32 protein-coding genes and 1 pseudogene (1 of these 33 running past the window's edge) are annotated in these 46147 nt (G+C 72.7%); 14 read left to right on the forward strand and 19 right to left on the reverse strand.

The window, feature by feature from the left end; all coding sequences use genetic code 11:
* Positions 1-1183, forward strand: a pseudogene (locus tag ABT092_RS04275) (alpha/beta hydrolase); it begins 448 nt to the left of the window's first position.
* 12 nt (positions 1184-1195) lie between these two features.
* Here ABT092_RS04275 and hemQ read toward each other — a convergent pair.
* Together hemQ and hemG are read right to left on the reverse strand one after the other, a co-directional pair.
* Positions 1196-1915 carry a hydrogen peroxide-dependent heme synthase gene (gene hemQ, locus ABT092_RS04280; protein WP_351239577.1) on the reverse strand — a complete coding sequence of 240 codons (720 nt, stop codon included), beginning with the start codon at positions 1913-1915 and terminating at the stop codon, positions 1196-1198.
* A gap of 5 nt (positions 1916-1920) precedes the next feature.
* Positions 1921-3402, reverse strand: a complete 1482-nt coding sequence (gene hemG, locus ABT092_RS04285) for a protoporphyrinogen oxidase (protein ID WP_351239579.1) — start codon at positions 3400-3402, stop codon at positions 1921-1923.
* Between the two features lie 191 nt (positions 3403-3593).
* Here hemG and ABT092_RS04290 point away from each other — a divergent pair, with 191 nt between their 5' ends.
* Both ABT092_RS04290 and ABT092_RS04295 read left to right on the forward strand, forming a co-directional pair.
* Positions 3594-4631, forward strand: coding sequence for a DUF4349 domain-containing protein (locus ABT092_RS04290; RefSeq protein ID WP_351239581.1), 1038 nt, complete (start codon positions 3594-3596; stop codon positions 4629-4631).
* A 10-nt stretch (positions 4632-4641) separates the two neighbouring features.
* A complete protein-coding gene (locus tag ABT092_RS04295) occupies positions 4642-6027 on the forward strand; it encodes an FAD-dependent oxidoreductase (RefSeq protein ID WP_351239583.1) in 1386 nt (461 codons plus the stop codon).
* A gap of 39 nt (positions 6028-6066) precedes the next feature.
* Here ABT092_RS04295 and hemE read toward each other — a convergent pair whose 3' ends face one another.
* Positions 6067-7143 (reverse strand): uroporphyrinogen decarboxylase, encoded by a 1077-nt coding sequence (gene hemE, locus ABT092_RS04300; protein ID WP_351239585.1) that lies wholly within the window; start codon positions 7141-7143, stop codon positions 6067-6069.
* 103 nt (positions 7144-7246) lie between these two features.
* On the opposite strand from hemE, the gene ABT092_RS04305 reads away from it, so the two are divergent.
* From ABT092_RS04305 to ABT092_RS04325, 5 genes are all read left to right on the forward strand, one after another.
* Entirely contained in the window at positions 7247-7918 is a 672-nt protein-coding gene (locus ABT092_RS04305) for a DUF3000 domain-containing protein (protein ID WP_351239587.1), read from the forward strand.
* A gap of 303 nt (positions 7919-8221) precedes the next feature.
* A complete protein-coding gene (locus ABT092_RS04310; protein WP_351239589.1) occupies positions 8222-8878 on the forward strand; it encodes a LuxR C-terminal-related transcriptional regulator in 657 nt (218 codons plus the stop codon).
* A 78-nt stretch (positions 8879-8956) separates the two neighbouring features.
* Positions 8957-10255, forward strand: a complete 1299-nt coding sequence (locus ABT092_RS04315; RefSeq protein ID WP_351239591.1) for an HRDC domain-containing protein — start codon at positions 8957-8959, stop codon at positions 10253-10255.
* Positions 10256-10444: 189 nt separating this feature from the next.
* The gene (locus tag ABT092_RS04320; RefSeq protein ID WP_351239593.1) at positions 10445-11665 is read left to right on the forward strand and encodes a thiolase family protein; all 1221 of its coding nucleotides are present in this window, start codon (positions 10445-10447) and stop codon (positions 11663-11665) included.
* Positions 11662-13791 (forward strand): 3-hydroxyacyl-CoA dehydrogenase NAD-binding domain-containing protein, encoded by a 2130-nt coding sequence (locus ABT092_RS04325; RefSeq protein WP_351239595.1) that lies wholly within the window; start codon positions 11662-11664, stop codon positions 13789-13791. The genes ABT092_RS04320 and ABT092_RS04325 overlap by 4 nt, the downstream gene beginning before the upstream one ends.
* Positions 13792-13834: 43 nt before the next feature.
* On the opposite strand, the gene ABT092_RS04330 is transcribed toward ABT092_RS04325, so the two are convergent.
* On the reverse strand, positions 13835-14200 hold the full coding sequence (locus ABT092_RS04330) for a PIN domain-containing protein (RefSeq protein ID WP_351239597.1): 366 nt from the start codon (positions 14198-14200) through the stop codon (positions 13835-13837).
* A gap of 123 nt (positions 14201-14323) precedes the next feature.
* On the opposite strand from ABT092_RS04330, the gene ABT092_RS04335 reads away from it, so the two are divergent.
* Positions 14324-14635: a hypothetical protein gene (locus ABT092_RS04335; protein ID WP_351239599.1), complete on the forward strand. Its 312-nt coding sequence runs from the start codon at positions 14324-14326 to the stop codon at positions 14633-14635.
* Here the strand turns inward: ABT092_RS04335 and ABT092_RS04340 are convergent.
* From ABT092_RS04340 to ABT092_RS04365, 6 genes are all read right to left on the reverse strand, one after another.
* Complete coding sequence (locus ABT092_RS04340; RefSeq protein ID WP_351239601.1) at positions 14632-16116, reverse strand: amino acid permease; 1485 nt, start codon at positions 16114-16116, stop codon at positions 14632-14634. The two genes, ABT092_RS04335 and ABT092_RS04340, sit on opposite strands and share 4 nt — an antisense overlap.
* A gap of 155 nt (positions 16117-16271) precedes the next feature.
* Positions 16272-18197, reverse strand: coding sequence for a 1-deoxy-D-xylulose-5-phosphate synthase (gene dxs / locus ABT092_RS04345; RefSeq protein ID WP_351239603.1), 1926 nt, complete (start codon positions 18195-18197; stop codon positions 16272-16274).
* A gap of 129 nt (positions 18198-18326) precedes the next feature.
* Complete coding sequence (locus tag ABT092_RS04350; protein ID WP_351239605.1) at positions 18327-19619, reverse strand: sugar ABC transporter permease; 1293 nt, start codon at positions 19617-19619, stop codon at positions 18327-18329.
* Positions 19616-20410 carry an ATP-binding cassette domain-containing protein gene (locus ABT092_RS04355; RefSeq protein WP_351239607.1) on the reverse strand — a complete coding sequence of 265 codons (795 nt, stop codon included), beginning with the start codon at positions 20408-20410 and terminating at the stop codon, positions 19616-19618. Before ABT092_RS04355 ends, ABT092_RS04350 begins: the two co-directional genes overlap by 4 nt.
* Before the next feature lie 19 nt (positions 20411-20429).
* Positions 20430-21536, reverse strand: a complete 1107-nt coding sequence (locus ABT092_RS04360) for a substrate-binding domain-containing protein (RefSeq protein WP_351239609.1) — start codon at positions 21534-21536, stop codon at positions 20430-20432.
* Between the two features lie 129 nt (positions 21537-21665).
* Entirely contained in the window at positions 21666-22853 is a 1188-nt protein-coding gene (locus ABT092_RS04365; RefSeq protein WP_351239611.1) for an ROK family transcriptional regulator, read from the reverse strand.
* Positions 22854-23202: 349 nt separating this feature from the next.
* Here ABT092_RS04365 and ABT092_RS04370 point away from each other — a divergent pair, with 349 nt between their 5' ends.
* Positions 23203-23898 (forward strand): response regulator transcription factor, encoded by a 696-nt coding sequence (locus ABT092_RS04370; RefSeq protein WP_351239613.1) that lies wholly within the window; start codon positions 23203-23205, stop codon positions 23896-23898.
* A 72-nt stretch (positions 23899-23970) separates the two neighbouring features.
* Here ABT092_RS04370 and ABT092_RS04375 read toward each other — a convergent pair whose 3' ends face one another.
* Genes ABT092_RS04375 through ngcE form a run of 3 tightly spaced genes read right to left on the reverse strand, consistent with a single transcriptional unit; the run spans position 23971 to position 27316 of the window.
* The gene (locus ABT092_RS04375) at positions 23971-24885 is read right to left on the reverse strand and encodes a carbohydrate ABC transporter permease (protein ID WP_351239615.1); all 915 of its coding nucleotides are present in this window, start codon (positions 24883-24885) and stop codon (positions 23971-23973) included.
* On the reverse strand, positions 24885-25814 hold the full coding sequence (locus tag ABT092_RS04380) for a carbohydrate ABC transporter permease (protein ID WP_351239617.1): 930 nt from the start codon (positions 25812-25814) through the stop codon (positions 24885-24887). The genes ABT092_RS04375 and ABT092_RS04380 overlap by 1 nt, the downstream gene beginning before the upstream one ends.
* A gap of 50 nt (positions 25815-25864) precedes the next feature.
* Complete coding sequence (ngcE, locus tag ABT092_RS04385) at positions 25865-27316, reverse strand: N-acetylglucosamine/diacetylchitobiose ABC transporter substrate-binding protein (protein WP_351239619.1); 1452 nt, start codon at positions 27314-27316, stop codon at positions 25865-25867.
* Positions 27317-27820: 504 nt separating this feature from the next.
* Between ngcE and ABT092_RS04390 the strand changes: the two genes are divergently transcribed.
* Positions 27821-31165, forward strand: coding sequence for a GH92 family glycosyl hydrolase (locus ABT092_RS04390; protein WP_351239621.1), 3345 nt, complete (start codon positions 27821-27823; stop codon positions 31163-31165).
* 225 nt (positions 31166-31390) lie between these two features.
* On the opposite strand, the gene ABT092_RS04395 is transcribed toward ABT092_RS04390, so the two are convergent.
* From ABT092_RS04395 to ABT092_RS04405, 3 genes are all read right to left on the reverse strand, one after another.
* A complete protein-coding gene (locus tag ABT092_RS04395; protein WP_451362873.1) occupies positions 31391-32728 on the reverse strand; it encodes an NAD-dependent succinate-semialdehyde dehydrogenase in 1338 nt (445 codons plus the stop codon).
* A gap of 85 nt (positions 32729-32813) precedes the next feature.
* Positions 32814-33914 (reverse strand): alcohol dehydrogenase catalytic domain-containing protein, encoded by a 1101-nt coding sequence (locus ABT092_RS04400; RefSeq protein WP_351239623.1) that lies wholly within the window; start codon positions 33912-33914, stop codon positions 32814-32816.
* A complete protein-coding gene (locus ABT092_RS04405; RefSeq protein ID WP_351239625.1) occupies positions 33914-35416 on the reverse strand; it encodes an APC family permease in 1503 nt (500 codons plus the stop codon). The genes ABT092_RS04400 and ABT092_RS04405 overlap by 1 nt, the downstream gene beginning before the upstream one ends.
* A gap of 223 nt (positions 35417-35639) precedes the next feature.
* On the opposite strand from ABT092_RS04405, the gene ABT092_RS04410 reads away from it, so the two are divergent.
* On the forward strand, positions 35640-36287 hold the full coding sequence (locus ABT092_RS04410) for a TetR/AcrR family transcriptional regulator (protein WP_351239627.1): 648 nt from the start codon (positions 35640-35642) through the stop codon (positions 36285-36287).
* 166 nt (positions 36288-36453) lie between these two features.
* Here the strand turns inward: ABT092_RS04410 and metX are convergent, their stop codons facing one another.
* From metX to acnA, 3 genes are all read right to left on the reverse strand, one after another.
* On the reverse strand, positions 36454-37611 hold the full coding sequence (metX, locus tag ABT092_RS04415) for a homoserine O-acetyltransferase MetX (protein ID WP_351239665.1): 1158 nt from the start codon (positions 37609-37611) through the stop codon (positions 36454-36456).
* A complete protein-coding gene (locus tag ABT092_RS04420) occupies positions 37608-38969 on the reverse strand; it encodes a bifunctional o-acetylhomoserine/o-acetylserine sulfhydrylase (RefSeq protein WP_351239629.1) in 1362 nt (453 codons plus the stop codon). The genes metX and ABT092_RS04420 overlap by 4 nt, the downstream gene beginning before the upstream one ends.
* A 771-nt stretch (positions 38970-39740) precedes the next feature.
* Positions 39741-42455, reverse strand: a complete 2715-nt coding sequence (gene acnA / locus ABT092_RS04425) for an aconitate hydratase AcnA (RefSeq protein WP_351239631.1) — start codon at positions 42453-42455, stop codon at positions 39741-39743.
* Between the two features lie 525 nt (positions 42456-42980).
* Here acnA and ABT092_RS04430 point away from each other — a divergent pair.
* Complete coding sequence (locus ABT092_RS04430) at positions 42981-43496, forward strand: hypothetical protein (protein ID WP_351239633.1); 516 nt, start codon at positions 42981-42983, stop codon at positions 43494-43496.
* A 364-nt stretch (positions 43497-43860) separates the two neighbouring features.
* Positions 43861-45390 carry a helix-turn-helix domain-containing protein gene (locus ABT092_RS04435; protein WP_351239635.1) on the forward strand — a complete coding sequence of 510 codons (1530 nt, stop codon included), beginning with the start codon at positions 43861-43863 and terminating at the stop codon, positions 45388-45390.
* Positions 45391-46147: the final 757 nt, after the last annotated feature.

The raw sequence follows: 46147 nt of genomic DNA on the forward strand, positions 1-46147 counted from the left end.
GCGGCACCGACCGCTCCGCCCCGCTCTCCTGCCAGGAACCCCGGCACTTCGTCAAGGCGCCCACCCCCTCCCCGGCACGGCCCTCGACCTCGTACAAGAAGGAACGCGCCGCCGAAGCCGCCTCCTACGCGCGGGGCTGCGCCCGCCGCGCCGGGGACGCGCTGGCGCACCACACCACCGCGAACGGCGCCCGGGACCTCGACGTCCTGCGGGCCGCGCTCGGCGAGGAGCGGCTGACGTTCATGGGGGTGGGCTCCGCGACGTACCTCGGCGCGGTGTACGCGACGCTGTTCCCGGCGCGGGTGCGGCGGATGGTCCTGGACTCGGCCCTCGACCCGCGCCCGGAGCGGATCGGCTACCCCCAGCACCTCGACCGGGCGGCGGCGGTCGAGCGCCGGTGGACGGACTTCCTCGCCTGGGTCGCCCGCCACGACGACGCCTACGGGCTGGGCGGCTCCACCGCCTCGGTGCGGCGCTCCTACGAGGAGGTGCGGGCGGCCGTCGCCGCGGAACCCGCGGGCGACCGGGTCGGGCCGGGCCAGTTGCACCGGGCGTTCCTGCGGGCGGTGGCCTACGACGACCACTGGCCGCTGTTGGCGGCGGCCCTGGACGCCTTCCACGAGGGGCGCCCCGAGCTGCTGGTCGCCCAGGCCGCACCGGTGCCGGACGCGGCGGCGGAGGAGGAGAACGCGTACGCCGTGCGGACCGCCACCGCCTGCAACGACGCGCCCTGGCCGACGGACTTCGCGGTCTGGGACGCGGACCACACCGCGGCGGCCGAGGCCGCGCCCTTCGGCACCTGGGAGGAGGCGTGGGCGGTGCTGCCGTGCGCGTACTGGCCGGCGCCCCGGCAGGAGCCCCCGGCGGTCGGGGCGGACGCCGAGGTGCTCGCGCCGACCCTGGTGCTGGCCGCCGAACGGGACGCGATCGCCCCGTACCGGGGGCCCGGGAGCTGCACGCCGGGCTCGGCGGCTCGCGGCTGGTGACCGAGCGGGGCGCCGGCCAGCACGGGCTCGGCGGCGGCCCGAACGACTGCGTGGGCGCCCATCTGGACGCCTACCTCCTGGACGGGACGCTGCCCGCGGCGGACGCGGAGTGCGCGGCGCACCCGGAGCCCCGCCCGCTGGCGCTGCGCACCACGACGCGCGGGCCCGCCCCGGCGCACCGGGCGGGCCCGCGCTGAACGGTGCGGAGGTCAGGCCAGCGAGGCGACCAGTTCGGCCACGCTGCGCCGGCGCCCGGTGTAGAAGGGCACCTCCTCGCGGACGTGCATCCGGGCCTCGGAGGCGCGCAGGTGCCGCATCAGGTCCACGATCCGGTGGAGCTCGTCCGCCTCGAAGGCGAGGATCCACTCGTAGTCGCCCAGCGAGAAGGAGGCGACGGTGTTGGCCCGGACGTCCGGGTAGCCGCGCGCCATCTTGCCGTGGTCGGCGAGCATCTTGCGGCGCTCCTCGTCCGGCAGCAGGTACCACTCGTAGGAACGGACGAACGGGTACACGCTCACGTAGTCGCGCGCGGTCTCGTCGGCGAGGAACGCGGGGATGTGCGACCGGTTGAACTCGGCGGGCCGGTGCAGCGCCATGTTGGACCAGGTGGGCGCGAGGGCGCGGCCGAGACGGGTCCGACGGAAGAGGTTGTACGCCTCCTGGAGGGCGTCGGGGGTCTCGGCGTGCCACCAGATCATCAGATCGGCGTCGGCGCGCAGCCCCGACAGGTCGTAGGTGCCCCGGATCACGACGTCCTTGGCAGCGAGCTGCTCGAACAGCTCCTCCACCTCGTCGGCGTACCCAGAGCGGTCCTCCGGGAGGAGGTCGCGGAGGGTGAAGACGGACCACAGCGTGTAGCGGATGACCTCGTTGAGGTCCTTGGCCAGCTTGCCGCGGTGGGGAATCCTTGCGGGGGCGTCGTCGCTCATGTCCTTCATTCTCCTGCGCCGCCGTGGCGGCTCTGCACCGGGTTCCTCATCAGGTGTTCCGTCCGGTCCGGAGCACCGAGGAGCAGTTCGGCCGCGGCCCGGCCGCCGGCCACGCACGCGGGGATGCCGACGCCGTCGTAGGCGGCGCCGCAGACGGCGAGGCCGGGCAGCGCGCCCAGGCGGGCGCGGACGCGGGCCACCCGGGCGTGGTGGCCGACCGGGTACTGCGGGATGCCGTCGTGCCAGCGGGTGACCCGGGTGTCGACCGGGCGCGCGGTCAGTCCGAGGGCGGCGCCCAGGTCGCGGCGGGCCGCGGCGACCAGGTGGTCGTCGTCCTTGGCCAGGTCGGCGGTGTCGCCGTGCCGGCCCACCGAGGCCCGCACCAGCAGCAGTCCGGGGGTCTCGGCGGCGATCCAGCCCCACTTCTGGGAGGCGAAGGTGGACGCCTTGACGGTGTGTCCGTCGATCGGCGGCACCAGGAAGCCGCTGCCCGCGGGCAGCGTGGCGTCGGCGCGGCGGTAGGCGAGGGTGACCAGGGCCATCGAGGCGTACTCGACGGCCGCCACATCGGCCGCGGCGGCCGGGGATTCGGCGGCGAGCAAGCGGGCGGCGGCCGGGGCGGGCGCGGCGAGGACCACCCCGTCGGCGGTCAGGGTGCGGTCGCCGGCGGTGACCTCCCAGCGACCGTCCGGGGTGCGGCGCAGGGCGGTGGCCGCGGTGGCCGGCAGCAGGGTGCCACCGCGGGCCCGGACGGCGTCGGCGACGGCCGCCGGGAGGGTGCCCACCCCGCCCTCGACGCCCATGAAGACGGGGCCGGGCGCGGCGTTCTCGGCGGCCCGCTGCTGGATCGCGCGCGCGGCCGCGGTGAGCGTCGGACGGGTGCGGGCGGCCTCGTGGAGCTGGGGCATGGTCGAGCGCAGCGAGAGCCGGTAGGCGTCGCCCGCGTAGACCCCGCCGAGCAGGGGCTCCACCAGCCGGTCGACGACCTCACGGCCCAACCGGGCGGCGACGTAGGCGCCCACCGCGATGTCCTCGTCGAGTTCGGCGGGATCGACCGGGGGCAGGGTGTCCTCGGCCCTCGCGCGCTCCAGTCCTTCGGGCGACAGGATGCCGGCGAGGAGTTCGGGGGCCGCGGGCACGCCCATGACGTGGCCCTTGGGCATGGGGCGCAGCGCGCCGCGGGTCCACACCGAGGCGGAGGTGGTGGCCGGGGGCACCAGCCGGTCGCCCAGGCCGACCTCGCGGGCCAGGTCGAGGGCTTCGGGGCGGCGTGCGAGCAGTGACTCGGCCCCGAGGTCGACGCGGGCGCCGGCGACCTCGCCCGGCAGCAGCTTGCCGCCGAACCGGTCGGACGCCTCCAGCACCGTGACCTCGACCGCGCCGTCGACCGCCGTCAGGAGGTGGAGGGCGGCGGTGAGGCCGGCGATGCCCCCGCCGATCACGACGAAACTGCGGGCCCCGCCCGGGGGGGTGTGCTCTGCGCGCATGGCTCCACTCTGTCAGAGGGCGGTGGGGGGTTCGCAGGGCCCTTGGTCCCGCGGACCCGGGACCGAACGGCGGGCGGCGATTCCGAACCGTGATGCGTTCGCGATGCGCCCGCGACGTCGTGGCGGGGGCCCGGGCCGTCGAAGCAGTGTCAGGGGCCGGTGGTCCGAGGTGTTCCGGGGGGAGACCCAGAATGCGTGTGCAGCGACGTTCGGTACGGCGGCGGTCCGGTGGCCCCGCGGGGTGGCGGGTGTCCGGGGCGGTGCTCGCCGCCGGTCTGGTGCTCGCCGGGTGCTCGGGCTCGGACGGGACCTCGACCGCGGACTCGATGGCCCAGTCCAAGCCGTACGTCCCCGAGGGGGGCGGGGCCCGGGCCGAGGCGGCGGAGGGGAGCCCGGGGGCGGCGGACCGCGCCTCGGGGGCCAAGCCCCTGAAGCCGGGTCAGCTGGCCGAGCGGAAGGTCATCAGGACGGCGGAGCTGAGCGTGCGGGTCGAGGACGTGTCCCGGGCGCTGGCGACGGCCCGGGCCGCGGCCGAGTCGGTCGGCGGCATGGTCGGCGAAGAGTCCACGGAACGCGACGACGAGGGGCGCGAGCACTCCGAGGTGGTCCTGCGGGTCCCCCAGGACCGCTACGCACAGGTGCTGGAGCGGCTCGGGAACACCGGCACCGTCCTGAGCCGGAACACCTCCGCGCAGGACGTCACCGAGAAGGTCGTCGACGTGGAGACCCGGCTGAAGAACCAGCGGGCGAGCGTGGCACGGCTGCGCGAACTGATGGACCGGGCCACGAGGATCAGCGACGTGGTGGCGCTGGAGGGCGAGTTGAGCAGCCGTCAGGCGGAGTTGGAGTCGCTGCTGGCCCAGCAGGAGTCCTTGAAGGGCCGGGTCGCCCTGGCCACCGTCACCCTGTCGCTCACCGAGGGCGCCGGACGGGAGGACGACGGGGACGACGGGTTCGTGGACGCGGTCGGCGACGGCTGGGGCGCCTTCCTGGCGATGCTGCGGTGGGTGACGGTCGCCCTCGGTGCCGCCCTGCCGTTCCTGGTGCTGGGCACCGTGCTGGCGGCGGGGTGGCGGCGGCTGCTGCGGCCCTGGCGGCAGCGGCGTGCGGCCCGGACGACCGCGGTGAGCGCGACGGGCGTGCCGGTGGCGCAGCCGTCCCCGGCGGGTGACCGCCCGACCGGGCCGCCGCAGGCGCCCGAGGGGGGCGAGCGCACCCCGTCCGCGTAGCGTGGAGCGCATGAACGATTCGAGGGAGCGGCTGGTCGTCGTCGGCGGCGATGCGGCGGGCATGTCCGCCGCATCGCAGGCGCGCCGGCTGCGGGGCCCGGCGGAGTTGCAGATCACGGCGTTCGAGCGGGGGCACTTCACGTCCTACTCCGCCTGCGGCATTCCCTACTGGGTCGGCGGCCAGGTGCCGGAGCGGGACGAACTGATCGCGCGGACCCCCGAGGAGCACCGGGAGCGGGCGATCGACCTGCGGACCCGTACCGAGGTGGTGGAGATCGACCCCGAGCGGCGTCGGGTGCGCAGTCGTGACCTGGATTCCGGGGCCGAGGAGTGGACGCCCTACGACAAGCTGGTGATCGCCACCGGCGCCCGCCCGGTGCGTCCGTCGCTGCCGGGCTTGGACGCGCCCGGGGTGCACGGGGTGCAGACCCTGGACGACGGGCAGGCACTGCTGGACACCCTGGAGCGCACCCCGGGGCGCCGGGCGGTGGTGGTCGGCGCCGGGTACATCGGCGTGGAGATGGCCGAGGCGATGATCAACCGGGGGTACGAGGTCACGGTGGTCAACCGCGGCCGGGAGCCGATGTCGACGCTCGACCCGGACATGGGCCGGTTGGTGCACGACGCGATGAGCTGGCTGGGCATCACCATGGTCAACGACACCGAGGTCACCGGGGTCCGCACCGGGGACGACGGTCGGGTGCGGGCGGTGACCACCACCACGGGGGAGTTCCCGGCCGACGTGGTGATCCTGGGTCTCGGGGTCCGGCCGGAGACGGCGTTGGCGCGGGCGGCCGGGCTGCCGCTGGGCGAGCACGGCGGACTGCTGACGGACCTGGGGATGCGGGTGCGCGGCCAGGACGCGATCTGGGCCGGCGGGGACTGCGTGGAGGTCCTGGACCTGGTGTCCGGGCGGGACCGGTACGTCCCGCTGGGCACGCACGCCAACAAGCACGGGCAGATCGTCGGGACCAACGTCGGCGGCGGGTACGCCACCTTCCCCGGGGTGGTGGGGACGGCGGTGTCCAAGGTCTGCGACCTGGAGATCGCCCGGACCGGGCTGCGGGAGAAGGACGCCCGGGCCGTGGGGCTGCGCTACGTGACGGCGACCATCGAGTCGACGAGCCGCGCCGGGTACTACCCGAACGCGCGGTCGATGACGGTGAAGATGCTGGCCGAGCACCGCACCGGGCGGCTGCTGGGGGTGCAGATCGTGGGCCGGGAGAGCGCGGCGAAGCGGGTGGACATCGCGGCGGTGGCGCTGACCGCGGGCATGACCGTGGAGCAGATGACGCACCTCGACCTCGGCTACGCGCCGCCCTTCTCCCCGGTGTGGGACCCGGTGCTGGTCGCCGCGCGCAAGGCGGTCCGGGCGGTCCGGGAAGCCGGCTGGTAGCGGGGCCGGCGGCCCCGCACGGGGCCGCCGGTCGGCGCGTCAGCGGGCGGTGCGCTCGTGGACGTCCGCCACCAGTCGGGTGAGCGCGTCGGGGTCGGTGTCGGGCAGCACGCCGTGGCCGAGGTTGAAGACGTGGCCCTCCAGGCCGCGGGCGGCTTCCAGCACCTCGCCGGTCTTGGCGGCGACCGCCTCGGCGCCGGCGAAGAGCACGGCCGGGTCCAGGTTGCCCTGGAGCGCCTTGCCGGGACCGACCCGGCGGGCGGCCTCGTCCAACGGCACCCGCCAGTCGACGCCGACCACGTCGGCGCCGGCCTCGCCGAGGTCGTGGAGGAGTTCCCCGGTGCCCACGCCGAAGTGGATGCGGGGCACGCCGTACCCGGCGACGGAGGCGAAGACCTTGCGGGAGGCGGGGAGCACCGAACGGCGGTAGTCGACGGGGGCGAGCGCACCGACCCAGGAGTCGAAGAGCTGCACGGCGCTGGCGCCGGCCTCGATCTGGACCTTGAGGAAGGCCGAGGTGATGGCGGCGAGCCGGTCCAGCAGGTCGGCCCAGAGCTGCGGGTCGCCGTACATCAGCGCCTTGGTGTGCTCGTGGTTGCGGGACGGGCCGCCCTCCACGAGGTAGCTGGCCAGGGTGAACGGGGCGCCCGCGAAGCCGATCAGCGGGGTGGCGCCGAGTTCGGCGGTGAGCAGTCCGACGGCCTCGGTGACGTACGGAACGTCCTCGGGGGTGAGGTCGCGCAGCCGGTCGAGGTCGGCGCGGGAGCGGATCGGACGCTCGATGACCGGGCCGACGCCGGGCTTGATGTCGAGGTCGATGCCGATGGCCTTCAGCGGGACCACGATGTCGCTGAAGAAGATCGCCGCGTCGACGTGGTGCCGGCGGACCGGCTGGAGGGTGATCTCGGTGACGAGATCCGGCTGCATGCACGAGTCGAGCATGGCGATGCCCTCGCGGACCTTGCGGTACTCGGGCAGGGAGCGGCCCGCCTGGCGCATGAACCAGACCGGCGTGTGCGGTACCGGTTCGCGGCGGCACGCCCTCAGGAAGGCGGACTGCTGGACGTCCGGGCGGGCGGGGGTCGACCGGTCCGTGGGGATCTCGTTGGCGCTCACGGGTCAGAGTCTCCCATGCGGCCGGGGGCGCGATCCGGACAGCCCTCGTGCCGACGGGTGTCCCTCCCCGCACCGCGGGCGGGTTCCCCTTAACCTTCCCGGCATGGCTGCGGCTCAGGAACGACTGTCGGACGGCGCTGACGGACCGGACAACGGCGGGGGGGCACCGCACGAGAAGCCGACGGACGGCGGTCCGCCGGCCTTCCGTGCGGCGGTCGACGCGCTGCGCGCGGCCCGGGGGCGGGCCGAGGTGGAGATCGACCCGGTTCCGCCGCCGCGGCGGCTCGCCCCGTACGCGTACGCGCTGGAGGCGGCGGTCGTCGACGGCGACGAGGACCTGGCGGACGGGCGGCTGGTGCTGCTGCACGATCCGGCGGGGCACGACGGGTGGCGGGGCACCTTCCGCCTGGTGACCCTGGTGCGGGCGGAGCTGGAGGCGGAGATGGCGGCGGACCCGCTGCTGCCCGAGGTGTGCTGGTCGTGGCTGACCGGCGCCCTGGACGGGCGGGGCCTCGGGTGCGGGGAGCCGAGCGGCACGGTGACCCGCGCGGGCTCGCACTACTTCGGGGGGCTGGCACCGCGCCCGCCAGCCTCGCAGATCGAGATCCGGGCCTCGTGGACCCCCGAGGAGGACGCCCGGGGGGTACCGGACGCCGCCGCCCACCTGGCCGCGTGGTGCGATCTGCTGGCGCAGGTCGCGGGGCTGCCCCCGGCCCCCTCCTCCGACGCCTCCGTGGTCACGCTGCCGCAACGCCGCGGGCCCCGGACGTTCTGAGGGCGGGGCGCGCGGACGGCGCGCCCGCTCACGGCGGGCGTGCGCGGGTGGGGGCCGAGGGGCGCAGGCAGGGGGTGCGCGGCCCGGGGTACGACTCCCGGGCGAACGAGGGCGACGATGGGCGAACAGTCGCCCGCAACGATCGACCAAGCGTCCGAATTGCACGATTTGTTCTCACGAATTCGTGATCTTTCCCTAAAGGCGACCGGGTTTGGTGCCGAAGAGGTCTGTGACCTTGAAAGCGACGGTTCATCCCGGCTCCATCCCCAACGCCGGCCCGTCCCGCCACCCCAGGAGGGCCCCGTGTCCGTTCTCCTCGAGCAGCCCGCAAGCCTGGTCGCCTATCGTCCGAACAAGCCGACCGCCATGGTGGTCGTGGCGGACCCGCGGGTCCGCTCCACCGTCACTCGCCACCTGTGGGCCCTCGGGGTGCGCGACGTCATCGAGGCCTCGTCCATCGCGGAAGCCCGCCCGCGCGTCGGCAACCCCCGCGACATCTGCGTCGCCGACGTCCACCTCCCCGACGGCAGCGGGCTGACGCTGCTGTCCGAAACCCGGGCCGCGGGGTGGCCCAACGGCCTCGCCCTCTCGGCCGCCGACGACATCGGCGCCGTCCGCAACGCCCTCGCCGGCGGAGTGAAGGGCTACGTCGTCACCGGCACCCGCACCAACCTCGGGCTACCCACCCGGCCGGGGGCCGCCCCCATCGGAGGCGCCCGGATGCACCGCCGCCCCCCGGGCGCCCCCAGCCACCCCGGCGGGTACCGGGAACTGTCCGGGCGCGAGGTCGAGGTCCTGCGCCTGGTGGCCGAGGGCCAGTCCAACAAGGCCATCGGCGTGTCGATGGGGCTCTCCGCGCTCACCGTGAAGAGCCACCTCGCCCGCATCGCCCGCAAACTGGGCACCGGCGACCGCGCCGGCATGGTCGCCGTGGCCCTGCGCACCGGCATCATCCACTGACCGGAACCCCTCACCCGCGCGTCCGTCGACGGAACGTTCCGTCGGCGGACGCGGTGTTTTCGCAAGTACCCTTGACAGGTGACAGACGCCCAAGAGACCGCAGCAGCCATCTCACTGCGAACCACCGGGGGCGCCCCTCCGGACGACGACGTCACCGGCGTCACTCCGGAGCGCGACCCGGTCGCCCTGCTGGAGCCCCGCGAGGGCATCCCCCCGGTCGTCGCCGACGCGGACGCCCTGGCCGAGGTGGTGTCCGCCTTCGCCCGGGGCAGCGGCCCCGTGGCGGTGGACGCCGAACGCGCCTCCGGCTACCGCTACGGACAGCGCGCCTACCTCGTCCAGCTGCGCCGCCAGGGCGCCGGAACGGCACTGATCGACCCCGTCGCCTGCCCCGACCTCTCCGCGCTCGGGCGGGCCCTCGACGACACCGAGTGGGTGCTGCACGCGGCGACCCAGGACCTGCCCTGTCTGCGCGAGATAGGCATGCTGCCGACCTCGCTGTTCGACACCGAGCTGGCCGGACGGCTCGCCGGCTTCCCCCGGGTGGGGCTCGGGGCGATGGTCGAGAACGTCCTCGGGTACGTGCTGGAGAAGGGGCACTCGGCCGTCGACTGGTCCACCCGCCCGCTGCCCGAGCCCTGGCTGCGGTACGCGGCGCTCGACGTGGAACTCCTGGTCGACCTGCGGGACGCCCTGGAGAAGGAGCTGGAGCGGCAGGGCAAGCTCGACTGGGCCCGACAGGAGTTCGCGGCGATCGCCGCCGCGCCGCCCCCGCCCCCGCGCAAGGACCCGTGGCGCCGGACCTCCGGGATGCACAAGATCCGGCGCCGCCGGCAGATGGCCGTGGTCCGGGAGCTGTGGGAGACCCGGGACCGGATCGCGCGCCGCCGGGACGTCTCGCCCGGCAAGGTGCTGGGCGACGCCGCCATCGTGGAGGCCGCGCTGGCACTGCCCGCGAACGCCCGGGCGCTGGGCGCGCTGCCCGGCTTCGGCGGGCGGACCGGACGGGGCCGGCTGGAGCAGTGGCAGGAGGCCGTCGACCGGGCCCGGGCACTGCCCGAGGCGGAGCTGCCGCAGCCCGGGCAGACGGTGACGGGCCCGCCGCCGCCCCGGGCCTGGGCCGACAAGGACCCCGTGGCGGCGGCCCGGCTCTCCGCGGCGCGGGCCGCGGTGTCCCGGCTCGCCGAGGAGCTGGCCATGCCCGCGGAGAACCTGATCGCACCCGACACCGTGCGGCGGGTGTGCTGGGAGCCGCCGGCGGTGGTGACCGCGGAGTCGGTGGGCGCGGCGCTGACCGCCCACGGGGCCCGCGCCTGGCAGGTCGAACAGGTGACGCCGCTGCTGGTGACGGCGCTGCACACGGCCGCCGAGGAGTGACGGACACGGAGGGGGGAGCCCGGGCGGGCTCCCCCCTCCGGCGCGTTCCGGGCCGGAGCCGCACCCGGGTGGGCGTAAGGGACTGGGCAGGCTGGTTACTCGCAAGTAGCATGAGTGGTACCGCGGTGCACCGGTGCCTTCGGCGGGGTGGGCCGCGTCGTGCCCGTTCGCGTCTGGAGGAGAGCCACCGTGCCTCGTACCGTCAGGGACGTCGTCTTCGTCGACGGCGTCCGCACCCCGTTCGGCAAGGCGGGCCCGAAGGGCATCTACCACGAGACCCGGGCCGACGACCTCGTGGTGAAGTCGATCCGGGAACTGCTGCGCCGCAACCCCGGCCTGGACCCGGCACGGATCGACGAGGTGGCGATCGCCGCCACCACCCAGATCGGCGACCAGGGGCTGACCCTGGGGCGCACCGCGGGCATCCTCGCCGGGCTGCCCCGGACCGTGCCCGGGTACTCGATCGACCGGATGTGCGCGGGCGCGCTGACCGCCGTCACCACGACCGCCGGGTCCATCGCCTTCGGCGCCTACGACGTCGTCGTCGCCGGCGGCGTGGAGCACATGGGCCGCCATCCCATGGGCGAGGGCGCCGACCTGCACCCGCGGTTCGTCAGCGAGAAGCTGGTGGACGAGTCCGCCCTGTTCATGGGCATGACCGCGGAGAACCTGCACGACCGCTTCCCGCACCTCACCCGGCAGCGGGCCGACGCGTACGCCGTGCGGTCCCAGGAGAAGGCGGCCAAGGCGTACGCGGACGGCACCATCCAGCAGGACCTGGTGCCGATCTCGGTCCGCCGCACCGACCCCGCCGCCGGGGAGACCGGCTGGGGGCTCGCGACGCAGGACGAGCCGATGCGCCCGGGCACCACCCCGGAGATGCTCGCCGGGCTCCGGACCCCGTTCCGGCCGCACGGCCGGGTCACCGCGGGCAACGCCGCCGGACTGAACGACGGGGCGACCGCCTCGCTGATCGCCGCCGAGGACTTCGCCCGGGAGCAGGGGCTGCCGGTGCGGATGCGGCTGGTGTCGTACGCGTTCGCGGGCGTGGAGCCCGAGCTGATGGGGTACGGGCCGGTGCCCGCGACCCACAAGGCCCTCGCCAAGGCCGGCCTGTCGATCTCCGACATCGGGCTGTTCGAGATCAACGAGGCGTTCGCCGTGCAGGTGCTCGCCTTCCTCGACCACTACGGCATCGCCGACGACGACCCCCGGGTCAACCCGTACGGCGGCGCCATCGCCTACGGCCACCCGCTGGCCTCCTCCGGGGTGCGCCTGATGACCCAGCTGGCGCGCCGGTTCGAGGAGCGGCCCGAAGTGCGCTACGGCATCACCACCATGTGCGTCGGCCTCGGCATGGGCGCCACGGTCATCTGGGAGAACCCCCACTTCGACGGAGGCACCAAGTGAGCACCACTGCCGAACTCCTGGCGCGCGCCGCTGAGTTGTACCCCGGCGAGGTCGTCACCGAGGCGCACGTACGCCATCTGGAGCTGCCGAAGGGTGCCGGACGGTTCGCACTGATCACCCTGGACAACGGCCTCGACCACACCAAGCCGACCACCTTCGGCCCGCGGTCCCTGGCGAACCTGGACGCCGCCCTCGACCGGGTGCAGGAGGAGGCGGCGGCCGGCACGATCGTCGGTGCCGGCCTCACCGGCAAGCCGTTCGTCTTCGCGGTCGGCGCCGATCTGAAGGGCGTCGGGCTGCTGGGGCGGCACCGGGACGCGCTCGCCGTCGGCACGGGCGGCCACGAGGTGTTCAAGCGGCTCGCCGACCTGGGCGTGCCGACGTTCGCGTACTACAACGGCGCGGCGATGGGCGGCGGCGTCGAGGTCGGGCTGCACTGCACCTACCGGACCGTCTCCCGGGCGGTGCCCGCCTTCTCGCTGCCCGAGGTGTTCCTCGGGCTGGTCCCCGGTTGGGGCGGCTGCGCCCTGCTGCCGAACCTGGTCGGCGCGGACCGCGCGGTGACGGTGATCATCGAGAACGCGCTCAACCAGAACCGGCAGTTGAAGGGTGCCCAGGTCTTCGAGCTGGGCATCGCCGACGCGCTGTTCGACGGCGCCGACTTCCTGGAGCGGTCGCTCGTCTGGACCGCCGAGGTGCTCCGCGGCGAACGGACCGTGCAGCGGGCCGAGGTGGACCGCGGCGAGGCGTGGGACCGGGCCGTGGCCCGGGGCCGGGCCCTCGCCGACGCCAAGGTGCACGGCGCCGCCCCGGCCGCCTACCGGGCACTGGACCTGATCGCCGCCGCCCGGTCCGGGGACCTCCAGGCCGTGTTCGACGCCGAGGACACCGCACTCGCCGACCTGGTCATGGGCGGGGAGCTGCGGGCCGGGCTCTACGCCTTCGACCTGGTGCAGCGGCGTGCCAAGCGACCGGTGGGCGCCCCGGACAAGGGCCTCGCCCGGCCGGTCACCAAGGTCGGTGTGGTGGGCGCGGGGCTGATGGCCTCGCAGCTCGCGCTGCTGTTCGTGCGCCGGCTCGAAGTGCCGGTGGTGCTCACCGACGTCGACCAGGAGCGGGTCGACAGGGGCGTGGGCTACGTGCACGCCGAGATCGAGAAGCTGTTGGGGAAGGGCCGGATCGACCAGGACCGGGCGAACCGGCTGAAGGGCCTGGTCACCGGGGTCCTCGACAAGGCGGAGGGCTTCGCCGACGCGGACTTCGTGATCGAGGCGGTGTTCGAGGAGATCGAGGTCAAGCAGCGGGTGTTCGCCGAGGTGGAGGCGGTGGTCCCGGCGCACGCGATCCTGGCGACGAACACCTCTTCGCTGTCGGTCACCGAGATGGCCGCCGAGCTGAAGCACCCGGAGCGGGTCGTCGGCTTCCACTTCTTCAACCCGGTCGCGGTGCTGCCGCTGCTGGAGGTCGTGCGCGGCGAGCGGACCGACGACACCGCACTGGCGACCGCCTTCGCGGTGGCCAAGCAGCTGAAGAAGACCGCGGTGCTGGTGAAGGACGCGCCGGCGTTCGTAGTGAACCGCATCCTGACCCGCTTCATGGGCGAGGTGCAGAACGTCATCGACGAGGGCACCCCGGTCGAGGTGGCGGAGCGGGCCGTGCAGCCGCTGGGCCTGCCGATGTCGCCGCTGGTGCTGCTGGAACTGGTGGGACCGGCGATCGGGCTGCACGTCTCCGAGACGCTGCACCGGGCGTTCCCGGACCGCTTCCGGGTCTCCCCCAACCTGGCCGCGGTGGTGCGGGCCGGCAAGCGGGGCTTCTACGCGTACGACTCCGGCCGCCCGGAACTGGACCCCGAGGTGGCGGCGCTGCTGGTGCAGGGCGACACGGTGCTCACCGAGGAGCAGGCCCGGGCCCGGGTGCTCGACGCGGTCGCCGAGGAGATCGGGCTGATGCTGGACGAGGGCGTCGTCGCCGAGGCGCAGGACGTCGACCTGTGCCTGATCACCGGCGCGGGCTGGCCCTTCCACCTGGGCGGCATCACCCCCTACCTGGACCGCGAGGGCATCAGCGAGCGGGTCAACGGCCGCCGCTTCCTGGCCCCGGGCCTGGCGAGCGTCCCGGTCTGACGCCCCCGGGCGGGGTGGTGCGGCGGGCGCCGCACCACCCGGCTCAGCCGTACACGGTGCGCGGGCCGACCGTGCGGGCCCCCTCGGCGGCCACCCGTTCCCGGAGCGCCCGGTCGGCGGTCACCACGGTGCACTCCCCCGCCGCCGCGGCGGCCAACTCCACGATCCGGTCGTCGCCGCTGCCCGGCGCCTCCTCGACCCGGACCCCGGGGACGGCGACGGTCCCGCGGGCGGCGCCCTCCACCACCAGCACCACGTCCCAGGGCCCGGGCAGCACCGGGGTGCCCTCGCCTGCGAGGGCGGCCAGCCGGTCGCGCAGCCGCTCGGCGGCGCCCCGCCGGTCCCTCCACCAGCCGTCCGGCACCGAGCCGACGACGTTCGCCCCGTCGACGATCACCAGCCTCGTCATGTGCGTGGCACTCCTTCCGGTCGCGTGTTCGGCCACCTCCTCCCGGGACGTTGGACGCGCCGGGAGAGGGCTGCCATGATCGCACCGGGGTCGGGGTGGACCCGGCTCCGCCGAGGGGGGAACGTGACGCTGTACCTCGCCCTGCCCGTCCTGCTGGCGGCGCTGTTCTTGGGCGCCTCCGGGTTCGCCGCACTCACCCGTGGATGGGTGCTGCCCACGAGCCGGCGGTACGTCCGTGATCCGCGGCGCTACGGCTGGGGACAGCTCGTGGTGGCCTCCGCCCTGTGCTGGCAGTTGGGCTTCGGCCTGCTGGTCGAGGACTCCGGCATCCGGCTCGCGGGGACGCTGTCCGGCGGCGGGATGCTCCTGGCCGGCCTCGGCGTGATGCTGGCGGGTCAGTTCGGCCGGGGGAACCGGAAGGGCGGCACCGCTTAGGACCGGCCGGTCGGTTCCTGGCCGAGGCGGCTGTGCCGGCGACCGTAGAGGAAGTAGACGACGGTGCCGACGACCATCCACAGGCCGAACCTGAGCCAGGTCTCCGCGGGCAGGTTGAGCATCAACCACAGGGAGGCCAGGACCGACAGGGCGGGCAGGTAGGGCACCAGCGGGGTGCGGAACGCCCGGTGCAGGTCGGGCCGTTGACGGCGGAGGAGCACGACGCCCGCGGCGACCACGACGAAGGCGAACAGCGTGCCGATGTTGACGAGTTCGGCGAGCTCGTCGATGGAGGTGAACCCCGCGACGACCGCCACCACCCCGCCGAGCAGCACCGTGGAGCGGTACGGGGTGCCGAACCGGGGGTGCACCCGGGAGAAGGTCCGCGGGAGCAGGCCGTCCCGGCTCATCGCGAAGAAGACCCGGGTCTGCCCGAGCAGCAGGATCATGCAGACCGAGGTCAGGCCGACCGCCGCGCCGAAGCTGATCAACCCCGCCCAGAAGGGGTGTCCGACCGCCTTGAAGGCGTCGGCGAGGGGCGCGTCCACGGTGAGGTCGGTGTACTTCTGCATTCCGGTGACCACCACCGACACGGCGACGTACAGCAGGGTGCAGATCACCAGGGAGCCCAGGACGCCGCGGGGCAGGTCCCGTTGGGGGTTGCGGGTCTCCTCGGCCGCGGTGGCGACGATGTCGAAGCCGATGAAGGCGAAGAAGACCACGGCCGCGGCGGTGAAGATGCCCAGCACGCCGAAGTTCGACGGGGTGTAGCCGAACAGCAGCTGGACCAGCGGTGCGGTGAGGTCGGAGCTTCCGGTCGTCGGCTCGGCGGGCGGGACGAAGGGGTCGTAGTTGGCTCCGGTGACGAAGAAGGCGCCGACCACGATGACCAGCAGGACGACGGAGACCTTCACGGCGACGATCGCGTTGGTGACCCGGGACGACAGCTTGATGCCGGCGACCAGGACCCCGGTGAGCGCCAGGACCAGGAGGCAGGCCAGCAGGTCGAAGCCGAACGCCCCCTCGTGGGTGCCGGAGAGCCCGCGCGGCAGGTGCAGGCCCGCGGTGTCCAGGAGCGAGCGGATGTACCCGGACCAGCCGACCGCGACCACGGCGCACCCCAGCGCCAGTTCCAGGATCAGGTCCCAGCCGATGATCCAGGCCGGGAACTCCCCCAGCGAGGCGTAGGAGAAGGTGTACGCCGATCCGGCGACCGGGACGGTGGACGCGAACTCGGCGTAGCACAGGGCGGCCAGGGCGCAGACGGCGCCCGCGACCACGAAGCTGAGCGCCACCGCGGGGCCCGCGGTCTCCTTGGCGATCTTCCCGGTGAGGACGAAGATGCCGGTGCCGATGACCACGCCGACGCCGAACACGGTGAGGTCCAGGGCGGAGAGCGACTTCCGCAGTGCGTGCTCCGGCGCCTCGGTGTCACGGATGGACTGTTCGACGTCCTTGGTCCGGAAGAGGGTGCTGCGCATCGGCGTGCCTCTCGATCTGTGTCGTCTCCGACATGTACCGAGAGGCGGTCGGTGCGGGGGCCGCGGCGCGCGGGCGATCACCCGTGCGGGTGCCCGCCGGGTGCGACGGGTCCCGTCCCGGAGCGGTGCCGTTCCGGGACGGGACCCCGCGGTGCTCAGTCGCGGGCGGGCTCCGCGACGGGCGCGGCCGGGTTCTCGTCGTAGCGGCCGTCGAGCCGTGCGACGAGGCCGGTGACCTGACGGGCGATGTCCGGCGCGGTCAGCCCGATCTCGGCCATCACCTCCTTGCGGGAGGCGTGGTCGAGGAAGCGCGGGGGGATGCCGAAGTCGCGCAGCGGGAGGTCGACGCCGGCGTCCCGCAGGTGCTGGGCGACGGCCGAGCCGACACCGCCGGCGCGCGAGTTGTCCTCCACCGTGACGACCACCCGGTGCCGGGCGGCGAGCGGGGCCATGGCCCCGTCGACGGGCTTGACCCAGCGGGGGTCGACCACGGTGGTGGAGATCCCCTGCTTGTCGAGGAGGCCGGCGATCTCCAGGCACATCGGGGCGAGCGCGCCCACCGAGACCAGCAGGACGTCCGGGCGGTCGCTGCCCGGCTCGCGCAGCACGTCCATGCCGCCGACGGTGCGCAGGGCGGGGACGGCCGGGCCGACGGCGCCCTTGGAGTAGCGGACCACGGTCGGGGCGTCGGTCACCTCGACGGCCTCGCGGAGCTGGAGCCGGACCTGGTCGGCGTCGCGGGGCGCGGCGATCCGCACGTCCGGGACGCACTGGAGGATCGACATGTCCCACATGCCGTTGTGGGAGGCGCCGTCCGAGCCGGTGACGCCGGCCCGGTCGAGGACGAAGGTGACGCCGCACTTGTGGAGGGCGACGTCCATCAGGAGCTGGTCGAAGGCCCGGTTGAGGAAGGTCGCGTACACCGCGAAGACGGGGTGCAGCCCGCCGGTGGCGAGGCCGGCGGCGGAGACCGCGGCGTGCTGCTCGGCGATGCCGACGTCGTACACCCGGTCGGGGAAGGCGTCCGCGAAGCCCTTCAGACCGACCGGCTGGAGCATCGCGGCGGTGATGGCGACGATGTCGGGGCGTTCGTGGCCGAGCTTGACCATCTCCTCGCCGAAGACGGACGTCCAGTCCATGCCGCCCTCGGCGATGGGCAGCCCGGTGTCGGGGTGGATGGGGCCGATGCCGTGGAAGCGGTCGGCCTCGTCCTGCTCGGCGGGCTGGTAGCCGCGGCCCTTCTCGGTGAGGCAGTGCACGATCACGGGGCCGGCGAACCGTTTCGCGCGGGACAGCGCGGACTCCAGGGCCTCGATGTCGTGGCCGTCGATGGGACCGAGGTACTTCAGGCCCAGGTCCTCGAACATGCCCTGCGGGGCGATGAAGTCCTTGAGGCCCTTCTTGGCGCCGTGCAGGGTGCCGTACAGCGGGCGGCCGACGACCGGGGTGCGCTCCAGGAGTTCCTTGCCGCGGGCGAGGAAGCGCTCGTAGCCGTCCGTGGTGCGCAGGGTCGCCAGGTGGTCGGCGAGGCCGCCGATGGTGGGGTCGTAGGAGCGCTCGTTGTCGTTCACCACGATGACCAGCGGACGGTCCTTGGCCGCGGCGATGTTGTTCAGCGCCTCCCAGGCCATCCCGCCGGTGAGGGCGCCGTCCCCGATGACGGCCACGGTGTGGTCGTCCTTGCCCAGCACCTGGTTGGCCTTGGCGAGGCCGTCCGCCCAGCCGAGCACGGTGGAGGCGTGGCTGTTCTCGATGACGTCGTGCTCGGACTCGGCGCGGGAGGGGTAGCCGGACAGGCCGCCCTTGGTGCGGAGCCCGGAGAAGTCGTGCCGGCCGGTGAGGAGCTTGTGCACGTAGCTCTGGTGGCCGGTGTCGAACAGGACGCGGTCCTTCGGGGAGTCGAAGACGCGGTGCAGGGCGATGGTCAGTTCGACCACGCCGAGGTTGGGGCCGAGGTGGCCGCCGGTCTTCGACACGGCGTCCACCAGGAAGGTCCGGATCTCTCCGGCCAGCTCGGTCAGCTCCTGCGGGCTGAGCCGGTCCAGATCGCGCGGTCCCGTGATGCGGGTCAGCAGCGGCACCCGTGCCTCCTTGCTTGAGAGCTCTTCGACCTATTCGCCGGGTCCGTCGAGTCTAATGTTCTTGCGCCGGATGACCACCGAAGGGCCTCCCGGTTCGCCGGGAGGCCCCCGTCCGCGGCGGCCGATCGGCTATCCTCTGCCGGCCGCTCGGCGGGTGCGGCGGGAGGCCGAGTCGATCACCACGGCCGCGAGGAGCACCCCGCCGGTGATCATGTACTTGACGGGTTCGGCGAGGGACTCCAACTGGAGGCCCTTCTGGATCGAGACGATCACCAGTACCCCGAGCAGGGCGGACCAGGTGCGGCCCCGGCCGCCGAACAGACTGGTGCCGCCGATCACGGCGGCGGCGATGCAGGTCATCAGCAGGTCGCCGGAGCCGGCGCCCTGGTTCGCCGCGGCGATCTCGGAGGCGATCAGCAGCCCGCCCAGAGCGGCCAGGGTGCCCGCGACGGCGAACACCGCGATCCGGACCCCGGCGACGTCGACACCGGCCCGGCGGGCCGCCTCCACGCTGCCGCCGAGGGCGAGGACCCGGCGGCCGAAGACGGTCCGCCGCAGGACCAGGTCCGTGAGAACCACCACACCGAGCAGGATCACCAGTGCCAACGGCAGTCCCAGGTACTGGTTGAGCACATGGGCCACGGCGTAGCCGACCACCGCGAGGGCGGCCGTGCGCGCCGCCGCGGCGGCGGGCGAACCGTACGGCAGTCCCGCGGCCCGGCGGGCCCGCAGCCCGAGCAGGGACACCAGGAGGTACCCGGCGGCGACGACGGCGGCCAGGCCGTAGGCGGCGGCGACGTCCGTGAAGTGGTACCGGGTGAGCTGGGCGAGGGGGCCGGTGTCGTCCAGGTTGATCGTGCCGCTGGTGCCGAGCAGTTGGAGCATCAGGCCGTTCCAGGCGAGCAGCCCGGCCATGGTGACCACGAACGCGGGCACCCCGATCCGGGCGAAGAAGAAGCCGTGGACCAGGCCGGCGGCGGTGCCGGTGAGGACGGCCAGGACCAGCGCCGGGGCCTCGGGAACCCCGTGGGTGACGTTCAGGACGGCGAAGGCGGCGCCGGCGAGCCCGCTGACCGAACCGACCGACAGGTCGATCTCGCCCAGCAACAGCACGAAGACCACGCCGACGGCGATCAGTCCGGGGCCGGCGATGTCGACGGCGATGTGGGAGAGGTTCTCGGCGGACAGGAACGCGGGGTTCAGGGACTGGAAGACGGCGGCGATGAGGAGCAGGCCGACGACCACGGGCAGCGAGCCGAGTTCCCCGGAGTCCAGCCGCCCGCGCAGCGCGGCGAGCCACCCGGCGGGTCCGCGCGCCGGCTCCGGCGGGAGCGGGTCCGCGGGGCGGGCCGGTGGGGCGGGGCGTTCTGCGAGGCCGGTGCCCGGGACGACGGGGCGGGGCTCGGGGGCGTCGGCGCTCATCGCACCGCCCCGCGGTCGCGGGCGGCACGCCGGGTGACGGCGTTCTCGGTGGCACCGGTGAGCGCGGCGATGATCTCCTCCTGGGGAGCGGTGGCGGGGAAGACGCCGTTGGTGCGGCCGAGGCGGAGCACCACCACCCGGTCGGCGACCGCCCGCACCCCGGCCATGTCGTGGCTGACCAGCACGACCGCGAGTCCCCGGGCGCGGAGCCGCTCGATCAGGTCGAGGACCTGGGCGGTCTGTTCCACGCCGAGCGCGGCGGTGGGTTCGTCCAGCAGGACCAGGCGGGGCTCGCCGAGCAGGGCCCGGGCGATGGCGACGGTCTGGCGCTGACCGCCGGAGAGGGCGGCGACCGGTGACCGCAGGTTCGGCAGCCGGACGGACAGCGAGGCCAGCAGGTCCCGGGCCGCGCGTTCCATGCCCACCTCGTCGAGCACCGGGCGGGCCCCGCGCCGGCGCGGCTCCCGACCGAGGAACAGGTTGCCGACGACATCGAGGTTGTCGCAGAGCGCGAGGTCCTGGTAGACGGTGGCGATGCCCAGCTCGCGGGCCTCGTGCGGGCCGCCGGGGCGGACCGGTCGGCCGTCCCACAGGAGGGTGCCGCCGTCCACCCGGTGGACCCCGGCGATCACCTTGACCAGGGTGGACTTCCCGGCGCCGTTGTCGCCGACCAGGGCGACCACCTCGCCGGCGTGCACCTCCAGGTCGACGTCGACCAGGGCCCGCAGGGCGCCGAACCGCTTGTCGACCGCGCGCAGCGCCAGCACCGGCGCAGGGGACACGGGAACCACCTCCTTCGCCGCGGCCGGGTCAGCCGGGCAGGTCGAGCCGGTCGCAGGCGGCCGCGTACCGGGCGGTGCAGACCTCGTCGCGGGAGTGGAGGCCGTCCCTCAGGACGGTGTCCGCGACGCGGTCGCGGGTGAGGGCGACGACGGGGACCAGGACGGCGGGCACCCCGCGCGCGGTGGCGCTGTCGACGGCGGCCGGTGCGGTGACCGGCTCGCCCCGGGCCAGGGCGACCGCCAGGTCGGCGGCGGCCCGGGCCGCGCGGGCGTAGGGCTTGTAGACGCTCATGTACTGCTCGCCGGCCACGATGCGCTGGATCGCGGCGAGTTCGGCGTCCTGGCCGGTGACCGGGGGCAGCGGGGACACCCCGGCGCCCTTGAGCGCCTGGACGACGCCGCCGGCCATGCCGTCGTTGGCGCAGTAGACGCCGATGACGCGGTCCTGGCCGAGGGCGGTGAGCGCGCTGCGCATGTGGGAGTGGGCGTGCTCCGGCTTCCACTCCTGGACGTCGAACTCGCGGCCGATGCTGACCCTGCCGTCGAGGGCGCGGTGGGCGCCGCGCTTGTAGACGGCGGCGTTGGGGTCGGTGACGGAGCCGTTCAGCATGACGATCCGACCGGTGCGGGCCCGGTCGCCGAGGGCCCGCAGCAGGGCCTCGCCCTGCACCCGGCCCACCTCCTCGTTGTCGAAGGAGGTGTAGGCGGCGACGGGTCCCTCGGCGAGCCGGTCGTAGGCGAGGACGGGGACTCCGGCGTCCTTGGCCCGGCGGACCGCGCCGGCGACCGCCCGGGCGTCGACGGCGTCGAGGACCAGCACGTGCACCCGGTGGGTGAGCATGGTCTCGATCTGCTGGTTCTGGAGCGCCGCGTCCTGTTTCGCGTTGGCGTAGACGACCCGGGCCCGGCCACCGGTGAGGTCGGCGACGCGGCGCTCGATGAGGGGGCGGTCGAAGCGCTCGTACCGGGCCGTCTGGTTCTCGGGCAGCAGCAGGCCGATCCGCAGGGCGTCGCCGCGGGCGGGTCGGCGGTGGGCCCGGGCGGCGACCTGCCGGGCCTCGCCGCAGCCGGCGAGCGGGCCGGCCAGGGCCGTGACGGCGAGGGCCACCGCGGTGCGGCGGGTGGGCACGCTCACGAGGGCACCTCCGGGACCGCCGGTCCGGGCACGGGGCCGCCCCGCGTCCCCCGGTCGGTGTGACGTGAGCAGTAAACCGGCGGGGCGGACCGGGGTGCCGGGTGCGCGCCCGGTGCCCGCGGCGCGGGGCTAGCGGTTCACCGGAACGGACGCGTCCGCGAGGGTCGCGTCGCCCAGGGCGTCGAGGGCGAGGGCGAGGGCGCCGAGCACCTCGGCCCGGTCGCCGAGGGCGCTGGGCACCACGGTGAGCTGGGCGGCGACGCACGGCAGGGCGTACCGTTCCACGGCCTCCCGCACCGGGCCGACCAGCAGTTCCCCGGCCTCGGCGAGATCGCCGCCGAGGACGATCCGGCTGGGGTTGAGCAGGTTGCACAGGCCGGCGACGCCGCGACCGACGTACCGTCCGACGTCCGTGACCACCCGACGGCAGCCGGGGTCGCCGGCCCGGGCCAGGCGCACCACCTCGGCCATGGTGAGGTCGTCCCCGTGGCTGGCGTGCAGCAGCGGGAGGACGTAGCGGTCGGCGGTGAAGGTCTCCAGGCAGCCGCGGTTGCCGCAGCGGCAGACCGGTCCGGACTCGTCGAGGGTGAGGTGACCCAGCTCCCCGGCGGTGCCGCCCGGCCCGCGGTGGAGCCGGCCGTCGATCACCAGGCCGGCGCCCACCCCGTCGGCGACCTTGACGTAGGCGAGGTCGCGCACCCCGCGTCCGCCGCCCCAGACGAGCTCGCCGAGGGCGCCGAGGTTGGCGTCGTTGTCGAGGCGGACCGGGAGTCCGAGGCGTTCGCCCAGTTCCTCCGCGGTCCGCGCCCCGGCCGAGCCGGGCGGGGCGGCGCTCCCCCGGGCGCCGGGGGCGCTCCCCACGGGGGCGGGCACCCCCAGTCCCGCCCCGCCGACCTTGGCGCGGTCCACCCCGGTGCGGTCCAGGAGCCGGTCGACCAGGTCCCGCGCCCGGTCCAGGGCGCGGGCGGCGGAGCCGGAGGGGGGCAGCGGCTCGCTCTCCTCGTCGAGCACCTGGTGGGCCTGGTTGCCGAGGGCGACCCGGAGCCGGGTGCGGCCGATCCCGATGCCGACGACGATGCCGGCGTCGCCGCTGAGCGAGACGCTGCGGGCCCGCCGACCGCCCGCGGAGGTGGGGGTCACCTGGACGGTGCCCCGTTCCCTGAGTTCGCGGACGATGTTGGAGACGGTCGCCGCCGACAGTCCGGTGGTGCGGGCGATCTCCGCCTGGGTGAGCGAGCCGGCCCTGCGCACGGCCCGTATCACGCGCTCGCGGTTGGCCCGGTGCAGCGAGGACTGCGATCCCGGAGTCTGTGCCACGGGCCCTCCCTTCGGTGCGACGGGCGGAGGGTCCGCCCGGTTCGGATCGCTCCCCTGGGCCCGTCGTGGGTGCAGGTGGTGCACACCAAAGCTCCGTCGACCGGGCGGGCCGGGTCAAGTCCGTCGTGGCCGACCGCGGCCGCCGGCCCCCCGGCACGAGGCCGACCGGAGGCGGGGGCCGGCCGCCGTGCGACGGGGCCGGACGGCGGGTGTGGCGCAAACACGCCCCACGTCATCCGCCGTTCGGAGGGACGACGGGCGGAGTTACCCCCCATCGGATGGGGCGTAACGGCCCACCAGTGGTGTAGACGTATACGTGACCACATTCTTACGTAGGGCACATGCGCTCATGAGACCCGGGGGGGCCGTGATCGACATCGGGCTGTTTGACGACAGCGAAGTGTACCGAGCAGGCATCGAAGCCGTTTTAAACAAGGAAACGGACATCCAGGTCGCCGTCTCGGGAAAGCTCCATGAGGCGGCGGCGCAATTGCGCCACGCCCGCCCGCAGGTCGTCCTGCTGGGCACGGTGCGCGGGCACGAACATCTGCTCGGTGCGCTGGGGCGGCTGCGCCGGATGGGCACGCCGCCCGTCCTGCTGCTGATCCCCGCGCAGGAGCGGATCTCGCTGCACGGGCTGCTGGAGGCCGGGGCGCTCGGCATCGCCGACCGCGACGGCGGGGCCGCCACGCTCGCGCACGCGGTGCGGACCGTCGCCGCCGGCGGCTGGTCGCTGCCGGCGCAGTTGGCCCGGACGGTCGTCACCGGGTACCTGCGCGGCGGAGCCCGGGAGCACGGCAACCGCGCGCTCCAGGAGGTCCGGGAGAAGCTGACGCCCCGACAGCAGGAGGTGCTGACGCTGATGAGCGAGGGTCTGACCAACCCCGAGATCGCCGACGCCCTCGCCGTGGGCACCGCCACGGTCAAGGACCACGTGCAGACCATCCTGGACCGCTTGGGCACCCCCAACCGCACGCTGGCCGCCCGGCTCGCCTGGGAGGCGCAGCTCGCGACCTGCGGCCCGGCGGGTTCCGCCGCCTCGTAGCCGGACGCCGGAACGGGCGGGGGGCCCGGGAAGAACCCCGGGCCCCCCGCCCGTGCGGACGGCGGACGGGTGCTACTTGAGCGCGCCCGCGGTGAGTCCGGCGACCACCTGCCGCTGGAAGACGACGTAGGCGGCGAGCACCGGCAGCATCGCCATCACCAGACCGGCGAAGAGGCCGGACCAGTCGCCCTTGTACCCCTGGCTGACCGCGAGTTGCACCAGGCCCTGGGTGAGCACCCGCTTGTCGGGCTCGGTGTTGAGCACCGTGGGCAGCATGTACTGGTTCCACTGCCCCAGGAAGTTGAAGATGCCGACGCTGATCAGACCGGGCTTGGCCATCGGCAGCATGATCTGGAAGAACGTCCTGGTGTGCGAGGCGCCGTCGACGAACGCGGCCTCCGCGACCGAACCCGGCAGGGTGCGGAAGAACGCGGTCAGGAAGAACACCGTGAACGGCAGCGAATAGGCGACGTACACCAGGATCAGGCCGTGGACGGTGTTCAGCAGCCCCATGTTGTTCACGACGTAGAACAGGGGCACCAGGGCGAGCATCACGGGGAAGCTCATGCCGCCGACGAACAGGTAGTACAGGAAGCGGTTGCCCGGGAACTCGAAGCGCGCCAGGACGTAGGCCGTCATCGAGCCGAGGACCAGGGTGCCGATCAACGACCCGCCCACCACGAGGATGGTGTTGAGGAAGTAATCGGCCATGTTGGCCTCGGTCCAGGCCCGCGACCAGTTCTCCCAGTGCAGCTTGTCCGGGAGCGACCAGGGCGAGTTGAAGATGGACTTGTCGTCCTTGAAGGAGGTCATGACCGCCCACAGCAGCGGCATGACGACCAGGATCGCCCAGACGATCAGGATGCCGTGCGAGAAGACGTTGAGGACCTGTCCCTCGGTCTTCTCCCGCGGACCGGGGCGCGGTGCGCTCGGCCGGCCGGACCGGGGCGCGGGGACGGCGGTGGTGGGGGTCTCGGTGGTCTTCATCAGAACTCCAGCCGCTCGCGCCGGCCCAGCTTCATCACGATGGCGGCGAAGGCCAGCGTCACGACGAGCAGGGCGACACCGATGGTGGTTGCGTAGGCGGCCTGACCGTCACGGAACGCCTTCTGGTACACGTACAGCACCATGACGGTGGTGGAGTAGTCGGGCCCGCCGGGGCCGATCGTCATGATCTGGACGACGGCGAAGGACTCGGCGCCCAGCGCCAGGATGCCGATGTAGACCCAGCCGGACTGGACCGTGTCCCACAGCAGGGGGAGGGTGACCCGGAAGAAGGTGGTGAAGCGGCTGGCCCCGTCGAGCAGGGCCGCCTCGTACAGCTCCGAGGGGATCGACGCCATGCCGGCGGAGAAGAGGACCACGAAGAAGCCGACCGTGGACCAGACGAGGACCGCCATCACGCACCACAGCGCGAGGTCCGGATCGCCCAGCCACACGACGGGTTGTTCCGGGTCGTACCCGATGCCCCTGAGGAGGGAATTGATCGCGCCGCTCTCGGGGTTGTAGGCGAATTGGAACAGCAGGGCCACGATCGCGATGGAGAGGACCTGCGGGAAGAAGTACACGATCTTGTAGAAACCCGACCCGCGTACACCGCTGACCACCGGGCCGCCCTTTCGGCGCCGCCCGCCCACATTGATCATAAAGGCGAAGAACAGCGCCATGCTGAGCGTCACCAGCGGCAGCAACAACGCGAACAACAGACTGTGCTGCAACGATTTCCAGAAGATATCGTCGTCGAACATTCTGGTGTAGTTGTCGAAGCCGACCATCTTGAAGTCCGGACTCAGACCGGTCCAGTCCGTGAACGAGTAGTAGATGGACTGGATGAACGGCCAGATGACGAAGAGTGCGTACAACGTCATGGGGATCACGAGGAATCCCACGATGAACCGGTACTTACCGTGTTGCATTGCTACCGACCCCGATCTTGTAGCGGGTGCCGCCGCTGGTGACCCATGGCTTACTGGTGCTTGTAGTGCTTGATCGAGTCGTCCTTGGCCGCCTCGTCGGCGAAGCCCTGGATCTTCTTGATCGCCTCGGTCGGGGTGAGCCGTCCGGCCATCATCTCGCCGAGACCGCCGCCGCCGATCTTCTCCTTCTGGAGCTGCACGTACCAGTCCTGGAGACGCGGGTTGAGGACGTTCTTGCCGGCCAGTTCCAGTGCCGCCACGCCGGACTTCAGACCGGGGCTCAGGTCGATGCCGTCGGTGCCGCCGTTGAACGCGCTCAGTGACTTCACCTTGCTGGTGAAGTTCTTGGAGGACTCCTCGCTCAGCATGATGCGGAGCAACTCCATGCCGCCCTCGGCGTTCTTCGCCAGCTTGGGGACGATGAAGGGTTCGCCGCCGGAGGCCCACATGGTGCCGAACGGCAGCTTGTCGGAGCTGTCGATGCCGGTCGGGGCGGAGACGGTCAGGTTGAAGTCGGCCGGCATGGTCTTCGCCGCCTCGTTCTCCACCCAGGAACCGTTGGGGATGAAGAGGGCCTTGCCCTGGGTCCAGGCGGTCTGCGACTGGATGTGGTCCATGCCGGGCGTGCCCTTGAGGATGTAGCCCTTGCGGAAGAGCTCGTAGTACAGCTCGAAGCACTCCTTGACCGCCGGGTGCTTCCAGGCGTTGGGCTCCAGGTTGTCGATCGCGTCCAGGACGTCGGCGCCGCCGCGCTTGCCGATCATCGGGTAGAGCGAGAAGGGCAGGTAGTACGGGTGCTTGCCCGCGTACGTCCAGGGCGCGATGCCCTTGCTCTTGGCCTTCTTGCAGACCTCCAGCATCTGGTCCCAGGTCTGCGGGTACTCGACCTCCAGGGAGTCCAGGGCCTTCTGCGAGTACCAGACCCCGTACACGGTGTACGTGTAGTAGAGGATCCAGACCTCCTTGCCGTCGAACTGCCCCATCTCGACGATGCCGGGGCGCAGGGTGTCGCGGACCTTCTTGTTCGGGTCGTCGATCGAGGGGGCGTCCAGCAGCGGGGTCAGGTCGAGGAGCTGGTTCTTGCCGGCGAGGACGCCCATGTCCATCTGCTCGGCACCGGAGTTGTCGATGAGGTCCGGCGGGTTGCCCTGGTTGAACCGGGGCTGGAGGGTGGACTGGATCTTCTGCGTCGGGAGGAACTTGACCTTCGGCGCCTTGGAGTACTTCTTCTCGTAGAGCTTGTTGGCGTCCTCGGCGTACTCCTTGCCGAAACCACCATCGAAGAGGACGAATTCCAGCTGCGCCGTCTCGTTGACGGCCAGCGGGTTCTCCGCCGTCTTCTCGCCCTTCTCGACCTTGCTGTCACCGCCCCCTCCGTCACCGCTCGCACACGCGGAGAGGAAACTCATGGTCGGGACGGCGATCACGCCGAGTGCGGCGGACCGCTTGATCAGATCGCGGCGGCCGAGACCGATCTGCTCGTTCTGGACGGAAGATCCCATGCTCAAGTCCTCGCCTTCTCCAGGACTCAGGCGGTGAACCGGACCCTCCCCGGCACCGCGGTGTGATGAAGCTGGGGTCGAACACAAAACCACGGGATCGGTGGAAATAGGCGAAACCGGCATCCCCCAGACACCACTGCCCCGCCGTCCCCATCCCCCCGGTCGGTCCGCGGCTCGAAACCGCTGCGGACGCGCACAGGTATAGTCCATTTGAGGACACCCGGGCAAGATCGAATGCGAGTTTGAGTGGCAGTCTTTCCCGAGTTGAGACCTCCCGGATATCCAGGCGGTACGCACACCCATCACCCATGTGCCCGACATGGGATGAATTCGCCTCAGCACATCCGATGACCTTATGAAATGCCCTCTCACCCACCGGGATCGAGCGCTTCCGCCCCGCCACACCACGGACAACACGCGCACCGGTACGGGCCGTTTGCCGCAGTACTGTTCCTTGCATCCAGCAATGGACAACGTTGTCCGCCTCTTCGGGAGGAGCGGGGAATGCGGCATTCCCTCCGGCCTGGCCCTCGTCGAACCGTCCTGGCCGTCGCCGCCCTGGCGTGGGTGCTGGTCCTCGCGGGCGGTGCCGCACCGGAGCCGGCGACCGCCGCCCCGGACGCCGTGTCCGCCGCGTTCGCCACCTCCTTCGAGCCGGGGGAACCCGCGCCGGACGAGCCGGCGCCCGAAGGGCAGTTGACCTCCGGCGCCACCCTGGCCGCGGAGGTCCACCCGGGGCCGTCCCACGCCCCCGCGGCCCGCCAGGACGCCGGGTTCACCGGCGTCCGCGCGCTGCGCTACACGGGCGACCACCGGGCGGACGGCCGGGGCCGCGCCGCCCTGCGGGTGTTCGACGTGGACGTGCCGGTCGGCCCCGACACCGAACTCGCGTACCGGATCTTCCCCGCGATGCCCGGGACCCCGCTCGACTACCGCGCCACCGGCGTCGCGGTGGACCTCGCCTTCACCGACGGGACGTACCTCAGCCGGACCGGGGCGCGGGACCAGTACGGCTTCCCGCTGGACGCGCAGGGGCAGGGCGCGGCGAAGGTGCTGTACGTCAACCAGTGGAACGACGTGGTCGCCCGGATCGGTGAGGTGGCACGCGGCCGGACGGTGGACCGGATCCTCCTCGCCTACGAAGCGCCGCGGGGCACCGGGCCGTTCGAGGGCTGGGTGGACGACCTGGTGCTGCGCACGGCGCCCGCCGCCGCCGTCCCCCCGCACGCCCGACCGTCCGAGCACGTGTCCACCGTGCGGGGGACCCAGTCCAGTCGGGCCTACTCCCGCGGCAACACCTTCCCGGCGACCGCGGTGCCGCACGGCTTCACCCTCTGGACCCCGGTCACCGACGCGTCCTCGCTGAGCTGGCTGTACGAGTACTCACGGCGCAACGACGCGGCCAACCTGCCGCGGCTCCAGGCGTTCGCGGCGAGCCACGAGCCGTCCCCCTGGATCGGCGACCGGCAGACCTTCCAGCTGATGCCCTCGACCGCGGCGGGCACCCCGGACGCGGGCCGGGCGGCCCGGGCCCTGGCCTTCCGGCACCGCAACGAGACGGCACGCCCGCACCACTACGCGGTCACCTTCGAGAACGGGCTGCGGGCCGAGATGACCCCGACCGACCGCGCGGCGATGATGCGCTTCACCTACCCGGGCGACGACGCCAGCGTGCTGTTCGACAACGTCACGGACCGCGGCGGCCTCACCCTGGACGCCGAACGGTCCACCGTCACCGGCTACTCCGACGTGCGTTCGGGGTCCTCGACCGGGGCGACCCGGATGTTCGTGTACGGGGTGTTCGACCGGCCGGTGCGCGCGGCCGGGCCGCTGGCGAGCGACACCGGCGGCGAGGTCGCGGGGTACGTGCGCCTCGACGCGGGCCCGGAGCGCACCGTCACGCTCCGCCTGGCGACCTCGCTGATCTCGGTGGACCAGGCCCGGGAGAACCTGCGGCGGGAGATCCCGGCGGGCGCCTCCTTCGAGAGCGTGCGGGAGGCCGCACAGCGTCGGTGGGACGCCCTGCTGGGGCGGGTGCAGGTGGAGGGGGCGAGTCCGGAGCAACTGACCACCCTGTACTCCCACCTGTACCGGCTGTACCTCTACCCCAACGCGGGCTTCGAGGAGGTCGGCGACTCGCACGCCTACGCCTCCCCCTTCTCCCCCCGGGCCGGACCCGACAGCCCGACCCGCACCGGCGCCCGGGTGCTGGCCGGAAAGCCGTACGTCAACAACGGCTTCTGGGACACCTACCGCACCGCCTGGCCCGCCTACGCCTTCCTCACCCCGCGCCACGCCGGGGAGTTGGTCGAGGGGTTCGTGCAGCAGTACCGGGACGGGGGGTGGACCTCACGCTGGTCCGCGCCGGGGTACGCGGACCTGATGACGGGCACCTCCTCGGACGTGGCCTTCGCGGACGCCCACCTCAAGGGGGTGCGGTTCGACGCGGAGCGGGCGTACGAGGCCGCGCTGAAGAACGCCACCGTGGTGCCGACCGCGCCGGGCGTCGGCCGCAAGGGCCTGGCCACCTCCCCGTTCCTCGGCTACACCAGCACCGCGACCCGGGAGGGCCTGTCCTGGGCGATGGAGGGGTACCTCAACGACCACGGGATCGCACGGATGGCCGAGGACCTGCACCGGCGCACCGGGAAGGAGCGCTACCGGGAGGAGGCCGCCTACTTCCTCGACCGCGCCCGCGGCTACGTCCACCTCTTCGACGCCCGGACCGGCTTCTTCCAGGGCCGGGACGAGCAGGGCCGCTGGCGGCTGGCGCCGGAACGGTACGACCCGCGGGTGTGGGGCCACGACTACACGGAGACCAACGGCTGGGGGTACGCCTTCTCCGTGCCGCACGACACCCGGGGGCTGGCCAACCTGCACGGCGGCCGGAAGGCGCTCGCCGCCAGGCTGGACGCCTACTTCACGGAGCCGGAGACGGCCCGCTTCCCCGGCTCCTACGGCCGGGTCATCCACGAGATGACCGAGGCGCGGGACGTGCGGATGGGCCAGTACGGGCACTCCAACCAGGTCGCGCACCACATGGCGTACCTGTACGACGCGGCCGGGCAGCCGTGGAAGACCCAGCGGACGGTGCGCGAGGTGCTGGCCCGGCTCTACACGGGGTCGTCGATCGGGCAGGGCTACCACGGGGACGAGGACAACGGCGAGCAGTCGGCCTGGTACCTGTTCTCCGCCCTGGGGTTCTACCCGCTGGCCCCGGGCAGCGGGGAGTACGCGGTGGGCTCGCCGCTGTTCACCCGGGCGACCGTGCGCATGGACAACGGCCGCACGCTGGTGGTGCGGGCGCCGGCCAACAGCGCCCGGAACGTGTACGTGCAGGGCCTGACCGTGAACGGCCGGCCCTGGCACTCCACGGCACTGCCGCACGCGCTGCTGGCCGGGGGCGGGGAGGTGGAGTTCACGATGGGCCCGGAGCCGTCCTCCTGGGGCACCGGGGAGGGGGCCGCCCCCTCGTCCGTCACCGGGGACGACCGGCCGCCCGCGCCCCGCACGGACCTGCTCACGGGCGACGGGCCGCTGGTGGACGACACCTCCGCCACCTCGGTGGAGGTCACCTCGGTGGAGGTGGCGGCCGGCCGGGACGGCCGGCCGGTGCAGTACACCCTGACTTCGGCGGACCGGGCCCGGGCGCCCACCGGCTGGGTCCTCGAAGGCGCGGTGGAGGGCGGGTGGCGGGCCCTGGACCGCCGGTCCGGCGAGGAGTTCCGCTGGAACCGGCAGCTGAGGGCCTTCTCGGTGCCCCGGTCCGCGGCCGGCACGACGCACCCCCGCTACCGGCTGGTGTTCGACGGGCCGGTGACCCTGGCCGAGGTCGAGGTGCTCGGCTGAGCCGGCCGCCGGTCCTGACCGGCGTGGTGCCGCTGGTGGCGGGAGGGATGACGTCGACGCCTGCCGTGTCCAGCAGACGCCCGCCCGTCAGGTGACCTCCATGACGGCCCATCAACTCTCGTCACAGGATGAGGAGTTCGAGGTCGAGTGGCTCCGCGACGGTGCAGCCCGCGCGGGACCGCGCCCCGCCCCGGCGCCGCCCGGGGCCGCGCCGACCGCGGGCCGTCAGGCCACGGTCCGGATGAGCTTCTTGTTGACGAACTCATCGATCCCGGGCCGCCCGAGTTCCCGCCCGAACCCGGAGCGCTTGACGCCGCCGAAGGGGAGTTCGGCGCCCTCGGCGCCGACGCCGTTGACGAAGACCATGCCGGCCTCGATCCGGTCGGCGACCCGTGCGGCCTGCGTCGGGTCGGTGGTGAAGAGGTACGAGCCCAGGCCGTAGGGGGTGTCGTTGGCGATCCGTACGGCGTCCTCCTCGTCGGCGGCGGCGAAGACCATCGCCACGGGCCCGAACAGTTCCTCCCGGGCCACGGGGTGTTCGGTGGTGAGGCCGGTCAGGACTCCGGCCGGGAAGTGGGCGCCGTGCCGCTGCCCGGCGCTGTGCAGGGTGGCTCCCTGGGCCACCGCCGCGTCGACCTGTCGCCCCAGGTTCTCGGCCGCGGCGGCCGAGGACAGCGGCGCACCGGTCTCGCTGGCGAGCAGCCGGGCGGTGAACCGTTCGACGAAGGCGTCGTGGAGGTGGTCGAGGACCACGAACCGCTTGGCGGCGTTGCACGCCTGCCCGGTGTTGTCGAGTCGGGCGGCGACGGCGGACTCGACGACGGCGTCGAGGTCGTCGGTGGACAGGACGACGAAGGGGTCGGAGCCGCCGAGTTCGAGGACGACCTTCTTGAGGTGCCGCCCGGCGATCTCCGCGACGGCCGCACCGGCCCGTTCCGACCCGGTGAGGGAGACCCCTTGGACGCGGGGGTCGGCGATGACCTCGGCGATCTGCTCGTTGGTGGCGTACACGTTGACGTAGGCACCGGTCGGGAAACCGGCCTCGGTGAACAGTGCCTCCAGCAGTGCTGCGGTGGCCGGGCACTGCGGTGCGTGCTTGAGCACGATGGTGTTGCCGAGCGCCAGGTTCGGGGCGGCGAAGCGGGCGACCTGGTAGGCCGGGAAGTTCCACGGCATGATGCCGAGGAGCACGCCCACCGGGCTGCGCCGGAGCACGGCGGTCCCGGGGCCGGAGAGGACGTCCAGGGGTTCGTCGGCGAGGAACTCCTCGGCGTGGTCGGCGTAGTAGTGGTAGATGTCGGTGCAGAAGTCGATCTCGCCCTCCGCCTCCGCGAGCGGTTTGCCCATCTCCCGGACGATGCTCGCGGACAGCTCGCCCCGGCGCTCGGCGTGCAGGTCGCCGAGGCGTCGCAGCAGTGCCGCGCGCTCGGCCACGGAGCCGGTGCGCCCCCAGGCGGTGGCCGCGTGGGCGGCGTCCACGGCTGCCGCCACCTCGGCGTCCGTGGCGGTCGGGTAGGTAGCGGTGACCTCGCCGGTGGTCGGGTCGGTGACGGCGTACATCATGCCTCCTGGAGCTCGTGGGGAAGACGGGCGCGGCCTCCGTCGCCCCGGTGAGTGCGGGTGCCGGGCCGCGTCGGGCGGGGGGATGTCACGGTTCGAGGATCGTTCGGACGCCGGTGTTCGACCGGAGGTCGTCGAAGGCCGCCGCCGCTTCGTGCAGCGGCCGGGTGCGGCCGACCAGGTCGTCCAAGGGCAACTGGCCTGCCAGGTAGAGGCGGGCCAGTTTCGGGATGTCGATCTCACCGATGCTGGAGCCGTAGTTGCAACCGAGGATACTCTTGCCCTGGTCAGCGAGGTCGAAGGGGTCGAAGGACGCCGTCGCGCCGGTCGCCGCCATGCCCACCAGCACCGCGGCGCCGCCCGAGGTGAGCATCGCCGGGAGCGTGCCGATGACCCGGGGGTTGCCGATCGCCTCGAAGGCGTAGTCGACCCCGCCGAACTCCTGCTGGCACCAGGCCGCCACATCGGTCTCGGCACCGTCGAGGGTGTGGGTGGCGCCGAACCGGCGAGCCGTGGCGAGGCGCTCGGCCGAGAGGTCGACGGCGATGACGGGGTCTGCTCCGACCAGACGCAGGCCCATCACGACGGAGAGCCCGACGCCGCCCGTGCCGATGACCACGGCGGACTCGCCGGCCCGGACGCCCGCGGTGTTCACGACGGCACCGACGCCGGTGGTGACGGAGCAGCCGAGGAGCGCGCCGATGCCGAAGGGGAGCTCGTCGGGGACCTTCACCGCGGCGACCTCCGGCACGACCATCCGTCGGGTGAAGGCGCCCAGCCCGAGGTAGGGCCACACCGGCTCGCCCCGCTCGTCCGCGAACGGGGTCGTGCCGTCGGGGTGGGTGTTGGACACGGCCTTGGTGCCGGTGCACAGCCATGCCTGCCCGGCGACGCACCTGCGGCAGCGGCGGCACGGCGCGAACCAGGAGAGGACGACGTGGTCACCGGCCTCCAGGGCGGTGACGCCGGGCCCGACCGCGGTCACCACCCCGGCTGCCTCGTGACCGAGGACGAGCGGGCGGTCGCTCGGCCAGTCGCCCGTGATGACGTGCAGGTCGGAGTGGCACACGCCGGCTGCGCGCACCTCGATCTCGACCTCGCCCGGCCCGGCGGACCGGACGGACACCTCACGTCGGCTCAGTCCCTCGGCGGGATCGAAGACGATGGCGGGGGAGTTCTTCGACGACATCAGGACGCCTGCACTTCTTCCGGGGTCGGGGTGGTGGACGGGGAGGCCGCGGCGGCGGGGAGCTTGGTGTGGGGCTTGGCGATCAGGACGTAGAGCAGCCCGGCGGCGAAGAGGACGGAGAAGACCAGGATCACGGCCCAGACCTGGACCCAGCTACCGTCCGCCGGGGCGAGCTCGACGCGGGGCCAGGCGATGTTGACGGCTTCGAAGAGCAGCCACACGACGGCGAGCACGTTGACGACCAGGCCGGCCCGTCCCAGCCTGAACCGGCCGGCTCCGGGGTTCCAGCGCCCGGTCAGCCGGGCGACGAGGGCCACGACCGCGACGCTGAGGAAGATGAAGTAGAAGCCGCCGGAGCCGAAGGCGATCAGCGTCGCGGCGGCGTTGCCGTTCAGCCCGAGGAGGAGTCCGAGGCTGGCGAGTACGGCCGTGGCGATCAGCGAGACGTAGGGGATCTGGCGTGGCCCCACGGTGGCGAGCTTCGCGGAGAAGGGCAACTGACGGTCGCGGGCGAAGGAGAAGACCGCACGGCCGATGTAGGTCTGGATCGAGATGGCGCAGGCGATGAACGCGATCAGGACCAGCAGGATGAAGGGCTTCTCGCTCCACCCGCCGAGCCCCTCGGTGACGGCGGTGAAGACCGGGTCCGCGAGGGCGCCGGAGACCGCGTCCTCGGGCTTGCGCAGCGCGAGCGTCACGGCGAGGCCGGTCAGCAGGACCGTGAGGGCGACGAAGAGGTAGGCGCGCAGCAACGCCCTGGGGACGCTGCGTCGCGGCTGTTCGGTCTCCTCGGCCACCTGGGTGGTCGCGTCGAAACCGAGGAACGCCCAGCCCGCGACTGCCAGGGCGGTCAGGAAGCCCGCCATGGCCGAGCCGCCGGAGACCGACTCCGCCCCGAGCGTCTCGAAGAGGATGCCGAAGCCGTTGTTGTGCACGAAGAGCAGCAGGAACACGCTCACGGCGATCGAGGCGACACCCTCGGCGATGATGCCGGCGTTGAGGAAGTGCTTCACCGGGTTGACGCCGAGCAGGTTGATCCCGAGGGCCACCGCGACGAACACCACGCCCAGGAGCACGTGGGTGGCGGCCGACAGGGTGCCGTCGGCGAAGAGCATGTGCAGCCAGCCGGCCCCCAGGTAGGCCACGGTGGTCAGGGAGGCCACGGCGGAGGCCAGGTAGATCCAGCCGACCAGCCAGCCGAGCCGGGGCCCGCCCAACCTGCGCACCCACTGGTAGACCCCGCCCGTGATCGGGAACTGGGAGGACAGCTCGGCGTAGACCAGGGCGACCAGCAACTGGCCGAGGAAGGCCACGACGACCGCCCAGATCCACGCGGGGCCCGCGAAGACGAACCCGAGCTGGACGACGGCGTAGACCCCGACGACGGGCGAGATCGTCGCGAATCCGATCGCGAACACGGCCCATGCGGACAGGGTGCGTTTCAGCTCTTGCTGGTATCCGTACTCGGCGAGTTCGCCGGCATCGGTGCGGGTGTCGTGCACGTTGGTCTCCTGTACAGGTGCTGTGCGCCGGTCTGCGCGCGGGGTGTCCCCGCGTCGCGAGATCGAGGGCCGACACGGTGCGCCCGGGTCCCGGTTCGAGGGGCGGACGGTCACGCCCCGGGTGCCGGGGACGGGCCGTGCCGGGCTGCGGTCTGGGCAGCCACATCGCTATTGGTCACCTGGCCAATTGCTGATTGGTCACTCACTCAATAGCATTCGCTCCATGACGTCAAGGGATTCCGGCACCCGAACTCGCAAAACACCCACCGAGCGGCGACAGGAGATCGTCCGCGCCGCCGCGCTGGTCGGCCTCGCCGAGGGGTTGGAGTGCATCACCCTGCGGCGGATCGCCGACGAACTCGGGGTCCAGCCCGGGCTGGTCAGCCACTACTTCCCCGCCGCCGACATCCTGGTGGCGGAGGCGTTCACCAACGCGGCCAGAGCCGAACTGGACGCCCTCCTCCCCCAGGCCCCCGAGGGCCCCGAGGGCCCCGAGCGCGGGACCCCGCTGAGCGCGCTGCGGCGCTTCTTCGCCCTGATCGCCGGCACCGAATTCGACAACGTCAGCAAGCTCTGGATGAATGCGCGGCACCTCTCGCGCTACCGTCCGTCACTCCGCGACCACGTCATCGAACAGGAACTGCTCTGGTGCCGCCGCATCGAACAGCTCATCGCAGCGGGGACGGCGGCGCAGCTCTTCCGCTGTGCGGACCCGTGGGCGTCGGCCGTGCGCATCCTCGTCGCGATCGACGGGACCAGCGTCTACATCAACACCAGCGCCGGCTCCCGTACCGACCCGATCGCGCACCTGGCCCGCACCGTGGCGGAGACGGAACTCGGCCTGCCGTCCGAGGCCCTGGCGACCGACTGAGACCCCGCGGCGGGTGGCGCCCCCCGCCTCCGACGCCGTGCGCGCCTCGGGCCGGGAGGAACCCGCCCCGAGGCGGGGCCGCTCGTCGCGCACGGCGGGCGGGCAGGAGATCACCCACGAGGGAGCACGCGCTCCCGGGCGTGGACACGTCTTCCGCGTGGGGGCGTTACCCGGATGCGTCCAGCAAGCCCCGCACCAGCGGAGCGACCTGGTCCGTCTCGACGAGGAACCCGTCGTGGCCGTAGGGCGATTCGATCACCCGGAGGCGGTCGGCGCCGGGGATGCCGTCCGCCAGCTCCCCCTGTTGGTGCAGCGGGTACAGCCGGTCGGAATCGACCCCGGCGACCAGTGTCCGGGCGGTGACCCGCCGCAGGGCGGCGGCCGTTCCGCCGCGGCCCCGGCCGATGTCGTGACCGTTCATGGCCTCGGTCAGGGTGACGTAGCTCCCCGCGTCGAAGCGGCGGACGAGTTTGGCGGCGTGGTGGTCCAGATAGGACTCGACCTGGTAGCGCCCCCCTCGTCCGGGGTCCTCGTCGCCCTGGAACGCACGACCGAACCGGTCCTGCAACTCCGCTTCGCTGCGGTAGGTGACGTGGGCGAGGCGGCGGGCAACGCCCAGTCCCGCGTGCGGGCCGCGCCCCGGTCCGGCGTCGTGGTAGTCGCCACCGCGCCACTGGGGGTCCGCGCGGATGGCGTGCAGTTGGACGCCGGCCCAGGCGATCTGCTCGGCACTCGCCGCAGCCGTGGTGGCGAGCAACAACAGGCGCCCCACGCGCTCCGGATACGACACCGCCCATTCCAGGGCACGCATCCCGCCCATCGACCCGCCGACCACCATGGCCCAGCGGTCGACGCCGAGGGCGTCGGCGAGCTGCGCCTCGGCGGCGACCTGGTCACGTTGGGTGAGCCGGGGGAACGCGCTCCCCCAGGAACGGCCGTCGGGGCGCACGGAGGCCGGGCCGGTGGTGCCCTGGCAACCGCCGAGCACGTTCGGCGCGACGACGAACCAGCGGTCGGTGTCCAACGCGAGTGAGGGGCCGACCAGCCCGGCCCACCAGCCGGGCTGGGGATGGCCGGGGCCGGCGGGACCGGAGACGTGGCTGTCGCCGGTGAGTGCGTGGAGCACCAGGACGGCGTTGGAGCCGTCCGGAGCCGGGCGGCCCCAGGTCTCGTAGGCGATCCGCACGCCGGGGAGCCGCCCGCCCGACTCCAGGGGCAGCGGTTTTGGGAGGGCGTGCCAACGGCGCCGCCCGGGAGGATCCCCCTCCCGCCAGGCTCCGGTGGCCTGCGGAAGGGGGATCTCGGAGGTGGTCACGGTGTTCAGGGCGCGCCCTTCACCGCACGGAAGCCGGCCTCCAGGTCCGCCTTGAGGTCGGCCAGGTTCTCGATGCCGACGGAGAGCCGCACCAGTCCGGGCGTGGTGCCGGTGGCGGCGAGCTGCTCCTCGTCGAGCTGGCTGTGGGTGGTGGAAGCCGGGTGGATGATCAGGCTGCGCACATCGCCGATGTTGGCCAGGTGGCTGAACAGTTCGACACCGTCCACGAAGCGCTTGCCCGCCTCGACGCCGTCCTTCAGCTCGAAGGTGAGCACCGCTCCGGCACCCTGGGGCAGATAGCGCTGACCGGCCTCGTACCAGCGGTTGGACGGCAGTCCCGGATAGTGGACGGCGGCGACCTCGTCACGGCCCTCCAGCCACTCGGCGAGGGCCTGCGCGTTGGCGGAGTGGCGCTCCATCCGGAGCGACAACGTCTCCACGCCCTGGAGCAGCAGGAAGGCCGAGTGCGGGGACAGGGCGGGACCGATGTCGCGCAGCAGTTGGACGCGCAGCTTGATCGCGAAGGCGCTCGGGCCGAGCGCGGGCCAGTACCGCAGGCCGTGGTAGCTGGGGTCGGGCTCGTTGAAGTCGGGGAAGCGCTCGGCGTTGGCACCGAAGTCGAAGGTTCCGCCGTCGACGACGACGCCGCCGATCGTGGTGCCGTGTCCGCCGAGGAACTTGGTGGCGGAGTGCACGACGATGTCGGCGCCGTGCTGCACGGGCCGCACCAGGTACGGGGTGGGCACCGTGTTGTCGACGATCAGCGGGACGCCCGCCTCGTGGGCGACGTCGGCGACGGCACGGACGTCGAGGACGTTGCCGCGCGGGTTGCCCAGGGTCTCGGCGAAGAACGCCTTGGTGCGGGGACGGACCGCGGCGCGCCAGGCGTCGACGTCGTCCGGGTCGTCCACGAAGGAGACCTCGATGCCGAAGCGGCGCAGGGTGTGCCGGAAGAGGTTGTAGGTGCCCCCGTACAGCGAGGTGCTGGAGACGATGTGGTCGCCCGCGCCCGCGAGGGTGAGGATCGCCAGGGTCTCCGCGGCCTGCCCGGAGGCCACCGCCACCGCTGCGACACCGCCTTCCAGAGCGGCTATGCGCTGCTCCAGCACATCCGTGGTGGGGTTGTGGATGCGGGTGTAGATGTTGCCCGGCTCCGCGAGGGAGAACAGGTCGGCAGCGTGTTGCGTGTCGCGGAACACGAAGGAGCTGGTCTGGTAGACGGGCACCGCACGCGCACCGGTGGCGGGGTCCGGAACGGCTCCGGCGTGGACTTGCTGGGTCTCGAAGGACCAGGCGGGGGCGGCAGCCCCAGTGGGGGCCTCGTCGGAGGTGCGACCCGCGGTGACGGAGTCGACGGGCTGGCTCATGATTCTCCCTGGTGCAAAGGGCGCGCGCCGGTGCGTGCACGCGGGCTGGGGCGCTCCGGCATGCGGACGGGGTGGAACGGCAAGGCGACCGGTCGTGTCGGGGCCGGAGCGAACCGTCAGCTCACGGCGGGACAACCCATCGTGGTCACACGCCCGTGGTCGACATGGCGGCGGGTCACGAACGAGGTCATACCGACAGAGAACCACACATCCGAATCTCGCAACAGGATCTGTCCACACAGCGGACAGACGGGCGCGATCGCCGTCTCCGACTCACCGTTCTCCGCCTTCGCCCTGGCCCTCACCCCGCCGGCCACGTCTCCTCCCGTCAGAGGGGAACACTTCCGGATCCTGTTCGACAGCCCGTCGAGCCCCGGATCGGACGGGGCGTGGTCAAGGACGGCCTGCTCGGCCTCCCGACGACACCTGACACTCACCACACGTCGGCCCCGCGGACGCGACCGCAGCGCGGCCCGGCCACCCGCCTGCCACCTCGCCCCCCAGTCGCCCACGACCCCGACCGACACCCTGGACCGAGCCGCAACCTCCACCCGGTCCCGGCGCTCCACCAGAACGGCGCCGCCCACGCCCCCGGCCTCCTGCGCATCCGGTGGCCAGGCCGCGCAGCCCCGGGACGGAAAGACCCCGCACCCGGTACCAGGTGCGGGGTTCTTCCTCGTCGAAGGACGCGCAGGCGCGTCGTCCGTCCCGTCGAGCGCGAGCGCCCCGCTCCCCGCGAGGAGCGGGGGCGGAGCACTCGTTCACATCAGGTCAGGAACCGACGAGCTGGCGGAGCACGTACTGCATGATGCCGCCGTTGCGGTAGTAGTCGGCCTCGCCCGGGGTGTCGATGCGGACGACCGCGTCGAACTCCACGCCCGTGTCGGTGGTGACCTTGACGGTGCGCGGGGTGGTGCCCTCGTTCAGCTCGGTGACGCCGGTGAAGGAGAAGGTCTCCTCGCCGGTGAGGCCCAGCGACTCGGCCGTGGCGCCCTCGGGGAACTGGAGCGGCAGCACGCCCATGCCGATGAGGTTCGAGCGGTGGATGCGCTCGTAGGACTCGGCGATGACGGCCTTGACGCCGAGCAGCGCGGTGCCCTTGGCGGCCCAGTCGCGGGACGAGCCGGAACCGTACTCCTTGCCCGCGAGGACGACCAGCGGGATGCCCTGGTCGATGTAGTTGCGGGAGGCGTCGTAGATGAACGACACCGGGGCGTCGGCCCGGGTGAAGTCGCGGGTGTAACCGCCCTCGGTGCCCGGCGCGATCTGGTTGCGCAGGCGGATGTTGGCGAAGGTGCCGCGGATCATGACCTCGTGGTTGCCGCGGCGCGAGCCGTAGCTGTTGAAGTCGCGGCGCTGCACGCCGTGCTCCGTGAGGTACTTGCCGGCCGGGGTGTCGGCCTTGATGGCGCCGGCCGGGGAGATGTGGTCGGTGGTGACCGAGTCGCCGAGCTTGGCCAGCACCCGGGCGCCGGCGATGTCGGTGACCGGGACGGTCTCCATCGTCATGCCCTCGAAGTACGGGGGCTTGCGGACGTAGGTGGACTCGGCGTCCCACTCGAAGGTCTTGCCGGTCGGGATCGGCAGCGCCTGCCACTGGGCGTCGCCCGCGAAGACGTCGCTGTAGGACTTGTTGAACATGTCCTCGCCGATGGAGTTGGCGACGACGTCGTTCACCTCGGCCTCGGTGGGCCAGATGTCCTGGAGGTAGACCGGCTTGCCGTCCTGGTCGATGCCCAGGGCGTCCTTGGTGATGTCGACCTTCATGGAGCCGGCGATGGCGTAGGCCACGACCAGCGGCGGGGACGCCAGGTAGTTCATCTTGACGTCCGGGTTGATCCGGCCCTCGAAGTTGCGGTTGCCGGAGAGCACCGAGGTGACGGCGAGGTCGTGCTCGTTGACGGCCTTGGAGACCTCCTCCGGCAGCGGGCCGGAGTTGCCGATGCAGGTGGTGCAGCCGTAGCCGACCAGGTTGAAGCCGACCTTGTCGAGGTAGGGGGTGAGCCCGGCCTTGTCGAAGTAGTCGGTGACGACCTTGGAGCCCGGGGCGAGGGTGGTCTTCACCCACGGCTTGCGGGTGAGGCCCTTCTCGACCGCCTTCTTGGCCACCAGCGCGGCGGCGACCATGACGTACGGGTTCGAGGTGTTGGTGCAGGAGGTGATCGCGGCGACGGTGACGGCGCCGTGGTCGATCTCGTAGGTGCTGCCGTCGGGGGCCGTGACCAGGGTCGGGCGGCTGGGCACGCCGTTGGCGGAGGCCGGGGCGTCGGACGCGGGGAAGGACTCCTTGCCCGCCTCCTCGTCGTCGGAGACGTAGTTGCGGACGTCCAGCGCGAACTGCTCGGCGGCGTTCGCGAGGACGATGCGGTCCTGCGGACGCTTGGGGCCGGCGATGGAGGGGACGACCGTGGAGAGGTCCAGCTCCAGCTTCTCGGAGAAGTCGGGCTCGGCGGCCGGGTCCAGCCAGAGGCCCTGCTCCTTGGCGTACGCCTCGACCAGGGCGACCTGCTGGTCGCTACGGCCGGTCAGACGCAGGTAGTTCAGGGTCTCGCCGTCGATCGGGAAGGTCGCGGCGGTGGAGCCGAACTCGGGCGACATGTTGCCGATGGTGGCGCGGTTGGCCAGCGAGGTGGCGGCGACGCCCTCACCGTAGAACTCGACGAACTTGCCGACCACCCCGTGCTTGCGGAGCATCTCGGTGATGGTGAGCACCAGGTCGGTGGCGGTGGTGCCGGGGGTCAGCTCACCGGTCAGCTTGAAGCCGACGACGCGCGGGATGAGCATGGAGACCGGCTGGCCCAGCATCGCGGCCTCGGCCTCGATGCCGCCGACGCCCCAGCCCAGCACGCCGAGGCCGTTGACCATGGTGGTGTGCGAGTCGGTGCCGACCAGGGTGTCGGGGTACGCCTGCCCGTTCCGGACCATGACGGTGCGGGCCAGGTGCTCGATGTTCACCTGGTGGACGATGCCGGTGCCGGGCGGGACGACCTTGAACTCGTCGAAGGCGGTCTGGCCCCAGCGCAGGAACTGGTAGCGCTCGCGGTTGCGGCCGTACTCCAGCTCCACGTTCTGGGCGAACGCGTCGTTGGTGCCGAAGCGGTCCGCGATGACGGAGTGGTCGATGACCAGCTCGGCCGGGGCGAGCGGGTTGATCTTCGCCGGGTCGCCGCCCAGCTCCTTCACGGCCTCGCGCATGGTGGCGAGGTCCACCACGCAGGGCACGCCGGTGAAGTCCTGCATGATCACGCGGGCCGGCGTGAACTGGATCTCCTGGCTGGGCTGCGCCTGCGAGTCCCAGTTGCCGAGCGCACGGATGTGGTCGGCGGTGATGTTGGCGCCGTCCTCGGTGCGGAGCAGGTTCTCCAGCAGCACCTTGAGGCTGTAGGGAAGACGGGCGGAGCCCTCGACCTTGTCCAGCCTGAAGATCTCGTACGACTCGTCACCCACGCTCAGCGTGGCGCGGGCGTCGAAGCTGTTCGCCGACACGACAGTCTCCTTCTTCATTGCGCGTACTACCGCAATCGCAATCCTGCCGCCACGGGCTCTCGCCGATCCGCTAAGGTAAGGCTAAGTTAGGTTCGCCTTACCGAGGTGGCGGCTGCGGTACGCCTAGGCAGATATCTCGATGTCGAGATAACCCTAGTACATCGCGGCCTTTCGGTCATGCCCAGGGGCCGTCCGGTCTCCTCACCGCGCCCCGATGCACCCGTTCCGCCGCCCGCGCACCACGGCGCGGCCCCCCGCGGCACGGCAGCACGCGCCGCACCACCCCGTGCCGCGCCCGGAAGCGCCCCGGACCCGCCCCCTCCACCCTGGCCGAAACCGGCCGAGCGCACCGAGGAGGCGGTCGACGGCGCTGGTCAGACGGGCCCCGCGGCCCCGGGGCGGGGGTTCCGGACGGGGCCGCGCCCCCACCGGGCGGACCCTTCGCCGACGACCGGAGGCCGGTGTGGCGTCCGGGGGTCCCACAGCCGGATAAAGTCCTGCCAAGCACCAACACCAGGGGGGATCATGCAAGCGCGTCTGGGGCCGCTGGAGCGCGTCGGACATCCGGGGGAAAACGGGGCGGGCTGGGTCGTCGGGGACGTCGCCCGGGCGGGCGGGGCCTTCCTGGAGTTCCACGCCGAGGGGGTGGCCCACCGCGCGGCCGGAGCCCCCGAGCAGTTGGTTGCGTGGGACCGGTTCCTGAACCTCGACACCCTGGTCACCTCGACCCGGTGGCCGGGTTCCCCGGCGCCGACCGGTCACCCCGGCCCCGAGACCGCCCCGCAGGACTCCTGCCTGCGGGCGACGCTGCGCCAGCCCGACGAGAACTGGGTGGGGCGGTTCAGCCACCACGACCGCGACTACCCGGTGAGCGAGGTGCTACTCGTCGGCGAACTGCTCCGGCAGACCGTCGAGGCCGGACACGCCGCCTGGCTCGGCAACCCGGGCTGGCTGGAGCACACCGTCGCCCGACTCGCGCCGCTCGCTCCGCGCACCAACCGCGCCGCCCGCCTCGCGGTGGCGGAGGTCCTCGCCGGCTGAACGACCGGCGGACGGCACCGGACGGCCGGTCAGCCGCCGCGGGGCGACGCGCCCGCCCGGAGGGCCGCAGCGACGACCCCCGCGGAGCCGTCCGCCGCGCACCCATGGGAACGCGCGGCGGACCGCGCCCGTCGGTACCGCCCGGACCGGACCGGCCGCCCACCCGAACGGCCCGGGCGCGGTTGCCGGAGGCGCGGGAGCGGGGCGAACATCGAAGCGGTGTCCGGTCCCTGGCCGCGGCTCCGCACCGACCCCGGGACGCCGGGCCGCTCGGGTGGCCCCGTCACCCGGCCGGGTCACCCCCCAACTCCAATGGCGCACCCCGAGGGTAACTTCATCTCATATCTGAGATAGCCTGCGGCACATGGCAGACGACTACCTCGTACGCATCGGCAAGCTCATCCGTGACGCACGGCAGCATCGCGGCTGGACCCAGAGTCAGCTGGCCGAGGCGCTCGGAACCAGCCAGAGCGCCGTCAACCGTATTGAGCGCGGAAACCAGAACATCAGCCTTGAGATGATCGCGCGCATCGGCGAGGCCCTCGACAGCGAGATCGTGTCCCTCGGCTACGCCGGCCCCATGCACCTGCGGGTGGTGGGCGGGCGCCGCCTGTCCGGCTCCATCGACGTCAAGACGAGCAAGAACGCCTGTGTGGCGCTGCTCTGCGCGACCCTGCTCAACAAGGGGCGCACCGTATTGCGCCGGGTCGCCCGCATCGAGGAGGTCTTCCGTCTGCTGGAGGTCCTCAACTCCATCGGGGTGCGCACCCGTTGGATCAACGACGGCGTCGACCTGGAGATCGTGCCGCCCGCCGAACTCGACATGGCCGCGATCGACGCGGAGGCGGCCCGCCGCACCCGGTCCATCATCATGTTCCTCGGTCCGCTGCTGCACCGCGTGGACCACTTCAAGCTGCCCTACGCGGGCGGCTGCGACCTCGGCACCCGCACCATCGAACCGCACATGATCGCCCTGCGCCGGTTCGGGCTGGACATCACCGCGACCGAGGGCCTCTACCACGCCGAGGTCGAGCGCGGGGTGACCCTGGACCGCCCCATCGTGCTGACCGAGCGGGGCGACACGGTGACCGAGAACGCGCTGCTCGCCGCCGCCCGGCACGACGGCACCACGGTCATCCGCAACGCCTCGTCCAACTACATGGTGCAGGACCTGTGCTTCTTCCTGGAGGCGCTGGGCGTCCGGGTCGACGGCATCGGCACCACGACGCTGACCGTGCACGGCGTGCCCACCATCGACGTCGACGTGGACTACTCCCCCTCCGAGGACCCGGTCGAGGCGATGAGCCTGCTGGCCGCCGCCGTGGTCACCGAGTCCGAGCTGACGATCCGCCGGGTTCCCATCGAGTTCCTGGAGATCGAGCTGGCGGTCCTGGAGGAGATGGGCCTCGACCACGACCGCTCGGCCGAGTACGTCGCCGACAACGCCCGCACCCGGCTGGTCGACCTCACGGTGCGGCCCTCCAAGCTGGAGGCGCCCATCGACAAGATCCACCCGATGCCGTTCCCGGGCCTGAACATCGACAACGTCCCCTTCTTCGCGGCCATCGCGGCGACCGCGCAGGGCCAGACACTGATCCACGACTGGGTCTACGACAACCGGGCGATCTACCTCACCGACCTCAACCGCCTCGGCGGCCGGCTGCAACTCCTCGACCCGCACCGGGTCCTGGTGGAGGGCCCGACCCGTTGGCGCGCCGCCGAGATGATGTGCCCGCCCGCCCTGCGCCCGGCGGTCGTGGTCCTCCTGGCGATGATGGCCGCGGAGGGCACGTCCGTGCTGCGGAACGTGTACGTCATCAACCGCGGCTACGAGGAGTTGGCGGAACGGCTGAACTCGGTCGGCGCGCAGATCGAGACCTTCCGCGACATTTGACGAGTGGATGTCGCCGCACCTCGTCCGACCTGTCGTCCAGCCGGTCAGATGAGGTGCGGCGACATCTGTGGGACTTCGCTGGGGCGTGGGGCCCTCGGCGGGCCACGGGCTCAGCGACACGGCCGCGGCGGGGCGGAGCACACGTCGACGGCAGCAGTATTGCCGGACGGCCCGGGCGACACCGGTAGGCAGCCCGTCCCGGACCCCGCAACCCGGGATGCGCGAAGCACAGCTCCGCGCGCACCGTCTCGACTGCCACCGGACGTGCACGACTTCCTTCTCGAACTCGAAGTCGACGCCGTCCCGCTGGGAGACCCGGCGCCGCCCCTCGCCGAAGCCGGGGACCCGCTCCGATCACGTGCCGGCGCCCCCCTCTGCTCGATCCGTTCCCTTCGAGGACGGGACACCGCTCCGGGCGGGCCGCCCGTGGGGGCGGTGCAGCCCTTGAGCGAGACGCACGGGCGCTTCGTCCGTTCCGGGCCGGCAGGGAATCCGAGCCGGCGCTCGCGTTTCCCCGCTCCATGAGAACATTCGTATGCCTCCTCCTTCACAGCACCCACTCCCCGAGCAGGGCTTGCGTCGCATACATCCTCCAGGGACCACACCTCTTGTTCGAGGAGTTTCTACATACGTATGCTTGCAGCGCTTGAGTCCTGGTCGAGGGAGTGTCTTCATGAGTGTTGTTGAGTCGAACAAGGGGTTGGTGTCGGGGCTTCTGGCGGAGCTCGCGGCGGCGGCGCCGGGGGGTGCGGAGGAG

Origin of the sequence: Streptomyces sp. NPDC002490, from assembly GCF_040296045.1 — a bacterium.
Classification (GTDB): domain Bacteria; phylum Actinomycetota; class Actinomycetes; order Streptomycetales; family Streptomycetaceae; genus Streptomyces.

Bases quoted from the DNA above. Each gene is read 5' to 3' on its own strand.
- hemQ (WP_351239577.1), bottom strand. From the start codon at position 1,915: ATGAGCGACGACGCCCCCGCAAGGATTCCCCACCGCGGCAAGCTGGCC.
- hemG (WP_351239579.1), bottom strand. From the start codon at position 3,402: ATGCGCGCAGAGCACACCCCCCCGGGCGGGGCCCGCAGTTTCGTCGTG.
- ABT092_RS04290 (WP_351239581.1), top strand. From the start codon at position 3,594: ATGCGTGTGCAGCGACGTTCGGTACGGCGGCGGTCCGGTGGCCCCGCG.
- ABT092_RS04295 (WP_351239583.1), top strand. From the start codon at position 4,642: ATGAACGATTCGAGGGAGCGGCTGGTCGTCGTCGGCGGCGATGCGGCG.
- ABT092_RS04305 (WP_351239587.1), top strand. From the start codon at position 7,247: ATGGCTGCGGCTCAGGAACGACTGTCGGACGGCGCTGACGGACCGGAC.
- ABT092_RS04330 (WP_351239597.1), bottom strand. From the start codon at position 14,200: ATGACGAGGCTGGTGATCGTCGACGGGGCGAACGTCGTCGGCTCGGTG.
- ABT092_RS04340 (WP_351239601.1), bottom strand. From the start codon at position 16,116: ATGCGCAGCACCCTCTTCCGGACCAAGGACGTCGAACAGTCCATCCGT.
- ABT092_RS04350 (WP_351239605.1), bottom strand. From the start codon at position 19,619: ATGAGCGCCGACGCCCCCGAGCCCCGCCCCGTCGTCCCGGGCACCGGC.
- ABT092_RS04370 (WP_351239613.1), top strand. From the start codon at position 23,203: ATGAGACCCGGGGGGGCCGTGATCGACATCGGGCTGTTTGACGACAGC.
- ABT092_RS04375 (WP_351239615.1), bottom strand. From the start codon at position 24,885: ATGAAGACCACCGAGACCCCCACCACCGCCGTCCCCGCGCCCCGGTCC.
- ABT092_RS04380 (WP_351239617.1), bottom strand. From the start codon at position 25,814: ATGCAACACGGTAAGTACCGGTTCATCGTGGGATTCCTCGTGATCCCC.
- ngcE (WP_351239619.1), bottom strand. From the start codon at position 27,316: ATGGGATCTTCCGTCCAGAACGAGCAGATCGGTCTCGGCCGCCGCGAT.
- ABT092_RS04390 (WP_351239621.1), top strand. From the start codon at position 27,821: ATGCGGCATTCCCTCCGGCCTGGCCCTCGTCGAACCGTCCTGGCCGTC.
- ABT092_RS04395 (WP_451362873.1), bottom strand. From the start codon at position 32,728: ATGATGTACGCCGTCACCGACCCGACCACCGGCGAGGTCACCGCTACC.
- ABT092_RS04400 (WP_351239623.1), bottom strand. From the start codon at position 33,914: ATGTCGTCGAAGAACTCCCCCGCCATCGTCTTCGATCCCGCCGAGGGA.
- ABT092_RS04410 (WP_351239627.1), top strand. From the start codon at position 35,640: ATGACGTCAAGGGATTCCGGCACCCGAACTCGCAAAACACCCACCGAG.
- ABT092_RS04420 (WP_351239629.1), bottom strand. From the start codon at position 38,969: ATGAGCCAGCCCGTCGACTCCGTCACCGCGGGTCGCACCTCCGACGAG.
- ABT092_RS04430 (WP_351239633.1), top strand. From the start codon at position 42,981: ATGCAAGCGCGTCTGGGGCCGCTGGAGCGCGTCGGACATCCGGGGGAA.
- ABT092_RS04435 (WP_351239635.1), top strand. From the start codon at position 43,861: ATGGCAGACGACTACCTCGTACGCATCGGCAAGCTCATCCGTGACGCA.